This window comes from Micromonospora sp. DT68, assembly GCF_049847245.1.
GTDB classification, from domain to species: Bacteria; Actinomycetota; Actinomycetes; order Mycobacteriales; family Micromonosporaceae; genus Micromonospora; species Micromonospora profundi.
Genome location: NZ_JBNCNZ010000014.1, coordinates 1 through 57,521, shown reverse-complemented (window position 1 = coordinate 57,521; position 57,521 = coordinate 1). Strand labels below are relative to the sequence as shown.

49 protein-coding genes, 1 tRNA gene and 1 pseudogene (1 of these 51 running past the window's edge) are annotated in these 57,521 nt (G+C 71.4%); 31 read left to right on the top strand and 20 right to left on the bottom strand.

Features of this window, described 5'->3' with window-relative positions; genetic code table 11:
- Both ACPXB1_RS22985 and ACPXB1_RS22980 read left to right on the top strand, forming a co-directional pair.
- On the top strand, positions 1–339 hold the 3' portion of the coding sequence (locus ACPXB1_RS22985) for a sigma-70 family RNA polymerase sigma factor (RefSeq protein ID WP_053652241.1). 156 nt of this gene lie to the left of the window's left edge; only the last 339 of its 495 coding nucleotides appear in the window; its start codon lies beyond the left edge, outside the window; it ends in the stop codon at positions 337–339.
- Positions 336–1,055, top strand: a complete 720-nt coding sequence (locus ACPXB1_RS22980; protein WP_355627542.1) for an anti-sigma factor family protein — start codon at positions 336–338, stop codon at positions 1,053–1,055. The genes ACPXB1_RS22985 and ACPXB1_RS22980 overlap by 4 nt, the downstream gene beginning before the upstream one ends.
- A 9-nt stretch (positions 1,056–1,064) precedes the next feature.
- Here the strand turns inward: ACPXB1_RS22980 and rarD are convergent, their stop codons facing one another.
- The 4 genes from rarD to eccE form a co-directional block, all read right to left on the bottom strand.
- The gene (rarD, locus tag ACPXB1_RS22975) at positions 1,065–1,991 is read right to left on the bottom strand and encodes an EamA family transporter RarD (RefSeq protein ID WP_355627545.1); all 927 of its coding nucleotides are present in this window, start codon (positions 1,989–1,991) and stop codon (positions 1,065–1,067) included.
- On the bottom strand, positions 1,988–2,485 hold the full coding sequence (locus ACPXB1_RS22970) for a GNAT family N-acetyltransferase (protein ID WP_355627547.1): 498 nt from the start codon (positions 2,483–2,485) through the stop codon (positions 1,988–1,990). Before ACPXB1_RS22970 ends, rarD begins: the two co-directional genes overlap by 4 nt.
- Positions 2,486–2,605: 120 nt before the next feature.
- The gene (locus ACPXB1_RS22965) at positions 2,606–2,992 is read right to left on the bottom strand and encodes a phage holin family protein (RefSeq protein WP_355588083.1); all 387 of its coding nucleotides are present in this window, start codon (positions 2,990–2,992) and stop codon (positions 2,606–2,608) included.
- A gap of 64 nt (positions 2,993–3,056) precedes the next feature.
- Complete coding sequence (eccE, locus tag ACPXB1_RS22960) at positions 3,057–4,781, bottom strand: type VII secretion protein EccE (RefSeq protein ID WP_425735789.1); 1,725 nt, start codon at positions 4,779–4,781, stop codon at positions 3,057–3,059.
- A gap of 610 nt (positions 4,782–5,391) precedes the next feature.
- On the opposite strand from eccE, the gene ACPXB1_RS22955 reads away from it, so the two are divergent.
- Positions 5,392–5,712 (top strand): WXG100 family type VII secretion target, encoded by a 321-nt coding sequence (locus ACPXB1_RS22955; RefSeq protein ID WP_355588085.1) that lies wholly within the window; start codon positions 5,392–5,394, stop codon positions 5,710–5,712.
- A 21-nt stretch (positions 5,713–5,733) separates the two neighbouring features.
- Positions 5,734–6,027 (top strand): WXG100 family type VII secretion target, encoded by a 294-nt coding sequence (locus ACPXB1_RS22950; RefSeq protein WP_355588087.1) that lies wholly within the window; start codon positions 5,734–5,736, stop codon positions 6,025–6,027.
- Positions 6,028–6,135: 108 nt separating this feature from the next.
- On the opposite strand, the gene mycP is transcribed toward ACPXB1_RS22950, so the two are convergent.
- Positions 6,136–7,356 (bottom strand): type VII secretion-associated serine protease mycosin, encoded by a 1,221-nt coding sequence (gene mycP / locus ACPXB1_RS22945; RefSeq protein WP_355588089.1) that lies wholly within the window; start codon positions 7,354–7,356, stop codon positions 6,136–6,138.
- 152 nt (positions 7,357–7,508) lie between these two features.
- On the opposite strand from mycP, the gene ACPXB1_RS22940 reads away from it, so the two are divergent.
- Entirely contained in the window at positions 7,509–10,718 is a 3,210-nt protein-coding gene (locus ACPXB1_RS22940) for an SseB family protein (protein WP_425735768.1), read from the top strand.
- On the top strand, positions 10,715–11,080 hold the full coding sequence (locus ACPXB1_RS22935; protein ID WP_053652250.1) for a hypothetical protein: 366 nt from the start codon (positions 10,715–10,717) through the stop codon (positions 11,078–11,080). The genes ACPXB1_RS22940 and ACPXB1_RS22935 overlap by 4 nt, the downstream gene beginning before the upstream one ends.
- A 4-nt stretch (positions 11,081–11,084) precedes the next feature.
- On the opposite strand, the gene ACPXB1_RS22930 is transcribed toward ACPXB1_RS22935, so the two are convergent.
- The 5 genes from ACPXB1_RS22930 to acs form a co-directional block, all read right to left on the bottom strand.
- Complete coding sequence (locus ACPXB1_RS22930; protein ID WP_355588093.1) at positions 11,085–12,017, bottom strand: alpha/beta fold hydrolase; 933 nt, start codon at positions 12,015–12,017, stop codon at positions 11,085–11,087.
- An 85-nt stretch (positions 12,018–12,102) separates the two neighbouring features.
- Positions 12,103–12,588, bottom strand: coding sequence for a hypothetical protein (locus tag ACPXB1_RS22925; RefSeq protein ID WP_355627553.1), 486 nt, complete (start codon positions 12,586–12,588; stop codon positions 12,103–12,105).
- Between the two features lie 132 nt (positions 12,589–12,720).
- Positions 12,721–15,129 carry an immune inhibitor A domain-containing protein gene (locus tag ACPXB1_RS22920; RefSeq protein ID WP_355627587.1) on the bottom strand — a complete coding sequence of 803 codons (2,409 nt, stop codon included), beginning with the start codon at positions 15,127–15,129 and terminating at the stop codon, positions 12,721–12,723.
- A gap of 335 nt (positions 15,130–15,464) precedes the next feature.
- On the bottom strand, positions 15,465–18,260 hold the full coding sequence (locus ACPXB1_RS22915; protein WP_425735767.1) for an immune inhibitor A domain-containing protein: 2,796 nt from the start codon (positions 18,258–18,260) through the stop codon (positions 15,465–15,467).
- A gap of 268 nt (positions 18,261–18,528) precedes the next feature.
- Positions 18,529–20,493, bottom strand: coding sequence for an acetate--CoA ligase (acs, locus tag ACPXB1_RS22910; RefSeq protein ID WP_425735766.1), 1,965 nt, complete (start codon positions 20,491–20,493; stop codon positions 18,529–18,531).
- Between the two features lie 325 nt (positions 20,494–20,818).
- Here acs and ACPXB1_RS22905 point away from each other — a divergent pair, with 325 nt between their 5' ends.
- Positions 20,819–21,565, top strand: a complete 747-nt coding sequence (locus ACPXB1_RS22905) for an oxidoreductase (protein ID WP_355627559.1) — start codon at positions 20,819–20,821, stop codon at positions 21,563–21,565.
- A 36-nt stretch (positions 21,566–21,601) separates the two neighbouring features.
- On the opposite strand, the gene ACPXB1_RS22900 is transcribed toward ACPXB1_RS22905, so the two are convergent.
- Both ACPXB1_RS22900 and ACPXB1_RS22895 read right to left on the bottom strand, forming a co-directional pair.
- The gene (locus ACPXB1_RS22900) at positions 21,602–22,405 is read right to left on the bottom strand and encodes an HAD family hydrolase (protein ID WP_355627562.1); all 804 of its coding nucleotides are present in this window, start codon (positions 22,403–22,405) and stop codon (positions 21,602–21,604) included.
- A gap of 543 nt (positions 22,406–22,948) precedes the next feature.
- Entirely contained in the window at positions 22,949–23,299 is a 351-nt protein-coding gene (locus ACPXB1_RS22895) for a winged helix-turn-helix transcriptional regulator (RefSeq protein ID WP_355588103.1), read from the bottom strand.
- Between the two features lie 46 nt (positions 23,300–23,345).
- Between ACPXB1_RS22895 and ACPXB1_RS22890 the strand changes: the two genes are divergently transcribed.
- A complete protein-coding gene (locus ACPXB1_RS22890; protein WP_355588105.1) occupies positions 23,346–24,230 on the top strand; it encodes an NAD(P)-dependent oxidoreductase in 885 nt (294 codons plus the stop codon).
- A gap of 130 nt (positions 24,231–24,360) precedes the next feature.
- Here ACPXB1_RS22890 and ACPXB1_RS22885 read toward each other — a convergent pair whose 3' ends face one another.
- Positions 24,361–25,002 (bottom strand): class I SAM-dependent methyltransferase, encoded by a 642-nt coding sequence (locus ACPXB1_RS22885; RefSeq protein ID WP_355627565.1) that lies wholly within the window; start codon positions 25,000–25,002, stop codon positions 24,361–24,363.
- Between the two features lie 362 nt (positions 25,003–25,364).
- Here ACPXB1_RS22885 and ssd point away from each other — a divergent pair, with 362 nt between their 5' ends.
- The 7 genes and pseudogenes from ssd (at position 25,365) to ACPXB1_RS22850 (ending at position 30,829) form a co-directional block, all read left to right on the top strand.
- A complete protein-coding gene (gene ssd / locus ACPXB1_RS22880; RefSeq protein WP_355627589.1) occupies positions 25,365–26,420 on the top strand; it encodes a septum site-determining protein Ssd in 1,056 nt (351 codons plus the stop codon).
- Positions 26,417–27,628, top strand: a complete 1,212-nt coding sequence (locus tag ACPXB1_RS22875; RefSeq protein ID WP_355627567.1) for a TadA family conjugal transfer-associated ATPase — start codon at positions 26,417–26,419, stop codon at positions 27,626–27,628. Before ssd ends, ACPXB1_RS22875 begins: the two co-directional genes overlap by 4 nt.
- 623 nt (positions 27,629–28,251) lie before the next feature.
- Positions 28,252–28,851 (top strand): annotated as a pseudogene (locus ACPXB1_RS22870) (hypothetical protein); the annotation flags it as partial.
- The gene (locus ACPXB1_RS22865; protein WP_425735765.1) at positions 28,851–29,645 is read left to right on the top strand and encodes a type II secretion system F family protein; all 795 of its coding nucleotides are present in this window, start codon (positions 28,851–28,853) and stop codon (positions 29,643–29,645) included. The pseudogene ACPXB1_RS22870 and the gene ACPXB1_RS22865, both read left to right, overlap by 1 nt.
- 22 nt (positions 29,646–29,667) lie before the next feature.
- Entirely contained in the window at positions 29,668–29,835 is a 168-nt protein-coding gene (locus ACPXB1_RS22860) for a DUF4244 domain-containing protein (protein WP_081883916.1), read from the top strand.
- A complete protein-coding gene (locus ACPXB1_RS22855; protein ID WP_355588113.1) occupies positions 29,832–30,266 on the top strand; it encodes a TadE family type IV pilus minor pilin in 435 nt (144 codons plus the stop codon). Before ACPXB1_RS22860 ends, ACPXB1_RS22855 begins: the two co-directional genes overlap by 4 nt.
- A gap of 26 nt (positions 30,267–30,292) precedes the next feature.
- Positions 30,293–30,829, top strand: a complete 537-nt coding sequence (locus ACPXB1_RS22850; protein ID WP_425735788.1) for an Rv3654c family TadE-like protein — start codon at positions 30,293–30,295, stop codon at positions 30,827–30,829.
- A gap of 321 nt (positions 30,830–31,150) precedes the next feature.
- Here the strand turns inward: ACPXB1_RS22850 and ACPXB1_RS22845 are convergent, their stop codons facing one another.
- The 3 genes from ACPXB1_RS22845 to ACPXB1_RS22835 all read right to left on the bottom strand — a co-directional run bounded on the left by ACPXB1_RS22845 (position 31,151) and on the right by ACPXB1_RS22835 (position 34,929).
- Entirely contained in the window at positions 31,151–31,729 is a 579-nt protein-coding gene (locus ACPXB1_RS22845) for a hypothetical protein (protein WP_306272977.1), read from the bottom strand.
- Between the two features lie 389 nt (positions 31,730–32,118).
- Positions 32,119–32,322: a hypothetical protein gene (locus ACPXB1_RS22840; RefSeq protein WP_355588119.1), complete on the bottom strand. Its 204-nt coding sequence runs from the start codon at positions 32,320–32,322 to the stop codon at positions 32,119–32,121.
- Positions 32,323–32,550: 228 nt separating this feature from the next.
- Positions 32,551–34,929 carry a DEAD/DEAH box helicase gene (locus tag ACPXB1_RS22835; RefSeq protein WP_355632059.1) on the bottom strand — a complete coding sequence of 793 codons (2,379 nt, stop codon included), beginning with the start codon at positions 34,927–34,929 and terminating at the stop codon, positions 32,551–32,553.
- A 141-nt stretch (positions 34,930–35,070) separates the two neighbouring features.
- Here ACPXB1_RS22835 and ACPXB1_RS22830 point away from each other — a divergent pair, with 141 nt between their 5' ends.
- From ACPXB1_RS22830 to ACPXB1_RS22800, 7 genes are all read left to right on the top strand, one after another.
- A complete protein-coding gene (locus ACPXB1_RS22830; RefSeq protein WP_053652285.1) occupies positions 35,071–35,427 on the top strand; it encodes an STAS domain-containing protein in 357 nt (118 codons plus the stop codon).
- On the top strand, positions 35,424–35,861 hold the full coding sequence (locus tag ACPXB1_RS22825) for an ATP-binding protein (protein ID WP_355632062.1): 438 nt from the start codon (positions 35,424–35,426) through the stop codon (positions 35,859–35,861). The genes ACPXB1_RS22830 and ACPXB1_RS22825 overlap by 4 nt, the downstream gene beginning before the upstream one ends.
- A 314-nt stretch (positions 35,862–36,175) precedes the next feature.
- Positions 36,176–38,536 carry a sodium-translocating pyrophosphatase gene (locus ACPXB1_RS22820; RefSeq protein WP_355588125.1) on the top strand — a complete coding sequence of 787 codons (2,361 nt, stop codon included), beginning with the start codon at positions 36,176–36,178 and terminating at the stop codon, positions 38,534–38,536.
- 116 nt (positions 38,537–38,652) lie between these two features.
- Positions 38,653–39,192 carry a hypothetical protein gene (locus ACPXB1_RS22815; protein WP_355588127.1) on the top strand — a complete coding sequence of 180 codons (540 nt, stop codon included), beginning with the start codon at positions 38,653–38,655 and terminating at the stop codon, positions 39,190–39,192.
- Entirely contained in the window at positions 39,183–39,998 is an 816-nt protein-coding gene (locus ACPXB1_RS22810) for a hypothetical protein (protein WP_355632065.1), read from the top strand. Before ACPXB1_RS22815 ends, ACPXB1_RS22810 begins: the two co-directional genes overlap by 10 nt.
- 472 nt (positions 39,999–40,470) lie before the next feature.
- Entirely contained in the window at positions 40,471–43,329 is a 2,859-nt protein-coding gene (gene topA, locus ACPXB1_RS22805) for a type I DNA topoisomerase (RefSeq protein WP_355632067.1), read from the top strand.
- A gap of 118 nt (positions 43,330–43,447) precedes the next feature.
- On the top strand, positions 43,448–44,413 hold the full coding sequence (locus ACPXB1_RS22800; protein ID WP_425735764.1) for a DUF559 domain-containing protein: 966 nt from the start codon (positions 43,448–43,450) through the stop codon (positions 44,411–44,413).
- A gap of 56 nt (positions 44,414–44,469) precedes the next feature.
- On the opposite strand, the gene ACPXB1_RS22795 is transcribed toward ACPXB1_RS22800, so the two are convergent.
- Positions 44,470–45,786, bottom strand: coding sequence for a D-arabinono-1,4-lactone oxidase (locus ACPXB1_RS22795; RefSeq protein WP_425735763.1), 1,317 nt, complete (start codon positions 45,784–45,786; stop codon positions 44,470–44,472).
- Positions 45,787–46,012: 226 nt separating this feature from the next.
- On the opposite strand from ACPXB1_RS22795, the gene ACPXB1_RS22790 reads away from it, so the two are divergent.
- Positions 46,013–46,615 carry a TetR/AcrR family transcriptional regulator gene (locus ACPXB1_RS22790; protein WP_355588504.1) on the top strand — a complete coding sequence of 201 codons (603 nt, stop codon included), beginning with the start codon at positions 46,013–46,015 and terminating at the stop codon, positions 46,613–46,615.
- Positions 46,616–46,661: 46 nt separating this feature from the next.
- Here the strand turns inward: ACPXB1_RS22790 and ACPXB1_RS22785 are convergent, their stop codons facing one another.
- A complete protein-coding gene (locus ACPXB1_RS22785; protein WP_355588137.1) occupies positions 46,662–47,870 on the bottom strand; it encodes an amino acid deaminase/aldolase in 1,209 nt (402 codons plus the stop codon).
- 308 nt (positions 47,871–48,178) lie between these two features.
- Here ACPXB1_RS22785 and tmk point away from each other — a divergent pair, with 308 nt between their 5' ends.
- The 7 genes from tmk to ACPXB1_RS22750 all read left to right on the top strand — a co-directional run bounded on the left by tmk (position 48,179) and on the right by ACPXB1_RS22750 (position 54,667).
- The gene (gene tmk, locus ACPXB1_RS22780) at positions 48,179–50,278 is read left to right on the top strand and encodes a dTMP kinase (RefSeq protein WP_355588506.1); all 2,100 of its coding nucleotides are present in this window, start codon (positions 48,179–48,181) and stop codon (positions 50,276–50,278) included.
- Positions 50,278–51,549, top strand: a complete 1,272-nt coding sequence (locus tag ACPXB1_RS22775) for a DNA polymerase III subunit delta' (protein ID WP_355588139.1) — start codon at positions 50,278–50,280, stop codon at positions 51,547–51,549. The genes tmk and ACPXB1_RS22775 overlap by 1 nt, the downstream gene beginning before the upstream one ends.
- Before the next feature lie 143 nt (positions 51,550–51,692).
- Positions 51,693–52,022 carry a YbaB/EbfC family nucleoid-associated protein gene (locus tag ACPXB1_RS22770; protein ID WP_053659404.1) on the top strand — a complete coding sequence of 110 codons (330 nt, stop codon included), beginning with the start codon at positions 51,693–51,695 and terminating at the stop codon, positions 52,020–52,022.
- A 1-nt stretch (position 52,023) separates the two neighbouring features.
- Positions 52,024–52,329 carry a hypothetical protein gene (locus tag ACPXB1_RS22765; protein WP_355588141.1) on the top strand — a complete coding sequence of 102 codons (306 nt, stop codon included), beginning with the start codon at positions 52,024–52,026 and terminating at the stop codon, positions 52,327–52,329.
- Positions 52,329–53,009, top strand: coding sequence for a hypothetical protein (locus tag ACPXB1_RS22760; protein ID WP_053659407.1), 681 nt, complete (start codon positions 52,329–52,331; stop codon positions 53,007–53,009). Before ACPXB1_RS22765 ends, ACPXB1_RS22760 begins: the two co-directional genes overlap by 1 nt.
- 109 nt (positions 53,010–53,118) lie before the next feature.
- A complete protein-coding gene (locus ACPXB1_RS22755; RefSeq protein ID WP_355588143.1) occupies positions 53,119–53,958 on the top strand; it encodes a PSP1 domain-containing protein in 840 nt (279 codons plus the stop codon).
- 298 nt (positions 53,959–54,256) lie between these two features.
- A complete protein-coding gene (locus ACPXB1_RS22750; RefSeq protein ID WP_355588145.1) occupies positions 54,257–54,667 on the top strand; it encodes a hypothetical protein in 411 nt (136 codons plus the stop codon).
- A gap of 38 nt (positions 54,668–54,705) precedes the next feature.
- On the opposite strand, the gene ACPXB1_RS22745 is transcribed toward ACPXB1_RS22750, so the two are convergent.
- Positions 54,706–56,487 carry a metallophosphoesterase family protein gene (locus ACPXB1_RS22745; protein ID WP_425735787.1) on the bottom strand — a complete coding sequence of 594 codons (1,782 nt, stop codon included), beginning with the start codon at positions 56,485–56,487 and terminating at the stop codon, positions 54,706–54,708.
- Positions 56,488–56,601: 114 nt separating this feature from the next.
- Here ACPXB1_RS22745 and ACPXB1_RS22740 point away from each other — a divergent pair.
- Positions 56,602–56,678: transfer RNA gene (locus tag ACPXB1_RS22740), tRNA-Thr, on the top strand.
- A 92-nt stretch (positions 56,679–56,770) separates the two neighbouring features.
- On the opposite strand, the gene ACPXB1_RS22735 is transcribed toward ACPXB1_RS22740, so the two are convergent.
- Positions 56,771–56,977, bottom strand: coding sequence for a tyrosine-type recombinase/integrase (locus ACPXB1_RS22735; protein WP_425735786.1), 207 nt, complete (start codon positions 56,975–56,977; stop codon positions 56,771–56,773).
- Between the last annotated feature and the right edge of the window lie 544 nt (positions 56,978–57,521).

Genomic DNA, 57,521 nt, shown 5'->3' with positions numbered 1-57,521 from the left:
GTACGCGCCTGGCTGTTCACTACCGCCCGCAACCTGGCCATCGACGCCTGGCGGCGACGGTCCACACGGGTCGGTGAGGTGTTCACCGACGAGCTGCCCGAGCCGCCGGACGCCGTCGACGAGGCCGAGCGCGCGGTGGAGGCGTGGACGGTCGCCGAGGCGTTGAACCGGCTCACACCGACCCACCGTGAGGTGCTCGTCGAGTGCTTCTACCAGGGGCGGTCGGTGGCCGAGGCGGCGTCCCGCTTGGGGGTGCCGCCGGGCACCGTGAAATCGCGCACCCACTACGCGCTGCGCTCACTACGGTTGGTCCTGGCCGAGATGGGGGTGACGGGATGACACGGTGCGAGTTCGCGCACGACGACGGCGCGTACGTGCTGGGCGCCCTGGCTCCCGCCGAGCGGGCGGCGTACGAGCGGCACCTCGGAGGGTGCGCCTCCTGCCGGGACGCTGTCGCCGAGATCGCTGTGTTGCCCGGGCTGCTCGGCCGGCTCGACCCGGCGGGCCTGGAGCAGTTCCTGCCGCCGCCGGCACCGCCCCGGGTGCCCACGTTGCTGGAGGAGGCACGGAACCGTCGACGCCGCGAGCGGTCCGCGACGCGCCGCCGGTACGCGCTGACCGGGCTGGCCGCCGCCGCGCTGGCGGTCGTGGTCGGTGCCGGCACGGCAGCCGTGCTGCCCCGCCAGACCGCCCCGCCCCGCACCCCCGACGCGCAGGCCACCCGCCCCGGCCCGCAGGCGTCGATGGTCGCCATGCGGCCTGTGGCGTCCACCGGGCCGGTGCACGCCGAGATCGGGCTCAGCGGCACCAAGTGGGGAACCGTCGTGACAATGCACTGCGGCTACGACGCGCGGACCAGTTACGGCAAGGCGTACCCGTTCCGGTTGGTGGCGCGCGGCCCGAACGGCGCCAGCGAGCAGATCGGCTCGTGGCTCGCCGCTCCGGGCGACGACCTGCGGTTCACCGGCATGACCCGGTTCACCGACGCCGAGCTGGTGAGCGTCGAGCTACAGCGGGCCGACGGGACACCTCTGCTTACCTACCTGGTCCCCTGAGCAGGTAGGTCAGGCGGCGACGACGGGCACCTCGGCAGCGGCGGCACGCGTGCGTGCCCGATTATGGCGGGCGTGCCGGACGGCGTCGGCGGTGAAGACGACGAGGGCGACCCAGACCAGCGCGAACCCGGCGAGGCGGGCCGGTGGCATCGGTTCGTTGAAGATCAGCACGCCGCAGACGAGCTGGAGGATCGGCGCCACGTACTGGATCATGCCGAGGCCGGTCAGCGGCAGCCGGTTGGCGGCGCCAGCGAAGAGCAGCAGCGGGATCGCTGTGGCCGCGCCCGCCAGCACCAGCAGGGCGGTGTGCCCGGCCGACACGTGCCCGAAGGTCAGCTCTGCGTTGCGGGTCAGCCAGGCCAGGTAGCCCAGCGCGGGCAGCGCCAGCACCGCCGACTCGACGAAGAGCCCTTCGGCAGCCGGCAGCCCGAGCCGCTTCTTGACCAGGCCGTAGCCGGCGAAGCTGAAGGCCAGCGTCAGGGACAGCCAGGGCAGGTGGCCGTAGTCCACTGTGAGCACGGCGACCGCCGACCCACTGATGCCCAACGCCACCCACTGCATCGGGCGCAGCCGCTCCCGCAGCACAGTGACCCCGAGCAGCACCACCACGAGCGGGTTGATGAAGTAGCCGAGCGCGGTCTCCACCACCCGACCGGAATCGACCCCGTAGATGTAGGTGCCCCAGTTGACAGCGATCAACGCGGCAGCGGCCACGATCCCGGCCATCGCCCGCGGCCGGCCCAGCAGCGCCCGCAGGAAGCCGACGTTGCGCAGCGCACCCAGCAGCAGGGCCACGAAGACCACCGACCAGACGATCCGGTGGGCGAGGATCTCCATCGGGCCGGCGGGTTGCAGCAGCTTGAGGTAGAGCGGAAAGAACCCCCACATCAGGTACGCGCCGAAGCCGTAGAGGTATCCCAGGCGGAGAGGCGTCACGTCTCCACCGTAAGGGGTGAGCTGCTGCTTTGTTCCTTTCCGGTGAGCGGGGTCACGGGTGGCCTCCGGTCGAGGTTCATCCACCGCTCCGGGGCGTCCAGCGGCGTGAAGCCCACCCGCGCGTACACCTCGTGCGCGTCGTTGGTGCACAACAGGATCCGGCGTACGCCCAGGTCGGCCAGGTGGTCGCGGACCGTTTCGGCCAGCCAACCGCCGAGCCCGAGACCCCGGGCGGCGCGGTCGACGTACACGTCGCAGAGCCAGGCGAAGGTGGCGCCGTCGGTCACCACCCTGGCCACAGCTACCTGACGGCCGTCCCCGGGCCGGTAGACACCGAACGGCAACGACCCCGCGAACGCCCGGACGACAGTGTCCCGATCCCGCCCCAGCGCCCAGTACGCGTCGGTGGACAGCCAGTGATGGACCAGATCCAGGTCGAGCCGGGCGGGATCGGTGCTGATCAGGTGGCCGTCGCTGCGGGTCGAAGAGAACACGTCGGCGACGCTAACCGACCTGGCCAGCCCGCGCGCCGACCAATTCCCGGAGTCTGGTCAGCAAACCGCCCGGCTCCGTCGGAGCCGGGCGGCGCAGGTCGGGTGATGGTCGGTCGTCGGTCAGTCCCGGTCGAGGACGGCGCCCAGGATCCAGGTCACGATGCTCACGAACAGGGCACCGAGCACGGCGGCCGGCCAGAAGCCGTCCACCGAGAACGGCAGCCCGGCCTGGTCGGCGATCCAGCTGGTGAGCAGGAACAGCAACCCGTTCACCACAAGCGCGATGAGGCCAAGGGTGAGCAGGTAGAAGCCGCAGCCGACGGTCTTGATGATCGGTTGGAGCACCGCGTTGACCACACCGAAGATCGCCGCCACCAGAAGCAGCGTGGTGACCGTCTCGACAGTGGAACTCGATTCCAGGTCGATGCCCGGAATGACGAGTGTGGCCAACCAGAAGGCCAGCGCCGTCGTGGCCAGCCGAATCAACAACCCCTTCAGAAAACCCATGGCCGGGATCGTGCCACGGACCAGCCAGCGACGTAACCGGCCGGTTGACCATGCGAGGCCGGGCTCACCTCCGCGCCGGCCGCCCGATCAGCTGGGCTTCGATAGGGGTGGGGGAGAGCAGCGCCCAGCGCAGGGCACGGCGGTTCACCACCGCCACCATGTCGTCCCGGATCCGGGTGAGCCAGTCAGCCGAGCCGCCCAGCCCCAACGCCGCACCGGCAAGCACGGCCTCCGCCGCGTGCAGCGGCTGAAGCACCGCCAGGTCGACGCGGCTCAGCGCGTCCACATCCGCCGGGGTCAGCTCGTCGCGCACCACGAGGGTGGCCCGCCACCGAGGGCCCGGCTCGCTCTCGACGGCCACCGGCCCGGCGTCGACAACAAGCAGCAACGGCCGCAGCGCCGTGCCCACCCCGTCGGCGACCGGCCGACCCGGCGGGATCAGCGGGATCGTCCCGCCCGGTGCACCCACCCCCCGGACGAACGGCTCCCAGGCGCGCGGTCGCGCCGTCTGCACCACTACCAACGCGCCAAGAGCCATCGCCCGCAGCGCCACCAACTGGGCGGCCCGCACCCCACCCACCAACAGCACCCGTGTGCTCTCCGGGCGGAACAGCCGCACGGTGACCGCGCCGCCGTGCCGGTTCGTGCCGACCATCATTCCGGCCCCGCCCAGGGTCAGCTCCCAGTCGTCGAGCGCGGGCCCCGGCTGCGCGCCGGGGGCGGCCAGCGCCAGCGGCAGCGTGCCGGCCAGCCCGGCCAGGTGCGCGCCGTCGAGCCGCCGCAGCCCACCACCGAGGCCGGTCACCAGGCGCTCCAGCGCCTCGACGGCCACCGTCAGCTCGGCAGGGGTTCCCGCCGCGAGGCGTACCGTCAGCTCGGTCGGCGTTTCGCCCGTGCCGCCGGCCGGCGGCGGGCCGGCGCACAGTGACACAGTGGTCGCGGTCGCCGGCAACGCGAGGAGCCGGGGCACCAGCGGCCGCGCGGCGGCACCGCCGGCCTCCGGCCAACGGACCAGCCGGAACGTGGCCTGGACCAGGGTGCCGCACCGCAGCACCGGCCAGGACTCCCGCACCGGGCCGCCATCGAGATGGGCCAACTCGCTGAGAACGCGAAGCGCAGCGGGTACGCCGAGCGGCCGGGCGTTCAGCGGCCCGAGTCGACGGACGATCCGGCGCGCCGTGCCGGCGAGCACCCGGCGCAGATCCTCCTCCGACCAGCCGTCCACCCGCAGCACACGGACCGCCAGCACCGCCCGCTCCCGCCCGGCGAGCCGACCGTCGGTGAGCTGCCGGTACGACGTGCCGACCGTTCCGCCCGCCGCCGGCACGGGTGCCGGTGTGCCGGAGAGCAGCAGCTGGATCCGCAGTGGCGGGACGTCCGGCCCCGGCGTGGGCAGCAGCGCGGCCGGTGCGGGGATCGCCCGGGACGCGTCCCCCAGCAGATCCCCCGGGTCGCCGAGCTCCAGCAGCACCACCAGGCCGCCGGTGTCCTCCAGAACCGCCGCCGGCCCACCGGACAGCTCCGTCGAGCGGATCACCGCACCCGGCGCCACCAGGTCGAGTAGCTCGGTGGGGCCGGCCTGCCCGGCCAGCGCCCGGCGACGGGTCAGGTGCCCACAGGCTGTGCCCAGCCACTCGAAGAGCCACCGGCCCCGGACCCTGACCGCGGCGACTGCCACGAGCAGCACCGCCGCCAGCAGGGCCGCGACCGTGAGCGGCGTCCCCCGGTCCAGGGCGGCCACGACGAGTGCGACGGCGACCTGCCCGGTGACCAGTTGGCCGGCGCGCAACCCGCTGCCCGGTCGCCCTCCGACCGGAGCCCTTCGGGCGACAGACCGCCTGCGTAGTGCGTCGCGCTCGTCGGCGCCGCCAGACGTGCCCGGCCTGGTGCCGACGCGTGTGCCGTGCCCGGTGGGCGCGGGCCTGCCGGTGCCAGTGCCTGTTTCTGGGGCGCTGGACGGGTCGCTCCAGGTGGGTGCGGTCGGCCGGCCAGCGGGCCAGGTGCCGGCCGCGCCCGGGTCGGAGCCGACCGGGACCGCTGGCTGCTGCCCTCCGGTGGTGATCGCCGGCACGGCACCTCCTCGACCAGTGTGGACCGTGTCGAGGCGGCAGGCCCCGGCCGGCCGAATGGGCCCGCCGGTCCGCTGCGGGACCGCTCCGGCGGCCCGTCACACGCCGCGACATGGCTGCTGCACATCGTAAGTGACCGATGGCCTTCGTAGTTGTCCACAGGGGAGTGGAGCGGGGTAGCAGAACCGCTACCGTGCCGCTACCGTCAGCCACGAAGTTCATCGCTGACCCGCGTCCACCGTGCTCATCGACCGGGCCACGCGAGCGATGCGCCCCCACGGCGAGCGCGTCGACGGCCAGACACGACCGAGGAGACGAGGTGACGTCCGGGTGTCCCAAACCCAGGCAGAAGCGGCGGTGATGCAGCAGACCGCTGCGAAGTTCGAGCAGGTGGACCAGTCGTTGCAGTCCATGCTTACCGGCCTGCTGGCCGAGCTGGAGGTGTTGCAACAGGCATGGCGTGGCGCCGGAGGGCGCTCGTTCGAGCAGGTCAAGCAGCAGTGGTCGCAGGACCAGGCGGCGCTGCACCGGGCGCTGCGGGAAACCGCCGGTGCCATCCGCACCGCCGGCCGGCAGTACGACGTCTCGGACGACGAGGCGGCCAGCCGGGTGTCCGGCACCAACCGTGGCGGCATCCAGCTGCCGCTCTGACCCGCTGGAAAGGGAGCTTCGATGGACAACGGTGTGCTGGTCGTCAACTTCGCCGCGCTGCAACAGGCCGGCGCTGACATCCAAAAGGCGCTGAACACGCTCGACTCGCAGCTCGGCCAACTCGAACGCGACGCCGCCCCTCTGGTGGCCGGCTGGGCGGGCGAGGCACGACAGGCGTACGAGCAACGCCAGAAGCGGTGGCAGTCCGCCTCGCAGGACCTCCAGGCGATGCTGCGCGCCATCAAGTTGGCGGTGGACGACTCCGCCGCCGACTATCTGGACACCGAGAAGAAGAACACCGGGCTGTTCCAGTGAAACCGGCGGGCCGGGAGCGCTGACCGACGTCGCGTCGGCGCTCCCGGCCGCCTTCCCTGATGATGAGCCGCCCGGGTTGCGGCACGCCGGCTGCGCGCGGTGCCGGGGTCAGGTCGGCTCGGCCGGACGCCAGCGTCGACGTGCCCCTCGGGGCAGCACCAGGGCGAGCAGCACCACGGCGACCGCCACAGTGCCGATCACCGCGCCGACCGCCAGAGCCCGGTCCCGTGCCGTGGCACGGCGTTCCTGGCGGGCGAGCAGCACCGGGTCGGCCCGGTCGTCGGCAAGCGCGGCAACCGGCCGAGGGGCCGTGGCGCCGCCGCCGGTCTCGGTGACCGCTCGATAGGGGTTCAGCACACCGGCGCCGTACCCGCCGCCGTGGCCCGCGCCGGGCGCCGGGTCGGCCGTCGCGACGATCCGCTGCGCCACCTGAGCGGCGGTCAACTCGGGCCGGTACGACCGCAGCAGCGCAGCGGTGGCGGCCACGAACGGCACCGCGTAACTGGTGCCCTCGACCCGCTGGTGACCCTGACCGGGTGCGGCCACAAGCACGTCGCTGCCCGGTGCCACCAGGTCGACGTACGCGCCGATCTGGGAGAAGGCCGCCCGTGCGCCGTCCACGGCGATCGCACCCACCCCGAGCACACCGTCGTACGCGGCGGGGAACGGGCGAGGGTTCCCGCTGTCGTGCAGGTTGCCGGCGGCGGCCACAAGCACCACGTCCCGGTCAAGGGCGTACTGCACCGCGGCGCGGACCTGCGGGTCGTCGGTGTACAGCACGACGGAGAGGTTCACCACGTCGGCGTCGTGGTCGACGGCCCAGCGGATCGCTCGGGCGAACTCGTCGGCGCTTACCGTACGTCCCGATTCCCGCCCCTGCACCACCTGCTGCTCACTCACCCGTACCGGCAGGATCCGGGCACCCGGGGCGAGGCCGTGGAAGGCGATGCCGGATCGGGGGGTCGCCGCGATGATGCTCGCGACGCCGGTGCCGTGGCCGGCGCAGTCCCGCCCGCCGTCCCCGCCCGGGTCGAGCAGGTCGGTGCCCGCCCGCACCCGTCCGGCCAGTTGAGGATGCACCCGGTCGACCCCGGAGTCGACGACCGCGACGGTCACTCCGGCTCCGGTCGTCAGCGGGGTGAGCCGTGCGGGGTCGTACCGTTGCTGTGGCCAGGGTGTGGCATCCACCGGCCGGACGGGCGCGAATGGGGTCGCGCAGGCCGGTGCCTCCCGGAGTGCGGCGTGAGCGGCCGCGGGCGGAAGGACCGCGCCGGTCAGCAGGGCTGCCGACAGACCGGCCAGGACCGGGCGCGCGATCGACAGCGACATCGACGGCCTCCGTATCGTGTCGGCTCCGGAACGGGATGTTATCGCCTCGCCGACACCTCGGCGGGCCGCCGCCGGCCAGCCATTGTGATCTTGATACCACCTTGTAGGTTGTACGCGATACCTGTGGCCTGTTCTCGGAAGGGGAGGTGGCCGTGACCGAATGGGAGCCGGCCACGGAGGCCGAGGTGGCGATGCGGGAAGCCCTGCGCGCCAATGACCAGGAGCTCTACTTCCGCCTCCTGTCCCGTACCGATCTGTTGTTGCCGGTCTCCGCGCCGACGCCGCCCGGCCAGCCGCCCTCCGGTTGGGGCACCTGGACCACCGGCGGCCGGACCCACGTACTGGCCTTCACCTCCTCCGCCGCGCTGCGCGCCTGCCTCGGCGAGCACACCGCCGGCACCCGCCGCGTCCCGTTCGCCGACCTCGCCCTGGGCTGGCCCAACCATGAGTGGTGGCTCGCGGTCAACCCGGGGTTGCCCGTCGAGGGCTACCTGCCGGCCTGGTTCGTCTCCCAGCTCTCGCGTGGCGATGTCCGGCTGCCCGGCCGGGCCATGGGTGCCCGCGCACGGCTGGAACGCGCCGAGACCCTGGCCCGGTCCAGAGCCGGTACGACCAGCCGGGATGCCGCACCCGGCACCGGGCCGGCACCGGCGGCCACCCCGTCCGCGCGTCCCTCGCCGACGACCGCCGTCCCTCCGGTAGGTGGGTCGACGGTGCCGACCCCCACACCTGGGACGGGCGGGTTGTCGCGAGGGTCCGGTGTGGACGACATGCCCGCCGCCGGCCAGCGGCACCCGACCGGCCCGCCCCGGCCGGCGCGATCCGATGCCGGCGCATCCCGGTACGCGGCGTTGGCTCCCCCCGACCGACCCGCTCCCGTACCGACCGACTCGGCCGGCGCGGGCTGGCCGCCCGCGAGCCGGCCGGCCGCCGACACCGACGACCCGGCTGCGGCCAACGGCAGTGTCCCGGACGGTCGGCGCTCCTTCTTCGAACCGACATCGGGTCGGAGCCGTCCGTCCGGCACCACCCCCGGTGACGTCCGCCCCGGCGACCGCGCGGTGCCGCCATCCCGGTTCGCCCGGGGCAGCCAGCCCTTCCCGCGCCGCCGCCCCGCCGACGACGGCCCCACCCGGGCCTTCCCGATGCCGCCACCGGCCACCGCCGGGCCACCGGCCGGCGACCTGGGCGCACCCAGAGGGGTACGCGCGCCCTCGGCGAGCGAGGAGGCCACCCAGCCTCTGCCACCCCGCCGCCCCGATCCGCTGGCTCACGAGCCCACCCGTGCCTTCCGGGTGCCCGGTACGGCCGCCGGCGCGCCTGCGCCGCACCCGGCCGGGCGACCCTCGGAGGACGAGACCCAGGCGATCCCGCGCGGCCGGCCGATCGACCCGCGCCAGTTCGAGCCCGCGGAGGAGGTACCGCCATCGGTGGCGGAGCCGGTCTCCGGGCCGCCCGGTTCACGGCGGGGCTTCACGCCCATCGTCATCGAGGGCACCATCATCGAGGCCCGCGACCTCACCGACACGCCCGAACCGGACGCCCGGGTCGAGGCAGCCCCCCGCCCCGGCCCGACCACCGCCCCGCCACCGTTCGACAAGCCCGACGCGCCTGCCCCCGACGCGCCTGCCCCCGACGCTCCTGCTCCCGACCCGGCGCCGTTCGGGTCGCCTGCTCCCGACCCGGCGCCGTTCGGCACGTCCGCTTCCGACGCGCCGCCGTTCGGTTCGACTGCTCCCAACGCGGCGCCGTTCGGGGCTTCCGCTTCCGACCCGGCTCCGCCGGTCCGACCTGTGCCGTCCGAGCCGAGCCTTTTCGAGCCTGCGGCCGCGCGCCGGATGTCCGCGCCGGCAGACGCCGGCCCCGACGTGGTCGGCGAGCGTCCGGTGGATGCCGACGCGGGTGGCCCGCGCGCCGACGACCGTGCCGGCACCCCGGTCGTTGATGAACGCGCGGGCTTCGGCGCGTCGCCCGTCGACGTGAGCGGTGCGGGCCGGATCGACTCGGACTGGATCGGCGCGGACCGGCTCGGCGGGGACGACCGTGCGGCGCCGGTAGGCGAGCACGTAGGGAGCCTGCTTCCCCCGATCGCTCCGAACGTCAACGGATCACCCTCCCCAGCGGCTGCGGACGGTGAATCGCCCTCCCCGGTGGCTGCGGGTGCCGATGGGTCGCCTTCCCCGGTGGATGCGGGCGCGGCCGGGTCGTCCCTCCCGATGGCTGCGGGAGTCGATGGCTTTCCCTCCCCGGTGGGTGCGGACGCTGGTGCGTCGCCCTACCCGGTGGACAGCGGCGTGGAGACGGCACGCGTCGACGCGACCGCCCGCGACAGCGCAGCGCCCCCGGTCGCGGACGGGCAGCGCCCACCGGCCGACGCGCCAGCGCCGGTGGACTTCGAGCCGGCAAACACCGTCGAGGAGGACCTGCTCAGCGCGGCCGGTGCCGGCAGCACTGACACGTTCCTGTCCACCCTTCTGCTGGCCCGGGTGCTGCTTCCGGCAGCACCGGATTCGGCGCGCGGCAGCCGGCCCGGCGACCCCGGTTTCGTCTGGCGCACCGCGCAACTCGACGGCGAGACGTACGTAGTGGTCTACACGTCGCCGGAGCGCCTCGCCGACCACACCGAGGGCGATGTCGACACGGTCCGGGTGAAGTTCGCCCAGCTGATCCGGCGCTGGCCGGACGAGGACTGGTCGTTCGCCGTCAACCCGGGCACGCCTGTCGGTGCCAAGCTGCCCGGCGAGCAGATCGTCGCGCTGGCCAACTGGGCCGCCGAGGTGGGACTCGGCGACGACCTCGAAGTGGATCCGCAGGAGCCGGCGGCCGTGGAGGAACCCGCTGCCCGCCCTCGGTACGCCCCGGCTGCTGTCGACCCGACCCGTCCGACGGTGATGCAGAAGGCGATCGCGCCGAGCCAGCTCGCGTACTACCTGGAGCGCGGGTACGACAGGGTCTCCGGTTTCGTGCACCGTGCGGGGGAGTTGGCGCACCTGACCACGCCTGCCGAGCTGCACGACGCGCTCGGTCTCAGCTACCCGGGATCGCCGTTCGTGCGGGACGCCGAGGAGATCTACGTGTTGCGCTGGCCGGCGCACCGGCCCAGCCTCTACCGGATCCCGTACGGCGGGCAGAACGAGGCGGCGATGCGGGCCATGGAGGGCTGGGTAATCGAACGCCCGCCGTTCCGCGGCAACGGGTTCGCCCCCGGCGAGAGCAGTGACGTGGTGGCGGAGTTCAAGGTGGACAGCGTGCGGCTTCCGCACGGCGCGCAGCTCTGGCGGATCGGTGGGGACGGCACCGAGCGGGTGGTCGCGGTGCTCGACACGGACGCCGTGGTGTGGCGACGGGTCGGGGAGGCGTGATGCGGGACGGCTACGTGGCCCGCTGGCGGGGCCGGGAGTATCAGGCAAGCCCGGACGGCGACGACATCCGCCTGTACCAGCCGGAGCCGGCTGAGGGCTTCGAGGAGGTCCGGCCCGGCCGGTACGTGCGGGTGCTGCCGGCGAGTGAGATCGAGGACCTGGCGTACGTGCGGACCACCTGCACGTGGCAGGGGCAGCCGTTCATCGTGCTCGGTGAGCACGACGCGTGGCTTCGCGTGGAGTACACGGGTGGGCGTTGGCCGGTGGCCGAGGCGATGCGGTTGGAGGTCTTCGACTTCGGCGTCTACCAGGGTTGGGCGCCGGCCGCCGAGGTCACCGACCTGCGGGAGCAGCGGGTCTGACAGTTCAGGACTTGGCCCAGCGCAGGATCTCGCCGAGCACCAGATCCGGGGCCTCCAGGTGCGGAAAGTGGCCCACCTCGTCCAGTAGCCGCCACTCGTAGGGTGCGACGACGTACCGGCCCGAACCGAGGGCGGTACGCGGCAGGGCGGCGACGTCGCGCGCGCCGTGCAGTTGCAGGGTGGGTGTGACCAGGGGCTTCTGCATCAGGCGAACGAACCGGTAGCCGTGCAGCCGCAGCGCCGATCGGAACGCCCAGCGGTATCCCTCCATGGCGCAGAAGGCGGCCTGCGGAATGCGCATGGCCTCCCGGCACCGCTCGGCGTACGCCTCGAAGTCCTGGCTGACGGTCCAGCGCGGCCCGCCCCAGCGGCGCAGGATCTCCCCGACTGCCGCCGCGCCGTCGCGGGTCAGCACGTGCTCGTAGCGGGGGAGTTGGAACTTGAGCGCGGAGGTGGAGGCGGCGAACTGGCCGCGCGGGTCGGCGAAGATGGCGGCGCGCAGCCGAAGCGGGTGCGGTGCCCCCAACACCACGAGTCTGCGGACGAGGGACGGGTGGAACGAGGCCACCGTCCAGGCGACCATGCCGCCGACGCCACTGCCGACCACCGTCGCGGACCGTTCGCCGAGCGCGCGGATCAGTCCGGCGACGTCGGCGGCGAGTGTGTAGCCGTCGTACCCTCGGGGTGGTTTGTCGCTGGCGCCGTAGCCGCGCAGGTCGACGGCGACCGCCCGGAAGCCGGCGTCGGCGACCGCCGGGAGCATCTGGTGCCAGGCCCACCAGTGCTCGGGGAAGCCGTGCAGGAACAGCACCATCGGCCCGGTGCCGGCCTCGACCACGTGGAAGCGGCTGCCGTTGGCGCCGACGAAGCGGTGCGTCCACGGCCCCTCGGTGAGGACGCAGGATTCGTCGACGGCGTCGCCGCGCTGGTCGGTCATGCGCTCAGCCTAGGTCCCGTGGCACAGGGCACGGTCCGGGCCCGTCCGGGGTGGTCCGCTGTTCGACCGGCGACGGTACGGTGGCTCACTCGGAGATGATGCTTCTGGCCAGCCCTGGGCCGCAGCTGATCCGTGCCCGCGCGGGTCCGATCCGCAGCGTGACGAAGCTCCCGGTCCGTAGCTCGCCGGCGTCCGGGCCGTGCAGGGCGTATTCGGTGCCGTCCTCGCTGACGAGCCGGTAGCAGGGGCCGGTGCCGCCCTGGGTGATGGTGCCGCTGATCAGGTCGGTCTGCCGCAGGTCGCTGGGCGGGCTCGGCTTGGCAGCGGGCGGGCGCATCGTCGGCGGCACGGTGGAGGACAGCGGAGGGTCGGTGACGGACGGCGACGGCGGTGCTGGAGGGGCGGTCGCGCCCGACGCGGACGGGTCGGTCGGGGGCGGCGTCGGTGTGATTGTCGGCGTGAGCGGGGTGGTGCCGCCCTCGGCGGGTGTGGTGGCGTCTCGGGGGCTGGCGCACGCGATAATCGTCAGCAGCGGGAGAAGCAGGAGCAGGGCGCGGGGGGTTGTCAGCACGTCTCTTCGACGCAGGTCAGGGCGCTGCGGTTCCGGCGGGAGGCCAGCTCGGGCGGCGTGGGCCCGCTGGTGTCGGAAACGGCAGCGGCGCCCGGGGAGAACCCCGGGCGCCGCCGTCGTGCTGCTGCGGTACTAGGAGATACGGATCTTCATCGAAGTGCCGTCCTGCTCCTGAACCTTGATCTTGACACCGGCTGCGGGAAGCTTGACGCCGTGGTTCGGCAGCTCCTCGTAGAAGTACTGCTTGGTGTCGTCGAACAGCGGCTCCGCGTCCTGGCCACGGATGTACTGCGGCTGGCTGTTGAGGCGCAGCGTGAACGAGTCGGCCTTCTTGAGGCTGAACGGCGCGTCGTACATCTGGATACGAGCACGCCAGGGAGCCCCGGTCAGGTTGTAGATCGGGCGCGGGTGCGCGTCGATGTACAGGTTCCGACCCTCACCCGGGTGGGCGACGGTGTTGTTGTCGGGCCAGCGGGTGTTCCAGTACGAGATGAGCAGGCCCTCCTGGTACGCGTAGTGGTCCACCCAGTCCGGGCGGGTGTTCGCGTAGCCGAAGAAGTACGGGCCGGTCTTCAGGTACTTGTCGTACGAGACGTACGACCGGTTGCCAGCGATGTAGTAGTTGTCGAACAGCCGGGTGTAGGTGGCCCCGACCGCCTCCCAACCCTTCAGGTCCCAGCCCGCGGCAGCGGTCTCGGCACCGTCGCTGAACACCGTCGCGCCGTCCGCGGTAACGGTGATCGCGTCACCGAAGAAGCCACCCTCGGCGACACCGCCGTCGGTGACGTAGTGCAGGCGGATCTGCGCCACCTTGCCGGCGAGCGACGTCAGCGGGATGTTGATGTCCGCCCACGCGCCGTTGCTGCTGCCGTCGAGGGCCGGGCGACCCGCGCCGTCCACGCCGATCGGCTCACCGTTGACCGTGCCGTCCAGGTCGACCCAGGTCTGGCCGCCGTCGGTCGACGCTTCGAAGTAGAGGTAGTCGTAGTTCTCCTCGATGGCGTACTTGCCCTTGAGCGACATCGCCGCCGAGGACTTGCCGGTGAGGTCGAACGTCCTCGTCATGGTCTGGTTGAGGTTGTCGTCGTTACCGGAGAAGTACTGCTTGGAGCCCTCGAACGGTGCGCCGTAGTTGAACGTGTATTCCCGCTTGGGCAACACCACCACCACTGCCTGCGCCTTGGCGGAGTTGTATTCCTGCGGGCCGAGGTCCAACGTGCGCTTCTGCCCCGCCACGACCACCTCGTAGTCGAGCCAGCCGAGCTGGAGCTTGTTCCACGCACCGAGGTCGCCGCCGCGCTCGCCGATGCCGCCGTCGTTCTTGGCGCCGAGCCGGCTCTGGGCCATCAGGGTCCAGTGCTCGTTGCTGTTGTCGGCCGGTCCGTAGTCGTCCGGCAGGCCCAGGTCGTGGCCGTACTCGTGGTAGAAGACGCTGCGGCCACCGTTTTCCGGCTGGATCGTGTAGTCGCGGATCCAGACGCCGGTGTTGCCGATCTGGGTACCACCGATCGGGAAGTTCGGCGGGCCGACCGGCGAGCTGTTGAACGCCGACCAGCGGTGGCTCCAGATGGCGTCCTCACCCTGCTGCGGGTCACCGTCGGCCTGGTCGCCGCCGGAGTGGACGATCTGGAAGTGGTCGATGTAGCCGTCCGACTCGTTGAAGTCGCCGTCACCGTCGTAGTCGAACCGGTCCCACTGGTCGTAGGACCGCATCTCCTCGGCGATCTGGGCGTCCGTCCGGCCCTTGGCCTTCTGGTCGGCGACCCACTGGTTGGCGGCGTCGCGGATCAGCGCCCACGTGTTCGAGCAGACGTTGTCGCCGCAGACAGCGGGGTCGCCGGTCGGGTCGTTGTCGGCCTTCGGGTCGTCGGAACGACCGTAGCGGGCCTCGTTGTACGGAACCTTGACCCAGTCGGTGACCTGGCCCTCGACCGTGTAGCGGCCGGAGGACTGGGCCTCGTAGTACTGCTTCAGCGACTCGTCGCCGGGGTTGGTGCCGAAGTACAGCTGGCGGAAGTGATCCGGGCTGTAGTCCGGCTGCCAGACGGTGGAGTTGTCCACGGCCCGGTTGGGCTGCGGGATCTGGTTGTGCAGAGGACCCTCGAAGGTCGCCGGGCCGGCGATGTTCGGGTTGAGGTCCTTGTCCGGGTAGGACGGGTGCCGCTGGTTGCCGAACTCGGCCAGGATCACGAAGATCTTGTCGGTCCGCTCGCGCTGGAGCTCGACGTACTGGTCCTCGGTCGCCTGCGCGGTCGCGGACCGGGCGTTGGCGTTGGTGTCCGCCTTGCCGACCTGACCGACCTTGACGACCGTGCTGCCGTTGCGCTGAATCGGCTTGCTGCGCCCGCTCAGCACGTCACTGAGACCCTGCTGACGCAGCTCACGGCGCTTGGCCTCGAGCTTGTCAGGGAGTTCGTCCTTCAGGAGCTGCGGCTCGGCGGCGGTCGGAGCTGCTGCCGGCAGTTTGGGCTGAGGCGCCGCCGAGGCGGACGGGCCGAAAGCCAGGCCTGTCGCCGTCAGTGAGAGCCCGAGCAGACCCACTGCGACTTTGCGCACGTGGTACCTCCGGTGTGAGGGAACCGGCCCAACGGGGGTACGGGCCGGTGATAGATCGATCCCACTAGTGGGACCAATGGTGAACATAGACACTGCTGCGTCGGGTGGGAAGACGAACGCGTCGATTTGTTTCAAGATTTTGTTGAGAACGCTTTTCACCGTCACACCTGCGCGCCCCATCTGGGCGTGGACCAGGATCGATGTGCCGCGAGCGGCTACAGCGACGCATTTCGATAAGCGTGATCAGGTATGCGACAGTGGGGCCGGCGGCGTTCCCGCCACCGGCCCCACCGATACTGCTTGTCAGTTGCGGGAAACCGTCACCGCCTCGCCGAGGTGACGTGGATCGTGGCGGACGTGTTGTCCCGCGCGGCCTTCTTGATGGTGAGCGAGACGCCGTAGTTCACGCCCTGGTCCCCGGGGTTACCGGTACCCAGCACGATCGCACCGCCGCCAAGCGTCACGCCGTAGAACTCCGGCGCCGGGCGACCGTCCGGGTAGGTGACCCGGGTGGTGTACGGCGCGTTGTCCCGCGACGGGAGCACCACCGAGGCGTCGTTGTCCCGCGCGTACGCGGCCCCGTCGCGCATCTCGATGCCCGGGTACCAGCCCTTGGCGTCGGTGAAGCCCTTGACCGGCGGCAGCGCCTTGAACTTCGTGCAGTACGCGCTGTACGGCTCGTCCGCCGCCTCGAGGCACTCGGTGAAGGGGTACGTCGGCTTCAGCGAGAACGCCGCGTTCGACGACTGTGGACGGCTCGGCAGGTTGTCCGTCACCGACGGGTCCTTCACCGCCGCCTCGCCGGTGCGCCGGTACGGGTCGAAGTGCGAGTCAACGATGAGCAGCCCGCCCTTCGCCCCGTAGCTGGGCAGCGCTGTCATCTGCCCGGTGACGTGGTTGACGTCGCCGAGCGCGGTGTCCCGGTACCAGACCAGCATGCCCGGCGCGTTGTACGAGATCCGGTCGACCTTCCACGCCTCGTGCGAGTAGATCGTGTCGTAGGTGTACTTCAGGCCCTCGTCGAAGCCGTCGAAGTTACGCCACTCGGCCAGGTAGTAGTGCGCGTGCACCTCGGTGCCACTGCTGACCTTCCAGCCCGCGCCGGTGGTGTCGACCCAGGTGCCGCCGGTGGCGGTCCAGCCGTTGTCGCCGCCCTCGACGTCGTCACTCCAGGTGGTGGCGCCGCCGCCGGTGACCGCGAAGTCGTCGACGAACCAGTTGCGCTCCTCGAACGCCTCGTCGGTGGCCAGCCGCAGCCGCAGTTGGACCGTGGTGCCGGCGTACGCCGACAGGTCCACGTAGTCGTGCCGCCAGCCGTCGGTGCTGCCGGTCAGGCCGTACTTCTTGCCGCCGAAGTCGTTCATCCGGCCGTTCGGGTCGGGGTAGCCGTCGGGCGTGGTGACCGCGGTGCCGGCCTCGTTGTAGACCTTCTGCTCGCTCCAGGTCGTGCCGCCGTCCGTGGACAGCTCGACGAAGCCGTAGTCCCAGTCCTGCTCGATGATGTAGTTGTTCCACATCCAGAACTTCGCGTCGGCGGCCGCCGGTACGTCGACCGACCGGCTGAGCTTGACGTCGGCCCAACCCTGGTCGTTGTTGCTGTGCCACATCTTGCTGCCGCTGTGCGGGGTGGCAAGCGTGGTCACCTTGTCCGGCAGGTCGACCTTGATGCCGTCCTCGGTGCGCACCGGCGTACGCGAGGTCTGCCCGACCTCCACTGTGCGCGGGCGCGAGCCCGGCGTCACGGTCAGCGGGTCGGCCCAGCCGAGCACCCACTTGTCCCAGATGCCCATGTGCGTGGGCAGCGCCTGGAAGATCTCACCCGAGTGCGAGCCGGAGGCCATCAGGTCCCAGAAGTCCACGTCGGAGTCGGCGTTGCCGGACGTGTCGTAGAGGTCCGGCAGGCCGAGGTCGTGGCCGAACTCGTGCGCGAAGACGCCGACGCCGGCATCCTCGGGCTGCACGATGTAGTTCGACACCTTCAGGTTGGTGCCCGGGATGCTGTAGCCACCGGCCACCGAGGAGGAGTGCGCCCACACGGCGTACGTGCCCTCGGCGCCACCGCCGCGGGACTTGCCCTGCCCGGCGTGCACCAGCACGAGGTGGTCGATCACGCCGTCCGGCTCGAAGAGGTTGCCGTCGCCGTCCCGGTCCGCCTGGTCCTCGATGTCGTAGTCGGCCCACGGGAAGCTGGGGTCCTGCGCGGCGAGCGCGTCGATAGCGTCCGTCGCCAGCCGGCCCGCGCCGGCCGGGTTGTCCGGGTGCCCGTTCATCGACTGCTGGCGGCCGGCGACCCAGTTGCCGTTCTCGTCCTGGAAGCAGCGCGACGCCGCGTACCAGCCCTCGGAGTGCGGCACGGTGATCCAGGGGCTGGCCTGCCCGTCGACCGTGTACGCGTTCTTGGACATCTCCAGGTACATGTTGTGCATGGTGCGGCCGGAGAGGTCGATGCCCGGCTTGCCGTCCGGGCCCCTCAGGTCCTTGCGGACCCGCTCGGTGATGCCCTTCTTGCTGTACAGCATCTTGTCGTAGTGCGACGGCGAGAAGTCCGGCACCCACATCGAGTTGTTGTCCTCGTGCGGCAGGGTCGCCGGGTTCGCGATGTTGTTGTGCTTCGGGCCGTTCTGGACGGTGCCGGGGACGCAGGTGCGGTCCTCGAACACCGTCTTGGGAACCATCACGCCAGTGAAGTCGTCGTTGGCCTGGTCGTTGAATTCCACGAGCAGCGTCAGCAGCTTCGCCGTCTGGGTGGAGGGCGCCTTCTTGATCTTCCGGGGGTTCTTGCCCGTCTTGATCGACTTGGCCTCGATCTTGGCCAGTTGACGGGCGGTCACCGGGTTGCCCCGGGCGTGCTTCTGGTCGAACGCGCGCGCGGCGTCGACGCCGGGCGTGTAGACGCCACCCTTGCCCTTGACCTCGCGGCCGTTGGTGTCGGTCTGCACCTCGGGCTCGGCGTAGTTGATGTAGAACTCGTCCGCACCGATCACCGCCTGCGGGGTGGTGGCCGACGACTGGGCCGCCGCACTGCCGGTCACGGTCAGTGACGTGGCCGCGAGGGCGATGGCGGGTAGCGCGACGAGTAGTCGTCGCCGCGCCCCGGACTGCGGTTTGTGGTTCATGCCGCTCCATTTCTCGGGCATGGGGAGAGGGAAGCTGGAGTCGCCGTACATCGATGTGATGAACGTCGAACTGTCCCAACCTGCGTGAACCTAAGGCACAACCGGCCGAAAGGACAGAGGTGGCCCACCGCCTGTGCCCGTTCAGCCGCTCCCGGCTCATCCGACTGACCGATGTGACGCTGGTGGGGCCGTGCGCGCCGTACCCGTAAGAAATGACGGAGGGTGGCGGTCCGTCCGGACCGCCACCCTCCGATGTGTACGCCTGCTGTCAGTCCTCGTCGGACTTCGTGCCACTCATCCCCGACGAGATCAGGTCCATCACCGACGAGTCCTGCAACGTCGTCACGTCGCCGAGCGACCGGTTCTCCGCCACGTCCCGCAGCAACCGGCGCATGATCTTGCCGGAGCGGGTCTTCGGCAGCTCCGGCACCAGCATGATCTGCCGCGGCTTGGCGATCGGGCCGAGCGTCTTCGACACGTGGTTGCGCAGGTCCGCGATGAGCTGCTCACCGGCCTCGCCGGCGATGTCGGTGCTGCCGCGCGGAATGGCGAACGCGACGATCGCCTGACCGGTCGTCGGATCGGTGGCACCCACCACCGCCGCCTCGGCCACCGACGGGTGCGACACCAACGCCGACTCCACCTCGGTGGTGGAGATGTTGTGCCCGGACACCAGCATCACGTCGTCCACCCGGCCGAGCAGCCAGATGTGCCCGTCGTCGTCCTTCTTCGCCCCGTCACCGGCGAAGTACATGCCCTCGAACCGCGACCAGTACGTCTCGATGAACCGGTCGTCGTCGCCCCAGATCGTGCGCAGCATCGACGGCCACGGCTCCCGCAGCACCAGGTAGCCGCCACCGCCGTTCGGCACCGACTGGCCCTGGTCGTCCACCACGTCGGCCACGATGCCCGGCAGAGGGGTCATTGCCGAGCCCGGCTTGGCCGCGGTCACCCCCGGCAGCGGGGAGATCATGATGGCGCCCGTCTCGGTCTGCCACCAGGTGTCCACAACGGGCAGCTCACCCCGGCCGACGTGCTGCCTGTACCACATCCACGCCTCGGGGTTGATCGGCTCGCCGACGCTGCCCAGCAGCCGCAGCGACGACAGGTCGAAGCCCGCCGGGATGTCCTCGCCCCACTTCATCATCGTGCGGATCAGCGTCGGCGCCGTGTAGAGGATGCTGACCTTGTACCGGTCGACGATCTCCCAGAACCGGCCCTTGTGCGGAGTGTCCGGGGTACCCTCGTACATCACCTGCGTGACGCCGTTGGAGAGCGGCCCGTACACGATGTAGGAGTGGCCGGTCACCCAGCCGATGTCGGCAGTGCACCAGTAGACGTCCGTCTCCGGCTTCAGGTCGAAGACCGCATGCGCGGTGTACGACGCCTGCGTGAGGTAGCCGCCGGTGGTGTGCAGGATGCCCTTCGGCCGGGCCGTCGTGCCACTGGTGTAGAGGATGAACAGCGGGTGCTCGGCGTCGAACGGCTGCGCGGTGTGCTCGGCCGACGCCGGCTCCACAGTCTCGTGCCACCAGCGGTCCTTCGCCGTCCAGGCCACGTCCTCGCCGGTACGGCGGACCACGAGCACGTGCTCCACCGACGGGCAGTTTGCCACCGCCTCGTCCACTGTCGGCTTCAATGCCGACGGCTTGCCTCGCCGGTAACCACCATCGGCGGTGATCACCACCTTGGCGCTGGCGTCCTGGATGCGGTTGCTCAGCGAGTCGGCGGAGAAACCACCGAAGACCACACTGTGCGCGGCACCGATCCGGGCACACGCCAGCATGGCGACCGCCGCCTCCGGAATCATCGGCAGGTAGATCGCCACCCGGTCACCGGCGGTCACCCCCAGGTCGGTGAGCGCGTTCGCCGCCCGGCAGGTCAGCTCGTGCAGGTCGGCGTACGTGATCGTCCGGGTGTCGCCCGGCTCACCTTCCCAGTGGATGGCCACCTTGTCGCCCCGGCCCGCCTCCACATGCCGGTCCAGGCAGTTGTACGCCACGTTGAGCTGCCCACCGACGAACCACTTCGCGAACGGTGGGTTCGACCAGTCGAGCACCTCGTCCCACTTCTTCGACCAGGCCAGCCGGTCGGCCTGCTTCGCCCAGAAAGCGAGCCGATCACTCTGCGCCTCCGCGTACGCGTCGACTGTGACGTTGGCGTGCGCGGCGAGTTCGGCCGGCGGGGGGAACTGGCGCGTCTCGTTCAGCAGATTGGCCAATGCCTCGCTCATGCCGTGGCTCCTCATCCTCGGGGTGACCTGGGTCTCGATGGCCAGAAGGGTAGTCGCGCGGTACCTGAGCGGCGAGGGCCACCCGTCCCCTCGCGCCGAGCGGCCCTCGCCGCGCGCCCGGCGGTGCCCTGCGCTGGGCGGTGCCTTGATCGACACGGGTTCCTTGAAATCGGGGTATCCCACGCGGCTGGACACCCCGATTTCAAGGAGCCCGTGTTGACCATGGACCCGCGGACCGCGCCGACCGCAAGGCTGAGCGGTGGCGCGGGTCGCGTTCCGGGCGGGTGCGGCCCGGCCGGCCGGCACGGGTCGCTAGCGTGACGGGGTGACCACCGACCCGCTCGCCCCGCTGCTCGCGCTCGCCGACATCGCCGCCGCCGTCGACAGGGCACGTGGGCGGTTCGACGAGGCACTGGGGCACCGCGCGCTACGCCGCAACGGCGGCCAGGTCGCGGCCGAGGTGAGCCTCCGGTCGGCGGTGGCCAGCGCCGCTCTCGAAGGGGCCGTCCACGATCGCGAGGAGGTTCGGGCCGGCACTGTCACCGACCCGGTGCTCCAAGGAGCACTGCGGGTCGCGGGGGCGCTACCCGGCCTGAGCGAACTCTGGCCGAAAGCACCTCGGCAGGCTCTCGCGAAGCTGCACGTACTCGCCGCCCGCGACATCGTGCCCGAATCCGAGCTGGGTCGCCCGGTGGCCGACCCGGTGGTCGCCGCCCGCCTGGACGGGCTGGCCGGACTGGTCGCCGGAGGCACGAAGGTCTCCCCGCTGGTGCTCGCCGCCGTCGTACACGGGGAACTACTTAACCTGCGCCCGTTCGCCGGGCCGTCGGGCGTGGTGGCGCGGGGCGCGGCGCGGCTCGTGCTGCTCGCCAGCGGCCTGGATCCGCGCGGCCTGCTCGGCGTCGACGTCGGCCACCGCGAGCGCGAACCCGAGTACGTCGGCTCGGCCGGCGCGTTCGCCACAGGCACCCCCGACGGGCTGCGCTCCTGGTTGCGCCACTACATGTCGGCCGTCGAGGTCGGCGCCGACCAGCTCACCACCATCGGCGACGAGATCCTCGCCGCTGCCTGAGCAGCCCAGTCTGCACGCCGTTCGCTGCCCCGCAGGTCAGGCGTTGGTGGCGGCGCGGGTACGGCGGTGCCTGCCATACCAGGCGATGCCGATGGCCACGCCCACGCCGACCCCCAGGGCCGCTGCGGCGACCGGCACGGCCGGCCGCTCCCGCAGCCGGCGGCCCAGCGGGATCGGGTGCCGGAACTCCAGCACCGGCCAGGCGTTCTCCGACGCCAGTTTGCGTAGCTGCCGGTCCGGGTTGACCACGCTCGGGTGACCCACACACTCAAGCAGGGGCCGATCACTGTACGAGTCGGAGTAGGCGTACGAGTCGGCCAGGTTGTAGCCGCGAGCGGCGGCCAACTCGCCGACCGCCTCGACCTTGCTCGGACCGGCCGCGTAGAACTCGACCTCGCCGCTGTACCGACCGTCCTGCACCGTCATCCGGGTGGCGATCACATCGGTCACCCCGAGTAGTGCACCGATCGGCCGGACCATCTCCTCGCCGGAGGCGGACACCAGCACCACATCCCGGCCGGCCGCCTGGTGTTCCTCGATCAGGGCGGCGGCTTCGGCGTACACATAGGGGTTGATCAGCTCGTGGAGTGTCTCCGCGACGATCTGGCGGACCTGTTCCACCTGCCAGCCCTTGCAGAGCGCGGCCAGGTAGTCCCGTGTTCGGGCCATGGTCTGCTCGTCGGTGCCGCCCAGCCGGAACATCAGCTGCGCGTACGCCGACTTGACGACATCACGCCGAGTGATCAGCCCGTCCCGGTAGAACGGCCGACCGAACGCGAGAGCGCTCGACTTGGCGATGACGGTCTTGTCCAGATCGAAGAAAGCGGCACTTCGGCCCACGGCGCGAAAGTCTAGCCGGATGGTCTATCGTCGGCGGGTGCCCGGGGTCACGCCACCCCTCGGACCTGCGGGCCGGGACCACCGACTCCACTCGGCGTGATGGCGCTCACACTCCGCAAGGAGATTTTCGCACTGCGTGGAGTCAACGCCACTCGACGTGACGGGCCCGCTCAGGCAGACTTGTCCGCACGACGAGCTTTCACATCGTGGAAAAGACAGACCCTCGGCGATTGCACCCCCCGTGATCGCCGAGTGGTTCGGCTCGACCCCCCCGGAGCCGAACCTTCGACGGCCCCCGTCTCCCCCCGACGGGGGTCGTCCCTTTTCTGCGGGAGTGCGCCAGGGCTGCTCACAGGCCGTCCTCCGGTCCGTCCAGACCGTCCATGGAGGGCCTTCCGTCGCACCGCCGCCCCGTAGGGCGAGTCACCGCTGGCCGTAGCCACTTTTTTGTGGGTACTTGTCGCCAGGTAGGGCCGCGGCGAGTCTGGTTATGGGCGGTCGCGAGGCTGTCAGATCCGGGTGGATGAGGAGTTGGCTGATGTATCAGGAGGCCGGGTGGGCCTCGGCAAGTTTGTCCAGGCGGCGGTGGCCCCAGTCAGAAACGGGGGCCAATGCCTCGGAGAGTTCGCGGCCGAACGTCGTCAGGGAGTACTCGGTCTTCAACGGCAGCACCTCGTACGCCTCCCGGTGCACCAGTCCGTCGATCTCCATCTCTCGGAGCGCCTGAGTCAGCACCTTCTCCGTGAGGCCCGGAAGCTGCCGGCGCAGCTCTCCGGGACGGCGCGGACCGGACTCCAGCAGCCAGAGCAGAGCCGTCTTCCACTTGCCGTCGATCACGGCGATCGCGGCCGTCACTCCGCAGACGTTCAGGTCCTGGGCACGACTGCGCGTCATCCTCGTCCTATTCGTTCCATTTTCACATGTTCACGGGGGCTAAGTCATGACCTCATACGCCGAAAAGTCTGTCACAGTGCTCGGTCTGGGACCGATGGGCCGGACCCTGGCCGGCGCGTTCCTGAACGCCGGCCTGCGGACGACCGTATGGAACCGGACGTCGGGCAGGGATCGGGAGCTGGTCGAGCGGGGCGCGATCAGCGCCCGATCGGCCGAAGAGGCGGTCGCCGCAAGCAGGCTGACCGTGGTCTGCGTGGTGAACTACGACGCGTCGGACGCCATCCTGCGACGCGACGAGGTCATTGATGCCCTCAAGGGGCGCACACTGGTCAGTCTGACGGCCGACACTCCGGACCGGGCCCGAGACACCGAGCGGTGGGCGACCGGACACGGCATCCGGTACCTGGACGGTGCGATCATGACGCCGATCACCACCATCGGAACCGCGGACGCGGTGATCATCTACAGCGGCCCCGAGGACCTTTACTGGGAGCAGCAGCCGGTGCTGAACGCGCTGGGCGGCACCCACACCCACCTCGGCGAGGAGATCGGCCGCGCGGCGGCGTACGACATCGCGCTGCTCGACATCTTCTGGACCGCGATGGCGGGCTACGCGCACGCACTAGCGGTGGCGAAGGCGGAGGGTGTCACGGCTCGGGAGCTGGCACCCTTCGCCAAGGGCATCGGCGCGATCCTCCCACCCATCTTCGAGGAGGCCGCGGAGGAAGTGGACAGGGACAGCTTCTCCGGCGAGGGCAACCCGATCACCTCCGCAGTGTCGTCCATGGCCCATATCGTCCACACGTCCGAGGCTCACGGGATTGACGCCGGCGTGATGCGTGCGGCCGAAGGCATGGCCCGCCGGGTCATCGGACTGGGCCACGGCACAGACGGGTTCATGCGGGTCGTCGAGGTCCTCGGGCGGCACTGAAGCCCGACAGAGATGACGCTGTCCCGCAGGTAGCGATCTACTGAGGCGATAGCAGGTGGCGGTGCTTTCCCGACTCGGCCGGGTCGGGCGCCGGGCGGAAAGTCAGCGAACGTCAGCGCTCCGTAGCAGTTCACACGCGGGAAGGTGCCGTCGGCGGTCGTCGCGCCCAGAACAGTGCGTGACCGCCGGCGCCCTCCGGGATGAATTCCTCCGAGTCGATCTCCAGGCCGACTTGTCGCAGCCAGGAGCGGTACGTGGGGGCGTCGGCCTGGCTCCACCACATGGCGGCCGGGCCGTCGAGCCAGTTGTCCTCGGTGCCGGTCCACGCGTTGCTGCCGACGGTGGTCAGCAGCCAGCCGCCGGGCCGGAGCCAGGTCGCGATTCGCGCGATGAGCTGCGGCTGGTCGGCTAGGGGAAGGTGGATCAGGGCATAGAGGCACACCACCGCGTCGAACGAGGCGGGCGGCAGGTCGAGTTGGGTGGCGTCGGCACGTCGGAAGGTGCCGGTGGGAACCAGGCGCCGGGCCCGCTCGATCTGTACCTCGCTGATGTCGACGCCTGTGACGTGGTGCCCGGCGTCGGCGAGGCTGCGGGCGACAGGCACGCCACAGCCGCAGCCGAGGTCCAGGACCGTCGCGGTCGCAGGTAGGCGTCCCTTCAGGTCGTCGAGCCAGGGACCGTACTGGCCGTCCTCGGCATCGTCCGCCCGGTAGTAGTAGGAGAGTTCGTCGTACCCGCGTCGGACCACGTCTCGCTCGTCGTCGCCATCCACTTCCAGGAGACTAGGGGCACTGCTCCCGCCTGCCGACCCGTTATTCCGCGCGGAGATTCCGCCGGTCGCGGGCGATTCCCCGGTACGGCGACGGCGGCAATTCGTCGACGGCGATGTGTTGGGCAGCCTGGTCGCCCTGTTCTCCTCCAGCCGTGCTACCTGCGGCGCAGCCCTCGCGCATAGCAGATCAACCGTCCCGACGGACGTTGTCCACAGGGCGTCACGTTGTCCACAGGTGAGGCGGTCGGGGGCGCCGACCAGGGCAGTTGGCGAGCAGGGTCGGCGGCACAGAGTCCTGACCGCTGGAGGCCGCGATGGCACCCCGTACCTCCGTTCCGCCGATCCGCCGGCTTCCGCTGGTCATCACGGGGGACGACGACCTGCTCGACGACCTGCTCCGGCTCGCCGCCGCCGGTGGGACGGAGGTGGAGCTCGCCGAAGATCCGGCTGCGGCCCGTACCCGTTGGCTACCCGCACCGCTGGTGTTGCTCGGTGCTGACCAGGCGCAGCCGTGCCTGCGGGCCCGACTACCGAAGCGGCCCCGCCTGGTGTTGGTGGGTCGGTCCGGCCAGCTCGATCCCGGTTGGCAGATCGCCGAGCTGATCGGCGCAGAACACGTCGCCGTCCTGCCGGCCGCCGAGCCTTGGCTGCTCGACCGGTTCGTCGAGCAGAGCCCCGACCGTCCGGAGGGATCCGGCGCCCGGGTCGTCGCGTTGCTCGGCGGGCGGGGCGGTGCCGGGGCGAGCGTCCTCGCCGGCGGGCTCGCCGTGACCGCCGCGCGGGCGCGACTGCGCACGCTGCTTGTCGACGCCGACCCGCTCGGCGGCGGCCTCGACCTCGTGCTCGGCTGGGAGCAGTTGGAAGGGCTGCGCTGGCCGTCGCTCACCGGTGCGGACGGGCGGGTGGACGCGCCCGCGCTGGTCCAGGCCCTACCCAGCCGAGGTGACCTCGTGGTGCTCTCCTGGGATCGCGGCGAGATGCTGTCCCTGCCCACCGCCGCGATGGCGGCGACAGTCGACGCCGCGCAGCGCGGCCGGGACTTCGTCGTGATCGACCTGCCCCGCCAACTTGACGACGCCGCCGTGATCGCACTGCAGGCGGCCGACCACGCGTTCGTCGTCGTCCCGGCGGAGCTACGGGCCACCGCGGCCGCCGCCCGGGTGGTGGCCGCCGCCGCCCCACACTGCGCCGCGCTGTCGGTGGTGGTGCGCGGGCCCGCCCCGGGTCGGTTGCGCGCCACCGAGGTGGCACGTGCGCTCGGGCTTCCCCTCGCCGGCACGCTACGCCCCGAGCCCGGGCTCTGCCGTGGCCTCGAACGAGGCGAGGCGCCTGCGGCTGCCGGCAAGGGTCCGCTGGCCGCGCTCTGCCAGCGGATCGTCGCGGACCTCACAGGCGTGCCCGTGCCAGGTGCGGCATGACAGGCCGCCCGGAGGACCACGGCCTCGCCGCCCGGGTGCGGCAGCGGATCGCCGCCGGCACCACCCCGGTCACCCCCGCGGCGATCGTTTCCGCGGTACGCGCCGAGCCCGCCGCCGTGGTGTTGGGCGACACCGCAGTGCTACGGATCGCCGACCGGGTGCACGACGACCTCGTCGGTGCCGGGCCGCTGGCCCCGCTGCTGGCCGACCCGGATGTCACCGACGTTCTGGTAAACGGCGTGCGCGTCTGGGTCGACAGGGGATCGGGGTTACACCAGGTCGCGATCCCGATGGGCTCGGTGGAGGACGTCCGCAGGCTCGCGCAGCGGCTGGTCGCCAGTGCCGGGCGGCGGCTCGACGACGGCTCCCCGTACGCGGACGCCCGGCTGCCCGACGGCACCCGGTTGCACGCTGTACTGCCGCCGGTGGCCACCGACGGCCCCTACCTGTCCCTGCGGACGTTCCGGCACCGGCCGTTCACCCTCGACGAACTGGTACGCCAGGGAACGGTGCCGCGACCGGTGGCACCACTGCTCGCCGCCGTCGTCACGGCCCGGCTGGCCTACCTGGTCACCGGGGGTACGGGGTCAGGCAAGACGACACTGCTCAACACGCTGCTCGGGTTGGTGCCGGCCACCGAGCGGATCGTCCTGGTGGAGGACGCCGCCGAGCTGCAACCGGGACACCCGCACGTGGTGGGCCTCCAGGCCCGTACGGCAAATGTGGAGGGAACGGGCGTGGTCAGCCTCGCCGACCTGGTTCGGCAGGCGCTGCGGATGCGCCCCGATCGGCTGGTGGTCGGGGAGTGCCGGGGCGGCGAGGTGGTCGATCTACTGGCCGCTCTGAACACCGGCCACGACGGCGGTGCCGGGACGCTGCACGCCAACGCCCCGTCCGACGTACCGGCGCGGTTGGAGGCGCTCGGCATGCTGGGCGGGCTGCCGCGCGCCGCGCTGCACGCCCAGGTCGTCGCGGCCCTTCAGGTGCTGTTCCAGGTACGCCGTGGCGACCGGGGACGGGTCCTGGAATCGATCTGCCTGTTGCTCCCGGAAGGGCCGGAACGGTTGGTCACCGTGGTGCCCGCCTGGGTACGCGGTCGGGGTCGGGGGATGGCCGCCCGTGCGCTCGGCGCCCTGCTGCAGGACCGCGGCGTATTGGTACCGCCGATCCTCTGCGAGCCGTGGCCCGGATCGGCGGGGCCGGCATGAGCGGGGCGACGATTGTGGTGGCCCTGCTGCTATTGGCTGCCGCGGTTCTGGTGGCCTGGCCCGTACGGAGCATCCGTGCCCGCCGCCGTCGGATTCTGGCGTCCAGCCGTGGCAGCACTGGTGGCGATCCGGATGACGCCCTGGTGGAGTGGATCAGGAGCCTCGGTCGCGTACTCGAAGGCTCCGGAGACGGGTCCGGCTTGGCTCACCCGGCCACCGTCCCGTACCCCCGTGCCGCGCAGGAGCCGAGTGGCGGGCGGACGGCGGTCGACTGGTCCACTCGGGACCGCGACGACGGCGCGAGCCGGCCGAGGGCGACAGGCTGGCCGGCGGGGCCGACCCGCCCGACGGGCCCTGGACGTCCGCCGACGCGACGGGATCCCCGACGCCCGGCCGCCGCACTCCGCCCCGAGGGCGAAGCCCTCGACGTTGTACGGCGTGCCGGCCAGGCCGTGGCCGTCCCGACGCTCGACGGCGCGGACCTGGACGCCTGCCGGTCCGGCGATAGTTGCGACGCTCTGCCGGCCGCCGACGAGCGGCACGGTGGTCCGGACGTTCGCACTGATCGTGCGGATGCGACGGAGGGCAGGCCCAAGGCTGGGCTCGCGAATCGCGTCGAACGGTCGCCAACGCGTCTGCTACTGCTGGTTGCCCTGGTGGGTGCCGGTGGCGGTGCCGTGCTCGCCGGGCCGGTGGCCGCGGTAGCGGTGGCCAGCTACGGCACGCTGGCCGTACGCGCCCTGCTGCGGTGGCGGGCCAACCGGCTCGCCGAGCGGGCCCGACGGCGCGGGTTGGACCTGCTCTGCGGTCTGGCGGCGGACCTTCGGGCCGGCCTGCCCGTCCCGCCGGCACTCGCCACAGTCAGCGGGCCCGGCGGATCCGACAGGCTTCGCCAACTGACCTCGGCAGCGGTGCGGCTGGCCGACCGGACGGGCGCGCCACTGGCGGAACTGGTCGAACGGATCGAGGCTGACGCTCGGGCGACCGACCGAGGGTTGGCCTCGGCGGCGGCGCAGGCGGCGGGAGCCCGCGCCACGGCCCTGCTTCTGGCAGCCCTGCCGGTGGGCGGGATCGGGCTCGGCTACGGCATCGGGGTGGATCCCCTGGCGGTCCTCCTGCACAGCACTGTCGGTGGGGTCTGCGCGGTCCTCGCGGTCGCACTCCAGGCCATCGGCCTGTTCTGGGCCGAGCGGTTGGGCACGACGCCAGGGCGGGCGGCCTGATGTCCCGGACGGCTCTCGTGGCCGCCGCTCTGGTGGTGGCGGCGCTGCTCGTCACGCCGTTACGGCCGCGCCGTCCCGCCCGCCGAGCCGATCCGCCGACGTCCGGCGAACCCGGGCGGCCAGCAGGCCTCGGGGGATCGGCCCGCCCAGGGGGACCAGTCGACCCCGGCGGACCAGCCGAACCCGCCGGTCGGCGGCGGCGACCCGACCTGATCCGGATCGCCGCCGCGATGGCCGGGCTCGCCGTGGCCGTGGTCGTCGGAGGCTGGCTCGGGCTGCTCGGCGCTGTCCCGACCGCAGTTCTCTCCGACGTGCTACTGCGACGGATCGAATCCCCGGCGGCACGAACCCGGAGGCTCCGCGAGGCTGTCGACCTGCCGCTCGCCGCCGATTTGCTGGCGGCGGCGATGCGGGCGGGCGCTCCGGTCGACCGCTCGGTGCTCGCCGTGGCCGAGGCGTTGGACGGCCCGCTAGCCGACCGACTGGCCCGGGTCGGCCGCACCCTTCTGCTCGGCGGAGGTCCGGCGGAGGCGTGGTCAGCCCTGGACGGGGTGCCCGGCGCGGAGCGGATGGCCGCGGCGGCGTTCCGGTCGGCCAACAGCGGCGCAGCCCTGGCCGGCGCGCTGACGCGGCTCGCCGACGACCTACGTGCCGACCGGGCAACCGCCGCCGAGGCGTCCGCCCGCCGAGCGGGCGTGCTCATCGTGCTGCCGCTGGGGCTCTGCTTCCTGCCGGCGTTCATTCTCGCCGGCCTGGTGCCGGTGATCGTCGCCGTCCTCGGCGACGTGCTCTGACCCATCGAGAAGGGAACACACAATGCGTAAGCTCATCGCCCGCCTGCGCGGCGACGCGGGTATGAACACCGCCGAGTACGCCGTCGGCACGCTCGCCGCAGTCGCCTTCGCCGGCATCCTGCTGAAGGTGCTCACTTCCGGCAACGTGCAGTCGGCGTTGACCGCCGTCATCGACCGGGCACTCAAGTGACGGGGCGCCGGCAGGCCGGCCGCGATCGGAGGGCCTGCACCCCGGGTCGGGCGGCTGGTGGCGGCCGACGAGTCCGCGCTGTCGTACGGGCTGCCGGTGGAGACCGTGGATCCTTCACCGCCGAACTGGCGGCTGGCCTGCCGGCGCTGCTCCTGCTCCTGCTCGCCGGGCTGACGGCAGTCAACGCCGTCAGCACCAGGGCCAGTTGCCTGCACGCCGCTCGGGAGGCGGCGCTGGCCGCCTCCCGAGGTGAGGCTGACATGCCCGGAGCGCCGCCGGGCGCGGAGGTGTCGGTGTCGATCGATGAGGGCCGGGCGCAGGCGACGGTCCGGGCACCTGTGCGCGCGCTGGGCGGTCGGCTGCCGCGCGTCACCGTGGTCGCCACCGCCGTCGCGGCACTCGAACCCGGGGCCGGAGAGGGAGACCGGTGAACCAGCCCGTGGGTGGGCGGCCCGCCCTGGCGTGGCCGGACCCTGGGCGCACTCTCGGTGAGTGGCCGGTCGGTGGTCAGTCTGGCCTCGGTCGATCTGGCCTCGGTCGATCTGGCCTCGGTCGATCTGGCCTCGGTCGGTCTGGCCTCGGACGGTCTGGCCTCGGTCGGTCTGGTCTCCGACGTTCTGGTGGCGGGCCGTTCGGCGGTGTGCCGCCGGACAGTGAGCGTGGCGGGGCGACAGTCCTGTTGCTGGCAGTGGGGCTGGTATTTGTGCTGGTCGGGCTGTTCGGCGCTGCCGTCGCCGGGGCCGGAATGGCGGCTCAACGGGCGGCGGTGGCGGCCGACCTCGGTGCGCTCGCCGGAGCCGCCAAGGCGCTCGACGGCGACGCGGTGGCCTGTGCGGCGGCCCGAGACATCGCAGGCCGCAACGGTGGTCACCTGGTCGGCTGTCGGCTTGAGGGATTGGACGTGCTGGTGACGGTCGAGGTGGTGTTCACGCCAACTCCCGGCCTGACGCGGGCTGCCGCGTCTACCGCGCGCGCTGGCCCGGTCCGTGGCTGACCGAGGCCGCGCCGGCCCGCCGGCCAGGAGCGGGCGCGAGGCCCTGGCCCGGCCGGCGGGCTGGCGGGTGATCAAGCGGCCGTCGAGTGGTTGAGCGATCGACGGGGTCGAGCGGCCGTCGTGTGGTTGACCTGTCGACGGGTCGGGCGTCGTCAAGTGGTGCGCACGCCCAGCACCGCCACCCCGAGCAGCGTGTCGACGGTTGTTGAGAGGCCGCGGGATGGGTAGCGCGGCCGGCAGGTGGCGGGGACCACCGCTGCCGGCCGGCGGTTGAGGCGGCTTGGAGCGGCCGGTAGGGAAGCTGAGCGGAGGCCGGCTAGGTCAGCGGGACTGGAGGGCGTCGAGGGCGACGGCCATCGCGATGACGAGGCGGCGGTCGATCTGCGGGTGCTGCACCTCGACGACGTACTTGTCGCGCAGGCCCCACTTCTTGATCACCGAGAAGACCGGCTGGCCGCCAGCGGTGAAGTCGAAGTGGTACGGCAGCCAGGACAGCGAGTCGACGAACCGGCGGAGCAGAGCCACCGGCATGCTGCGCTCCTGCCCCGTCACCTGCGGCAGGCCGGCCTGCTCGACGTGCCAGGTGGAACGGAGCAGCGACTGGGCGAAGTCCTTGCGGAACAGGCCGATCGGGTTGCCGGCCGCGTCCGTGACGTCGTACGTGGCGCCGAGGTCGAGGCGCTGGCGGGCCTTGAAGCCCAGCAGGGGCTGCTGCTTGGAGTCATCGGTGTAGATCGTCACCTGCTCCTTGAAGGCGAGCCGCTTCTGCTGCGCGAAGGCCAGCATCTCGCCCTCGGTGCCGTCCGGCTTGACCGCCCGGACCTCGTACTGGTTGACCATCATCCGCAGCCGCTGGCGGATGTGGAACTGATTCAGGGTCTGCAAGTTGTCGAGCTGCATCTGTTCTCCTCAGAGGGGCTGGTGCGCCGGAGTCTCGCACAGGCAGGCAACAGCCACAGGCCCGCGCCCGTCCAGCGCCGCCGCTGCGCACTGCAGTCCGGCGCTGCCGCCCGGCCATGTCCGGTCAGGCTGCCTGCCTCGCGCGGCCTCACCGCCCGGCCATGTCCGGTCAGGCGGCCTGCCCCGCCCGGCCTGCCCTGCCCGGCCTGCCCTGCCCGGCCTGCCCTGCCCGGCCTGCCCTGCCCGGCCTGCCCTGCCCGGCCTGCCCCGCCCGGCCTGCCCCGCCCGGCCTGCCCCGCCCGGCCTCACCGCCCGGCCTGCCACAATCTCTCAGGCTGTTTGCCACGTGCGGCCCGACCGCCCCGTTCGGTCGGACCGTCGCTTGGAGGTCAGCGGCCGTCGACGGTGACGCGCAGCGCCCAGGTGTTGAGGACCTGGTGGATGCCGCGCAGCCGTTCGTTGATCTGCTCCAGTCGTTCCGCCTGGGCCAGGGCGGCCAGCGCGGACCCGAGCGCGATCTGCTGGTCGAGGGTGAGTTGTTCCTGGTCGATGGTGTAGAGCAGGTCGACGGTCTCGGCGATGGTGTCGGCCACAACTCCTCCTCAGGCATGGGGCGACAACGAAACAGACATCGATGGAAGCGCTCCCAAGCTATTGTGCCCAGCGGCCGGTGGGTTCATGCAAGACTGCGGCGCAGACCGGCCCGTTCAGGGCGATGATCGACTCGACATCATTGATACCGGGGTGTCCACGGCACAGGGATACCCCGGAATCAATGAACTCGAGTCGATCATGGACGGGTCGTCCGGCTGAGCAGGCACTCAGGCGGGCAGGTTCGCCAGCACCACGTCGAGCACCCGGATCGCGTCCGGCTTGGAGAGCGGGTTGTTGCCGTTGCCGCACTTCGGCGACTGCACGCAGGACGGGCATCCGGTCTCGCAGCCGCACTCCGCGATGGCGTCCCGGGTGGCCCGCAGCCACGCCGAGGCCGTCCCGTACGCCCGCTCGGCGAAGCCCGCCCCGCCGGGGTGCCCGTCGTAGACGAAGACGGTTGGCGCCTCGGTGTCCGGGTGCAGCGCTGTGGAGAGCCCACCGATGTCCCACCTGTCGCAGGTGGCCATCAGGGGAAGGAGACCGATCGCGGCGTGTTCGGCGGCGTGCAGCGCACCTGGCACGTCGGGGGTCTGTACCCCGGCGGAGGTCAGCGACTGCGGGGAGAGCGTGAACCAGACCGCCACGGTACGCAGCTCCCGGGTGGGCAGGTCCAGGGGTCGGGTGTCGATCACCTCGCCGGTGGCGATCCGGCGTCGTTGGTAGGACACCACCTGGCTGGTCACGTCCACCTCGCCGAGGAACATCCCGACCGGTCCTGCGTCCACGTAGGAGCGCACGGACACCACTGACAGGTCGGTGACGTCACGGGCGTGGGTCGACCAGTCCGGCTCCTCGGCGTGCACGAGCGCGCAACCGTCGACCAGGTCGAGTTCGTCGACGACGTACGAGATGCCCTGGTGCAGGTAGACGGCGCCGGGGTGGAGCAGGAAGTGTGCGGAGCCGCCGTCGACAGTGCCGAGCAGCCGGCCGGTGGTCGACTCCACCACGCAGACCGGGGCGCCGCCCTGACCGCGCAGGTCCACCTCGGGGCGTTCGCGGTGCCGCCAGTACCAGCCGGTCGGTCGTTGCCGCAGCGCCCCGGCCGCCACCAGCTCGTCGACCGCCTCCTTCGCGCCGTCGCCGAAGAGCGCCAGGTCGGCCGGGGTGAGCGGCGCCTCGACCGCGGCGCAGGCCAACTGCGGGGCCAGCACGTACGGGTTGGCCGGGTCGAGCACCGTGGCCTCCACGGGCGCCCCGAAGATCGCCTCCGGGTGGTGCACGAGGTAGGTGTCCAGCGGGTCGTCCCGGGCCACCAGCACGGCGAGGGCCTCCTCCCCGGAGCGCCCGGCGCGGCCCGCCTGCTGCCACAGTGAGGCCCGCGTGCCCGGGTAGCCGCAGATCAGCACGGCGTCCAGGCCGACAAGGTCCACGCCCAGTTCCAGGGCGTTTGTGGAGGCGAGGCCCAGCAGGTCACCGTGCAGCAGCGCCCGCTCCAACTCGCGTCGTTCCTCGCGCAGGTAGCCGCCCCGGTAGGCGGCCACCCGGTCGCCGAGCCCGGGTACCGCGTCGTCCAACGCCCGACGCGCGTTCGCCGCCACCACCTCCGCGCCCTTGCGGGACCGGACGAAGGCGAGCGTGCGTACCCCCTCGGAGACCGTGTCGGCGAGCAGGTCCGCGGTCTCGCGCAGCGCCGACCGGCGGACCTGGTGGAGGTCGTCGTGGTCGCCCGTCGCCTGCGGGGGCACCGGGGTGGAGGAGCCCGACTCGGGTGGGAGCAGCGGCGGTTCCCAGAGGGCGAAGGTCATCCCGCCGCGCGGTGACGCGTCCTCGGTGACCGCCGTCACCGGTAGGCCGGTAAGTCGCCCGGCGGCGGTCGCCGGGTCACCTGAGGTCGCCGAGGCGAGGACGAACACCGGTGTCGCCCCGAAACGCGCGCACTGCCTGCGCAACCTCCGCAGCACGTGCGCCACGTGCGAGCCGAACACCCCTCGGTAGGTGTGGCACTCGTCGATCACCACGTACGCCAGGCGGCGCAGGAAGCCGGACCACTGGGCGTGCCCGGGCAGGATGCCGTGGTGCAGCATGTCGGGGTTGGTCAGCACGAAACGGGAGTGCCTGCGGATCCACTCCCGCTCGGCGCGCGGAGTGTCCCCGTCGTAGCAGGCGGGGCGTACCCCCTCCAGTTCCAACTCGGCGACGGCCCGCAACTGGTCGGCGGCCAGGGCCTTGGTCGGCGCCAGGTAGAGCACCGTGGCCCGGGGGTCGGTGAGCAGTGCGGCAAGCGCCGGGAGCTGGTACGCAAGCGACTTGCCGGACGCGGTGCCGGTGGCGACGACCACATGCCCGCCCTCGTACGCCAGGGTGGCCGCCTCGGCCTGGTGCTGCCACGGCGCGACCACGCCCCGGCGGGCGAACGCCGCGCATAGTTCCGTCGGTGCCCACGGCGGCCACGGTGCGGGCACCCCGGCGCGGGCCGGCACCCGCTCGACGTGGGTGACCGGATCGCCGGCACCCCGGGAGCGCAGCCGACGCAGGAGGTCGACGGGCGACGGCTTCAGGTCGTCGCGCGGCGACAGGCGCGCGGAGCCGAAGTCGTCGGAAGTCACGTCCTGCACTCTCGCACTGGTGTTCGGAGATGAAAAGTCGAGCCCGGGGGTAAGGGAAAGCCTCCGCCGGTGGCCGCAAGGATGCCCCGGCGGTAGTGGTTAGATGCCCAGGAGAGTTTACGGCTCTGGCGAGGAGGACCGATGGAGCTGTCGTTGGCGACGCGCACCGTGGGCGAGCACACGGTGCTTGAGGTCGGCGGTGAGGTCGACGTCTACACCGCGCCCCGGCTCCGTGAGCGGCTCCTCGAACTGATCGACGGCGGCGCCCGGCACGTGGTGGTGGACCTCGGTCGGGTGGACTTCCTCGACTCCACCGGGCTGGGCGTGCTGGTGGGCGCGCACAAGCGGCTGCGTACGGCCGGTGGCTCGTTCGCACTGGTCTGCGACAAGGAGCCGCTGCTCAAGATCTTCCGGATCACGGCACTGGACCAGGTGTTCCCGCTGCACCCCACTGTCGAGGCGGCGGTCGACGCGGGTCCGACCGGCATCAACGCGTGATGGCGACGGTCCGGCTCTCCTTCTCTCCGGCACCGGTGCACGTGCGTACCGCCCGACTGGTCGGCGTCGCCGTCGCCCGGCGCGCGGGCGTCCGTGAGGACCTGCTGGACGAGGTGCGCCTGGCCATCGGCGAGGCGTGTACGCGGGCGGTGGCCCTGCACCGGCAGTACGGCCTCGCCGACCCGGTGCTTGTGGAGATGTCCGACGGCGGCACGTACGCGGTGCGCGTCGTGGACCGGGCGCCCATCGAGGCAGGCATCGGGTTGGCGGCTCTTCCTCCGGACGAGCTTGCCAACGAGTCGCTTACCGATGAGGCGTTGACCACTGGCGTCGGCTTCGCGCTGCTCGCCGGCTTCGTCGAGGACCTCCAGGTGCGCCCTGTCGACGAGGGCATCGGCACCGAGGTCCGGATGGTGTGGCCGGTCAACCGCTGACACAAGCCGATCCGAAGGCCGCATCCCCTGGTGGGATGCGGCCTTCTGGCATGGAACATGCCCTATATCAGATTTCGTTTCATAACACAGCGACGAAGATCATCGAGACACGGTGGCACCTGCGTGTGACCTCCAACACTGCGGAGGGCTACAGTACCCGGGTTGTCAGCAAGTGACCCGTCCCGCACCCAGCGGTTATGGGTGGTCATCGCTGGTCCGCTGGGGTGGGTTGGCGCGCTTGCAAGTCCGCATTCAGGCGCCGGTCGGTGCGTCTCCACCCACCGGCGCGAGTGTTCGGTAACAGGAGGACACAGATGTCCGAGACCTTGGCCGCCGAGGGCGGCGGGCTTTCCCTTACCGGAAGCAATGTCACATACGTCGTCATCGCCGCGGTCATTGCGCTTGTAGCGCTCGCCTTCGCCGCCGCCCTGACGAAGGCGGTGCTGGCAGCCGGCAAGGGCACCACCAACATGCAGGAGATCTCGGAGGCGGTCCAGGAGGGCGCCTCGGCCTACCTGCTCCGTCAGTTCCGCACCCTGGCGATCTTCGTCGTCATCGCCGTGGTGCTCCTCTTCCTGCTGCCGGTGCACGACACCGACGGCAGCGAGACGGCCGTGAAGATCGGCCGCTCGCTCTTCTTCGTGGTGGGCGCCCTGTTCAGCGCATCCATCGGCGGCGCAGGCATGTGGCTTGCCACCCGCGCGAACCTCCGCGTGGCCGCCGCCGCCCGGGAGCGCGAAGGTGGCCGCGAGGCCGCCATGAAGATCGCCTTCCGGACCGGCGGCGTGGTCGGCTTCCTCACCGTCGGCCTGGGCCTCTTCGGTGCCGCGCTCGTCGTCCTGGTCTACCGCGGCGACGCGCCCACCGTTCTGGAGGGCTTCGGCTTCGGCGCCGCACTGCTTGCCATGTTCATGCGGGTCGGCGGCGGCATCTTCACAAAGGCCGCCGACGTCGGCGCCGACCTCGTCGGCAAGGTCGAGCAGGGCATCCCCGAGGACGACCCCCGCAACGCCGCCACCATCGCCGACAACGTGGGCGACAACGTCGGCGACTGCGCCGGCATGGCCGCCGACCTCTTCGAGTCGTACGCCGTGACGCTCGTCGCCGCGCTGATCCTCGGTCGTGCCGCGTTCGGCGAGGAGGGCCTGGTCTTCCCGCTGATCATCTCCACAATCGGTGTGCTGGTCGCGATCTTCGGGGTCTTCATCACCCGGCTGCGCGCGTCCGACCGCAACGCCCTGACGGCGATCAACCGGGCCTTCTACATCTCCGCAGTGCTCTCCGCCGTACTCGTGGCGATCGCCGCCTACGCGTACCTGCCGGCGACCTTCGGCGAGTTCAGCAGCGGGCTTACCGACGCGACGGGCAACCCGCGGCTCGTGGCCATCGGCGCGGTCGTGATCGGCATCGTGCTGGCCGGCGCGATCCAGGCGCTGACCGGCTACTTCACCGAGACCAACCGCCGTCCGGTGCAGGACATCGGCAAGAGCTCGCAGACCGGCGCGGCCACCGTCATCCTGGCAGGCATCAGCATCGGCCTGGAGTCGGCGGTCTACTCGGCGCTGCTCATCGGCGCCGGTGTCTTCGGCGCGTTCCTGCTCGGCGGCAGCTCCATCACGCTGTCGCTGTTCGCTGTCGCGCTGGCCGGCACCGGCCTGCTCACCACCGTCGGCGTGATCGTGGCGATGGACACCTTCGGGCCGATCTCCGACAACGCCCAGGGCATCGCCGAGATGTCCGGTGACATCGACGAGCACGGCGCACGGACGCTCACCGAGCTGGACGCGGTCGGCAACACCACCAAGGCGATCACCAAGGGCATCGCGATCGCAACAGCGGTGCTCGCGGCGACCGCGCTGTTCGGCTCGTACACCGACTCGCTGCGCACCGCGTACGCGGACGCCGGCGTTGGCGACGTCGGCGGCGAGATCCTCAACTCGCTGAACGTGGCGAACCCGCGCAACCTGGTCGGCCTGATCATCGGTGCGGCTGTCGTGTTCCTCTTCTCCGGCCTGGCCATCAACGCGGTGTCCCGCTCGGCCGGCGCCGTGGTGATGGAGGTCCGCCGGCAGTTCCGTGAGCTGCCCGGCATCATGGACCGCACCCAGCGCCCGGAGTACGGCAAGGTCGTCGACATCTGCACCCGGGACGCGCAGCGCGAGCTGGTGACCCCCGGCCTGCTCGCCATCCTGGCGCCGATCGCTGTCGGTTTCGGTCTCGGGCCCGGCGCGCTCGCCGCGTACCTGGCCGGGGCGATCGGCGCCGGCACCCTGATGGCTGTCTTCCTTGCCAACTCCGGTGGCGCCTGGGACAACGCAAAGAAGCTGGTCGAGGACGGCGCGTACGGCGGCAAGGGCTCCGAGTCGCACGAGGCGACGGTCATCGGTGACACCGTCGGTGACCCGTTCAAGGACACCGCCGGCCCGGCGATCAACCCGCTGATCAAGGTGATGAACCTGGTCTCGCTGCTGATCGCACCCGCCGTGGTGGCCTGGAGCGTCGGCGACGACCGCAACGTCGGCCTTCGGGTGACCATCGCGCTGGTCGCGACGGCGATCATCGTGGCGTCCGTGGTGTTCAGCAAGCGCAAGGGCATCGCGATGGACGAGTCCGGCGACGGTGGCAACACCGGTGCGGGCAGCACCGACCACCGGCCGGAGACGGTGAACGCCTGACCGAAAAGCGGTACCCGGTCCCCGGTCGGCACACCAGCCGACCGGGGACCGCTGCCGTCGGCGTCCGAACCATCCGACCGGTGCCACACCTGGCCAAAGGCCGTACGCTGCAACGCATGCGTACGTGCCGGACGTCCACCGCGGGAAAGCTCACGGTGGTCCTGGCCACGCTCGCCGTCCTGGCCGGCTGCGGCGGCGGCCCCAGCCCTCGGGCGTGGGCGGCTTCGGTCTGCGGCGCGCTCACCCCGTGGCGCTCCGAGATCAGCAAGCTGACGAGCAGCACCGACGAGCAGATGACCGCGCAGACCACCCCCGCGCAGGCCAAGGAGAACCTGGTGCGGCTCTTCGGCGGCGCGGAGCAGGCAAGCGAGACCGCGCGACGCAAGGTGGAGCAGGCCGGGGTGCCCGAGACGGAGAACGGCGAGGCCATCGCCGCCGGTTTCCGCGACTCTCTGGGCAAGATGCGCGACGCCTACGGTCGCGCGCGGGACACCATCGACGGCCTGGGCACCGGCGAGCCCACTGTCTTCTACGGCGGTGTCCGGGCCGCGGTGGAGACGCTCAACAAGGAGTACGACGCCAGCGCGCTGGACACCAGCCAGCTCAACTCCGAGGAGCTGAAAACAGCCTTCGACGAGGTGCCGGAGTGTCGCTGAGCGGGCTCGGCGACACCGGGGCGGCGCAGCCGCCGCTCCCGGCCCTGTTCCCCGCACCCGACCCGCCAGCACCTGCTCCGGCGGAGTCCAGCACCGCCGAGATCGGCGCTGTCGCTCCCGACGCCCTCGTGTCCGCCGTCGGCGCGGCCGGCAGGGGTCGGCGGCGCAGCGGGTCGGCCCGTCCCGGGTCGGCCCACTCCGGCGCTTCCGATGGCGAGGACGCCGGGCGGCAACTCGTCTTCTTCGGCGCGGAGGCAGCCGAACCGACTGTCGCCGACCTGGCCGGGCTGCTCGCCGGGCCGGGCGAGGTCGTCCGGATGGGCGGCACCGCGCGCCTCTCGGTGCGTGTGGACGCCGCCTGGCGGGTGCACGTACTCGTCGCCGAACTGGCGCTGCGGGGTCTCGCCGCGAGCTGGGAGCCGACCGAGGACGACAAACACACAGTCCGTACGTCGTACACCCGGGTGTTGAAGCCGCTCGCGGCCGCCTGGCTGCACGGTGCGGTCAAGCGCCCACCGGCGGTCCTGCACCTCACCGGCCGGCGGTTGCGGCTCTGGGTCGCCGCCGCCGGTACGCCGGAGCCGCCCGGCAGCTTCCTGCTCCAGCTCGGCGAGGGCGACCCGGATTCCTGGGACAGGCTCGGCGCGGCGCTCGCAGCCGCCGGCCTGTCCGGCACGTTGCTCGCCCCCGCCGAAGGCGGCCCGGCCTACCGGATAACCGGCCGCCGCCGCCTGACCCGGCTAGCCGAACTGGTAGGCGACCCCCCAACCTCAGCACCCCCCACAACCTGGCCAACCCGCCCCTAACCCCCGCCCGCCCCCGCCGCGCCCCGCTCCCCCCTCGCCCCGCTCCCCCCTCGCCCCGCTCCCCCCTCGCCCCGGTCGATCATGGAGTTGTGGTGGTGGACGTACTTCCCTTCCGGGGTGAAAACGCCCACCACAAGTCCATGATCGACGGGGTTGGGGCGTGGATTCGCGTCTGTCTGGTGTTGGACAGCGGGGGGTTGGATTCGAGCGAGGGCGGGTTGTTGAGGGCCCGCCATCGTCACAGTGACCCGCTTCGAGCCCTACTCACGGTGTACGGTGGCGCCGTCCGGCAGTGCTGAGCGCGGTGGGGCGGGACTTCACCGCCGCGCCCGAGCGGTTTGCCGCCCGCGAAACCTGAAACGTGGGCGGCGCGTTACGTTGGACATCCGGACCGCCGGTGCCGCGGCGGGGTCGAGAACGGTCGCTTCTCGGGCACCGGCAGGCCACGAGCAGGAGTGAGGTCGACAGAGACGTGCCGAGCAACGCTGGAACCACCCGTCTGGTCATCGTCGAGTCACCGGCGAAGGCCAAGACGATCTCGGGCTACCTCGGCCCGGGGTACGTCGTGGAGGCCAGCTTCGGTCACGTCCGCGACCTGCCGCGCAACGCCGCCGACGTGCCGGCCAAGTACAAGGGTGAGCCGTGGGCCCGCCTCGGTGTGGACGTCGACAACGGCTTCCACGCCCTCTACGTCGTCTCCGCCGACCGCAAGCAGCAGATCAGCAAGCTGGTGAAGCTGGCCAAGGAGGTCGACGAGATCCTCCTTGCCACGGATGAGGACCGCGAGGGCGAGGCAATCGCCTGGCACCTTGTCGAGACGCTCAAGCCCAAGGTGCCGGTCAAGCGGATGGTCTTCCACGAGATCACCAAGCCGGCGATCCAGGCGGCGGTGGCCAACCCGCGGGAGATCGACCGCGATCTGGTCGACGCCCAGGAGGCGCGGCGGATCCTCGACCGGCTCTACGGCTACGAGGTCTCGCCGGTGCTGTGGAAGAAGGTCATGCCGAAGCTCTCGGCGGGCCGCGTGCAGTCCGTGGCGACCCGCATCGTGGTCGAGCGGGAGCGGCAGCGGATGGCGTTCCGCACCGCCGAGTACTGGGACATCCTGGCCACCCTCGCCGTGGCGAACGCCGGTGAGGGTCCGCGCGCGTTCAACGCCACGCTCGTCGCGCTCAACGGCGACCGGATCGCCACCGGTAAGGACTTCGAGCCGACCACCGGCAAGGTGAAGCCCGGTGCCGGCGTCGTGCACCTCGACGAGGGCGGTGCCCGGGGCCTCGCGGCCCGGCTGGAGGGGCGGCCGTTCACCGTCACCCGCGTCGAGGAGAAGCCCTACCGTCGCCGCCCGTACGCGCCGTTCATCACCTCCACGCTTCAGCAGGAGGCGGCCCGCAAGCTGCGCCTGTCCTCGCAGCAGACGATGCGCACCGCGCAGCGGCTCTACGAGAACGGCTACATCACCTATATGCGTACCGACTCGGTGAACCTGTCGGAGACCGCCATCTCGGCGGCCCGCCGGCAGATCGTCGAGCTGTACGGCGAGCGCAGCGTGCCGCCGGAGCCGCGTCGTTACACAGGCAAGGTGAAGAACGCGCAGGAGGCGCACGAGGCGATCCGCCCGGCGGGGGACAACTTCCGCACCCCGGGCGAGGTGGCCAAGGAGCTGTCCGCCGAGGAGTTCAAGCTCTACGAGCTGATCTGGCGGCGGACCATCGCGTCGCAGATGACCGACGCGGTCGGCTCCAGCGTCTCGGTGCGCATCCGCGCGGTCTCCACCTCCCAGGAGGAGGCCGACTTCGGGGCCACCGGCAAGACCATCACCGACCCGGGCTTCCTGCGCGCGTACGTCGAGTCCAGTGACGACGAGAACGCCGAGGCCGAGGACGCCGAGCGCCGGCTGCCGACCCTCGTCAAGAACCAGCCGCTTACCGCCGACGAGCTGGCGGCGCAGGGCCACCACACCCAGCCGCCGTCGCGCTACACCGAAGCGTCGCTGGTCAAGGCCCTGGAAGAGCTGGGCATCGGCCGCCCGTCCACCTACGCGTCGATCATGCAGACGATCCAGGACCGGGGGTACGTCACCAAGCGCGGCCAGGCGATGATCCCCACCTTCCTGGCGTTCGCTGTGATCGGGCTGATGGAGCGGCACTACCCCCGCCTCATCGACTACGACTTCACGGCCACAATGGAGAACGAGCTGGACGAGATCGCCGGCGGCGACCACGCTGCTGTCGACTTCCTCACCGCGTTCTACTTCGGCAGCTCAAACGGTGCCGGCGACCAGGACATCGCCCGTTCCGGTGGGCTCAAGAAGCTTGTCACCGAGAACCTCAGCGAGATCGACGCCCGCAGCGTCAACTCCATCCCGCTCTTCACCGACGATGACGGCCGCGCGGTAGTGGTCCGGGTCGGCCGCTACGGGCCGTACCTCCAGCGGGAGTTGCCCGACGGCGAGCAGCCGGCCCCGGCCGCAACGGGTGACGGCGAGGAGGGCGGCGCACAGGGCGACCGGGCGCCGATCCCCGAGGGCCTGGCCCCCGACGAGCTGACCCCGGAGAAGGTGCACGAGCTGTTCCTCGGCGGCAGCGGCGAGCGCAAGCTCGGCGACGACCCGGCCACCGGCGAGCCGATCGTGCTCAAGTCCGGCCGCTTCGGCCCGTACGTGTCCAGCGGTGAGCGGAAGTCGTCGCTGCTGCGTTCGCAGACCCCGGACTCGCTCACCCTGGAGCAGGCGCTCAAGCTGCTCAGCCTGCCCCGGTTGGTGGGCGTCGCGCCGGACGGCGTCGAGGTGTTCGCCAACAACGGCCGCTACGGTCCGTACGTGAAGCAGGGCGAGGAGTTCCGCTCCCTGGAGTCCGAAGAGCAGATGTTCACGGTCAGCCTGGACGAGGCGCTGGCGTTGTTGGCGGCTCCGAAGACCCGTGGCCGCCGGGCCGCCGCGCCGCCGCTGCGTGAGATGGGCGTCGACCCGCTTACCGAGAAGCCACTGGTGATCAAGGACGGCCGGTTCGGCCCGTACGTCACCGACGGGGAGTTCAACGCGTCGCTGCGCCGTGGGCAGACCCCGGAGGCGTTGAGCATCGAGGAAGCCTCGGAGATGCTTGCCGAGAAGCGGGCGAAGGGTCCGGCGCCGAAGAAGAAGGCGGCGGCCAAGAAGGCTCCGGCCAAGAAGGCAGCGGCGAAGAAGGCAACGGCCACCAAGAAGACGGCCGCCGCCAGCAAGTCCACGGCCGCGAAGAAGACCACGACAGCCAAGGCGACCACCACCGCGGCGAAGAAGACCCCGGCCAAAAAGGCCGCCCCGCGCAAAGCCACCACAAGCACCGAGTAAGCAGACTCTCCCGGAGATCTTGGAAGGAAAACGCCCCTGGAGGGGCACTTTCCTTCCAAGATCTGTCTGTTGTCCACAGGGGCAGCCGCGAGGGCGGGCTTGTCGGGAGACTGCTCTCGTGAGTCTTCGGAGCGGGTCACCGATGGCGGCGTGGGGTCGTCCCCTGCCGCGCGACGACGCCGACGAGTTGAGATGGCTGCTCTTCCACCAGGAGGAGGTGCTGAGTCTCGACCAGGCGAGGCAGCACCTGACGCCCAAGGCCATCCGGCACCGGGTGGCCAGCGGGAGGTGGAGGCAGGTCCACCGCGCGGTGTTCGTCGCTCACAGTGGCCCGGTCAGCGCCGGTCAACGTCGGTGGGCGGCCGTCCTCGCAGCCGGGCCGGAGGCGGCACTCGCCGGTCTGACCGCCGCGCAGGCCGGAGGTCTCCGCGGCTTCCCGGACCGGCCGATCCATCTTCTGCTTCCCGCCTCCAGTCGACGCGGATCGCTGCCGCCAGGTGTGCGGGTGCACCGGACCGTCACGCTTACCGACCGGGATGTGGTGGCCACCGGGCAACCCCGACGGACCACGCCGGCCCGGTCGATCGTCGACGCCGCGCAGTGGGCGCCCGGTGACGGGGAAGCTCGGGCGATCATCGCCGCCGGGTTCCAGCAACGGGTCGTACGCGCCGACGATCTGCACCAGGTCGTCGACCGTCTGCCCCGGGTCCGTCGTCGGCGACTGATCCTGGCCACAGCCACGGACGCGGCGGGTGGGTCCCATTCCCTTCCCGAGCTGGATTTCCTCGGCCTGGTCCGTCGCGGGCGACTACCCGAACCGGCGCGGCAGAAGGTCCGCACCGACTCGACCGGGCGGCGTCGCTACCTGGATGTCTACTTCGAGAAGTGGAGGGTGCACGTCGAGATCGACGGCGGGCAGCACCTCGACCCGCGCGCCTGGTGGGCGGACATGCGCCGCCAGAACGCGCTCTGGGTCGATGGTGACCGCCTCCTGCGCTTCCCGTCCTGGGTGGTGCGCGCACACCCGGACGAGGTCCTCACCCAACTCCGCGACGCGCTCCGAGCAGCCGGTTGGCGTGGGTAGATCTTGGAAGGAAAACGCCCCTCCAGGGGCCGCTTCCTTCCAAGATCTCGGGCACCCTAGGCGCCGAGGACGTGGGTCAGGTGGGGGTTCGTGAAGACGCGGTGGGGGTCCAGGCGGTTGCGGAGCGCCTGGAAGTCGGTGAAGCGCGGGTACGCGGCGGCCAGCGACTCCGCGTCGCGGTAGTGCAGCTTGCCCCAGTGCGGGCGACCGCCAAGCTCGGCGGCCACCTTCTCGAAGGCCCGGAAGTACGGCTCGTACGGCATGCCGACGTACTGGTGCACGGCGATGTACGCGGAGTCCCGGCCGTACCCGTGCGACAGCCAGATGTCGTCGGCGGCGGTGAACCGCACCTCGACGGGGAAGAGCACCTTGAACGGCAGGCCGTCGATGATGCGCCGGAGCGCGGTCAGCGCCTCGGTAAGCGCCTCGCGGGGCAGGCCGTACTCCATTTCGACGAAGCGGACTCGGCGCGGTGTGCAGAAGACCCGGTCGGAGCGGTCGGTGTAGTGCCGTTCGGTGAGCGCGCGGGCGGAGACGGCGCTGATGCCGGGTGCCAGCGCGGGCACGGCACGGCCGAGGCGGCAGGCACCGGCGAAGACGGTGTTGGACAGGAAGTCGTCGTCCAGCCATCCGCGCCACCGGGGCAGCGGGCGGTCGTTGGCGGGTACCCGGTCGTTGGCTTTGACCTGGACGCGGGTCGTGTAGGGGAACCAGTAGAACTCGACGTGGTCGTGCCTGTCGATGAGAGCCGGTAGTTCGCCGAGCACGTCGGCGAGTTCGGCGGGGCGTTCGTGGGCGTGCAGGACGAAGGCGTCCACGCAGCGCAGCGTCACGTCGATGAGGACGCCGAGCGCGCCGAGGGACACCCGGGCTGCGGCGAAGATGTCGGGGTTTTCGTCGGCGGAGCAGTGCAGCAGTTCGCCGGTGCCGGTGACGAGGGTGAGCGCCTCGACGAACGTGGAGAGGCAGCCGTATGCGGCGCCGGTGCCGTGGGTGCCGGTGGAGATCGCCCCGGCCACCGTCTGCGCGTCGATGTCGCCGAGGTTGGGCAGTGCGAGGCGGTGCCGGGCGAGTAGCCCGTTGAGCGCTTGCAGGGTCGTTCCCGCCGGTACGGTGACCAGTCGCCGCTCGACGTCGACGCTGACTGTGGTCTCCAACTCGGACAGTTCCATCCGCCGGTCGTCGGCCAGGGCGATGGGGGTGAACGAGTGGCCGCTGCCGGCGACGCGGATCCGGCCTCCGGTGGCTGCGGTGGCACGGACGGCTTCGACGACATCGCTCGGCGAGCCGGGGCGCAGGATCGCGGTGGCGGTGCCACGCTGGTTGCCGGCCCAGTTTGACCAACGGGCGGGAGGCGATGCGGTGCCGGCCATGCAGGCTCCTCAATCATGAATATGAACTGACTTCATATCAGGAACGTTGTACCTGGTAAATACCGCAATTGCGGTCCGCTCGTTGTACCGGTAGTCACGGACTCGTGACATGAAGATATGTTCATCCGTCGAAGGGGGGTGGCGCCGAGTGTCCACACCAGCCGCCACGACCGGGCCGCTGCGCCGCGTACCGGTGCAGGGTCGAAGTGTCGCGCGGGTCCAGCGCATGTTGGATGCCTGCGCCGAACTCGTCGACGAGGTGGGGTACGAGGGACTGACCACTACCCTGCTCGCTGAGCGGGCCGAAGTGGCGATCGGTTCGGTCTACCAGTTCTTTCCGGACAAGCGGGCGATCGTGCAGGCGCTGACCCTGCGCACCATGGAGTCGTACCTTCAGCGACTCGACGAGCGCTTCGCCTCCGACGAGATGACCCACTGGTGGGACGGTGTCGACGCGGGGATCGACGAGTACATCACTATGCACCGCACCGTCCCCGGTTTCCGTACTCTGCACTTCGGCGACGTGGTCGACCTGCACCTGCTCGACGAGCAGCGGGACAACAACGGCGTGATCGCCGACCAGTTGGCCCGGGTGCTCACCGAACGTTTCGGGCTCACCGATGTGCCGAAGCTGCGCTTCGTCCTGGAGATCGCGGTAGAGGCGGCCGACGCGCTGATCAAGCTCGCGTTCCGCCGGAAGTCCGACGGCGACGAGCGGGTGCTGCTCGAGGCGAAGGCGCTGATCCGGGAATATCTGCACCGCCAGGTCGACGGCCCGGAGAGCGACCGTCCAGTCGCCGTTCCGGTCGAGGCGGCCCAGCCCGCCTGAGGCGGCCCGGTCCGCAGTGACCGTGACCGTGCGCTGCCCTGGCGCGTCACAGGAAGGCACGGCCTTCGCCCCGGTAGGTGGGAACGGTCGCCACGACCGCATCCCCCTCGACCAGGTGCAGCTCGTTCACCCGTTCGCACAGCTCACCGGCTTTGGCGTGCCGGAACCACACCCGGTCGCCGATGCACAGGGTGCTCGCCGCCGTACCGGACAGCGGGGTCTGCACCTCGCCGGCGCCCTCGGTGCCGACCAGCTTCAGGCCGGCCGGCAACCACGGCCGGGGGAGCCGGCTGTCGGCGGCCGGTCCGGAGGCGATCCACCCGCCGCCGAGCACTGTCGCCAGCTCGGGCGTCGGGCGGCGGACCACAGCGCAGGCGAAGAACGCCGCCGGGATGGGGCGCCAGGCACGGTAGGCGTCGAACAGCGTCGGCCCGTACAGGCCCGATCCCGCGGTGACCTCGGTTACCGCGGGATCGGCGCTTGTCGCCGCCACGCTGCCGGTGCCGCCGCCGTTCACGAACTCCAGGTCGGCGTGTTCGCGTACCGCTGCCACCGCCGCGCCCCGGCGGGCCAGCAACTCGCGGTACGACCCGCGCTGGGCCAGCCTGATCGCGCCGGCCAGCAGCGTCTGCCCCGGCGGCGCGTCGCCCAGGCCGGCGATCTGCGCCTCGTACGACATCAGGCCGACCAGCCGGAAGCCGGCCCGACCGGTGACGGTGGCGGCGAGCGCGCCGGCTGCTCGGGCGCTGTGCACCGGTGAGCGGCGTACGCCGACGTGGACCCGACCCCGCAGTGGTCGCCAGGAGGCGTCCAGGTCCAGGCAGAGCCGCAGTTCGGCGCGCTGCCCGGGGGCACGGACGGCGTCGATGAGGTCGAGCTGCCCGGTGCTGTCGATCATGAGGGTGATCGCGGCGGCGAGGGTCGGGTCGGCGGCCAACTCGGCGAGCGCTGCCCGGTCTGCGCTCGGGTAGGCGAGCAGCACGTCGTCGCTGACTCCGGCGCGTACCAGCCAGATCGCCTCGGGCAGGGTGAACGCCATCACGCCCCGCCAGCCGGGCCGGGCGAGCGCCCTGCTGATCAACTCCCGGCTGCGGACCGACTTGCTCGCCAGCCGGAGCGGTTTGCCTGCGGCGCGGTCGGTCAATGCGACCGTGTTCGCGTCGAAGGCGGTGAGATCCACCACGGCGTACGGCGGGTCGAGGTGGTCGGTCGCCCGGTCCAGGCGCTCGCGGAGTTTGTCGCTCTCGATGGCCACGTGTGCACGCTAACTGTCCGACGGTGAATGCGAAATACCCTCGCGTACGTCCGGGCTGCGGTCGGTACCTTCGGCGGCCTAGGCTCAGCGAGCAGGAGAATGTCGCCGGTGGGGCGGCCCCCCACCGGGTCTAGAGTGTTCCACCGGGGGTGCCCAGCGATGGGCCGGCACGTGGAGGTACGGCCATCGAAAGCCAGAACAGCGGCGAGTCGCCCGGCGTGTCGCGCCCGGGTGACCAGTCGAGCAGCGCCGCCAATCAGACCAGTGCCGCCCAGGGGGATCCGTCCGGCTACGCCGCGATCCGCTCGATCCTGCGGATCCAGCCGTTCCGGCGGCTCTGGATCGTGCTCGGCGCCGCCTCCTTCGGCGACTGGTTCGGCCTGCTGGCCACCTCGGTCTTCGCCGCCTCGCAGGTGCAGGGCAGCACCGCCCAGGGCGCGGCCTTCGGTGGCGTCATCGCCATCCGGCTGCTGCCCGCGCTGGTGCTCGGCCCGGTGGCCGGCGTGCTCGCCGACCGGTTCGACAGGCGCTGGACGATGGTCATCTGCGACGTGCTGCGGTTCGTGCTCTTCGCCTCGATCCCGATGGTCGCGCTTGCCGGCGCGAGCGGCGCGATGGTGGTCCTGTGGGCGACCATCGCCACCTTCCTGATCGAGTCGATCACCCTGATCTGGATCCCGGCCAAGGAGGCCGCGGTCCCCAACCTGATCCCGCGCGCCCGGCTTGAGGCGGCCAACCAGCTCACGCTGATCACCACGTACGGCCTCACCCCGGTGCTCGCCGCGGCCGTCAGCGCCGGCCTGGACCGCAGCGTCCGGGGCATCACCGGAGGCGAGTTCCCGAACTGGGCCGAACCGGCCCAGCTGGCGCTCTGGTTCAACTCCTTCTCCCGACTGGCGACCGCTCTTGTCGTCGCCTTCGGCATCAAGGAGATCAGTCAGGGGCAGACCGCCGAGGGCGACCGCACCGAGCAGAGCATGCTGCGCCAGTTCAAGGAGGGCTGGCAGTTCATCGGGCAGACCCCGCTGGTGCGTGGGCTGGTCCTCGGCATCCTGGGCGCGTTCGCCGGTGGCGGCATCGTGATCGGCACCGCGAAGTTCTTCGCCAGCTCGCTCGGTGCCGGCGATGCCGCGTTCTCGCTGCTCTTCGGTGCGATCTTCGTCGGTCTGGCGGTCGGCATCGGCCTCGGTCCCATGATCGTCAAGGACATGTCCAGGCGTCGCTGGTTCGGCATGAGCATCGTGCTGGCAAGCGCCGCCGTGATGACCCTCTCCTTCGCCATCCACCTGTCCATGGCGATCGTGGGCGCGGTGCTTGTCGGTGCGGGCGCCGGGATGGCGTTCCTGGCCGGCACCACCCTGCTCGGGGGTGAGATCGCCGACGAGGTCCGTGGCCGGGTCTTCGCGGTCGTGCAGATCGGCACCCGGCTCGTGCTGATCCTGGCCATCGCGCTGAGCAGCCTGCTCGCCGGTGTCGGTGGCTCGCGCAAGCTGGAGATCGCCGACCTGGGCATCTCCATCTCGTCGACCCGACTGTTGCTGCTCGCCGCCGGTGCCGCCGGCATCTTCGCCGGGATCAGCGCCTTCGGCCAGATGGACGACAAGAAGGGCGTCCCGGTCCTCGCCGACCTGTGGGGCTCGATCCGGGGCCGTCCGCTGATGCCCGCCGAGCCGTTCGTCTCGGCCGGCCTGTTCGTGGTGTTCGAGGGCGGCGAGGGCGCCGGCAAGTCCACCCAACTCGCCGCGCTCGCCGAGCGGCTGCGGGCCGACGGGCGCGACGTCCTGGTCACCCGCGAACCGGGGGCCACTGCCGTCGGTCGGCGGATCCGGTCGCTGGTGCTCGACACCTCGGGCGACGAGGCGCCGTCGCCACGCGCCGAGGCGCTGCTCTATGCCGCCGACCGGGCGCACCACGTGGCCGCCGTCGTCCGGCCCGCGCTTGTCCGCGGCGACGTGGTGATCAGCGACAGGTACGTCGACTCGTCGCTCGCTTACCAGGGCGCGGGACGTACGCTCCCGGTCGACGAGGTCTCCTGGCTCTCCTCCTGGGCCACCGGTGGGCTCAAGCCCGACCTGGTGGTGCTGCTCGACGTCGAGCCGCAGACCGGCCTGTCCCGGGTCGCCTCCCGCAGCGGGGAGGCCGACCGGCTCGAGGCCGAGTCGATCGCCTTCCACGAACGCGTCCGGTACGCCTTCCTCGACCTTGCCGCCGCCGACCCGAAGCGCTACCTGGTGCTCGACGCGTCCCGCCCGGCCGACGAGATCAACGGCCTGGTGGTGCGGCGTGTCGAGGAGATGCTCGGCAGGCCGGGCGGCATCGTGCACCCCCGCCCGGCACAGGGCCCGGACACCTCGGTGCAGCCCGAGTTATCCGACGCGGAGCTGGTGACGATGGAGCACAAGACCTGATGCCTGACGTCTTCGCCGACCTGGTCGGTCAGGACGAGGCGGTGACCGAGCTGCGCCGGGCCGCCGCGGCGGCAGCCGCCGTGCTGCGCGCCGCTGCGGCCGACCGTGCACCCGCGCTGCTCGCCGCCGGCCCCACCAGCGGCGACGAGCCCGAGACAGCCGCCGTGCCCGGAGGGCCCGATGCGTCCACCGGGATGACCCACGCGTGGATCTTCACCGGGCCACCCGGCTCGGGCCGCTCGGTCGCCGCGCGGGCCTTCGCCGCCGCCCTTCAGTGCGTGCACGGCACCGGCTGCGGCGAGTGCCCCGGCTGCCACACCACGATGGGCGGCACCCACGCCGACGTCCGGCTTGTGGAGCCGGAAGGACTCTCCATCGGCGTCAACGACATGCGCGCTCTGGTGCTCCGCGCCGCCAGCACCCCGTCCGGTGGGCGCTGGCAGGTGGTGGTCATCTCCGACGCCGACCGGCTCACCGAGGCCGCCGGCAACGCGCTGCTCAAGGCGATCGAGGAGCCTCCACCGCGTACCGTCTTCCTGCTCTGCGCGCCGTCCACCCACCCGGACGACATCTCGGTGACCATCCGGTCGCGCTGCCGGGTCGTACCCCTGCGGCAGCCGCCGGCCGCGGCGGTGGCCGAGGTGCTGGTCCGTCGCGACGGCGTCGCGCCCGACGTGGCGCGATGGGCGGCGGCTGCCGCGCAGGGTCACGTGGGTCGGGCGCGCCGGCTGGCCCGCGATCCGGAGGCCCGCAAGCGACGTGAGGCGGTGCTCGCGGTGCCGCGTCGGCTGACCGGTGTCGGTGCGGCGTTCGACGCGGCGTCCGCCCTGATCGAGGCCGCCGAGGCGGAGGCCAAGGCGTCGGTGTCCGAGGCGGACACGACCGAGCGGACCGCGCTGGAGCGGGCGCTCGGCGCGGGCGGCACCGGCCGGGGCGCGGCCGGCGCGATGCGCGGCGCGGCCGGGCAGCTCAAGGAGTTGGAGAAGCGGCAGAAGTCGCGGGCCACCCGGGCCCAGCGCGACGCGTTGGACCGGGCGCTTGTCGACCTGGCGGGCTTCTACCGGGACGCGCTCACCATGGCGCTGCGCGCGCCGGTCGACCCCGTGCACACCGATACCGCCGCGCTGGCCGGTGCCGGCGCCCAGAAGTGGGACGCCGAGGGGTCGCTGCGCCGTCTGGAGGCCGTGCTCGCCTGCCGGGCGGCCATCGAGGCGAACGTCAAGCCGCGGATCGCGGTCGAGGCGATGATGCTCGCCCTCTGGAAGGGCTGACCCGCAGCACTCGGCCGTGGTCCCGTCCGCCGGACCGTTCATCCACAGGCCATCGACACGTGCGATTGCTGTGCGGTACGGTCCGGTGTGCCGTGGTGACGGTTGCAGCACGCTCAGTGAGGGCCATCCGGGAGGAGTCGCCGATGCCGCGGGGGGAGATCGACGAAGCCTGGATCGAGGAGGCGGTGCGGCGCTACCGCCGCATCGAATCGCTCCAGGCCGAGTTCGACCAGGCGGTGTCGACCGTCGAGGTCACCGTCCGGTCGCCGGACGGGCTCGTCGAGGTTGTGGTCACCGCAGGCGGCCGGATCACCGACGTCCGGTTCCTCGGGCCACTGCACTCCCGCAGTCCACGCGACGTTGCCGGCTCAGTGCAGGCAGCGGTCACCGCGGCAGCCGACGCCGCCGAGTGGGCCCGCGAGAAGCTGCACAACGAGACGTTCGCCGCCTACCGACCACTCGCGGGGGCCTGAGATGGAGGCACTGCGCGCGCTCTCCGCCCGACTGGACGAGGCGAGCGCCACGCTCACCACCCTGTCGCACCGGGTCACCGCCAGCGACCCGCCGCAGGTCGCGTTCGGAGCGGACGCCCCGGGCCGACCCGGCGAGATCGGCCGTGCGCTGCACCGGCAGTGGGTCGCCGCCACCGACGACCGTGCTCGCGAGGCGCGGGCAGCTGCCCACCGGCTGGCCTCCGCCGCAGCGGCGATCCGCGAGGCCGCCGACCGTTACAGCGACGTCGACAGGGCCGCCCGACGCCGGATCGGCGGGGAGCGGTGATGGACCCGCTGGACCGGCTCGCCGAACCCGGCCTCGACCTGCTGCGCCGCGTCGACGCGTTGCTCGCCGCAGGTGTTCCCGAGGGGCACCGGGTCTGGCCGCTGCTGCGCCGGATGCAGGTGCTGCCGGGCGACGCCGTGCGGGGCTTCCTCGATCTGCATCCCACGCCGCTCGCCAGCGCCGGGCACGCGGTGCGCCGGCTCGTCCGGGGGTACGACGACGTCAGCGCCACGCTCACCGACCCGGTGCTCTGGGCCGGTCCGGCAGCCACGGCGTACGGGCAGGAACGCGCGGCGCTACTGCACCACCTCGACGACGGCCCGGAGAGCCTGGTCGGGCGACTGGAATCCACAGCCGGATATGCGGATGCGCTCGCCGACTGGGTGGAGGGCAGCCGGCTCGCACTGGCCCGCACCCTGGCCGACGTGCTGCGCTCGGCCGAGGCGGTCGCCGTGGTCGCCGCCACCGCCGCTGGCCCACCGCGCCGCATCGAGCCCGTCGGGCCAGGTGTGGCCGACGCTGCCGAGATCGCCGCGCGGGTGCTGGCGGTGCTCTCCGTCGCGTACGACGGTGTCGAGACGTTGCTGCGCCAGTGGGCGCCGAGCCTGGCCGAGTCCACCTGGCGGCCGACGGTGAGCGGCCGACCCCGCTACGACCAGCCCACAAGGGTCGGCTGGTAACCAGCAACCGCTGACGCTCCCTGGGCGACGGTCATCGATGCGAGCACGGTGTAATCGTTCGGCGACAGCCGGCGCGCGGTGGGGCCATGGTCCGTCGTAGGGTGGAGCAATGGGCATGCTCTGCGCGGTCAGCTTCAACCGGTACGGGCGCCTCTACTACCTCGACCCGGGCGAGCTGCGCCCACAGGTGGGCGACAAGGTGCTGGTGCCCACCGACGACGGGCCCGAGGTGGCCGAGTGCGTCTGGGCCGCCCAGTGGGTGACCGAGGAGACCGACGGCTTCCCCCGACTGGTCGGGCTGGCCGGCGACGACGACCTGAGCCGGGACGAGGCGCTGCGTCGGCGTAAGGCCGAGGCCAAGGTGGCCGCGAAGCGGCTGATCCGGGCACACGGCCTGCCCATGAAGGTGGTGGCCGTCGACCACGTGCTCGCCTCCGCCGACGGCGGTGGCGAGCGCAGCACCGTCTACTTCACCGCCCCGCACCGGGTGGACTTCCGCTCCCTGGTCCGCGACCTGGGCGCGACCCTGCACTGCCGGGTCGAGCTGCGCCAACTCTCCGCCCGGGACTCCGCCCGCGTCCAGGGCGGCATCGGCTCGTGCGGTCGGGACCTGTGCTGCGCCACATTCCTCAACGACTTCGAGCCGGTGACCATCCGGATGGCGAAGGACCAGGATCTCCCGCTCAACCCGCTGCGCATCTCCGGCGCGTGCGGCCGGCTGATGTGCTGCCTCAAATACGAGCACCCGCTGTACCAGCGCTTCCAGGAGAGCGCCCCGGCGGTGGGCAGCCGGGTCAGCACGCCGGAGGGCGACGGGCGGGTGGTCGGCCACAGCGTCCCCCGTGACGCGGTGACGGTCCGACTGGACGCCGACGGCTCCCGCTGCTCCTGCTCCCGGGCGTCCGTCTGCGCACCCCGCCAGGCCCACGACCAGCACTACACCCCCTGATACCGACCTTATCGCCTCTCAATGAGTGGCGGGTCGTGCCAGCCGCCGTCGTGTCGGTGACAGTATTTCCGATAGGGCAGTGGCAACGACTCTCTTCACTGCGGCGTGGGCCAGCCGCATTCGGGGTCGTCATTAGGCCTGGCATGTGGATGGAAAACCTTTGGTAAGGCTGCGTCGCCATGCTGTTCGGCAGGAGGCGGCTACGGCAGGTAGCTGCCGAGCCCTACGGGAGGGAAACGCGATGCGGGTCAGTCAGGGTGCGTCCGCAAGGTTGCCCGGGAGAAGGCGACAAGCGTTCATGAGGCGGCTTGTGGTGATCGCCGCAGGTGCGCTCGGCCTGCTGGTCGCACTGATCACGCCTGCGCAGGCCGGCACCAGTTGGGTCAGCCACGACGGCGGGGCCAACGTGAAAGTAGTCTGGACTTTCCACGGCAAGCAGATGGTGTCGCTCACCTTCACCGTGGCCGATACCAAATGCAACGCCGCCTCCGCCTGGGGTGACGTGGGGTTGCGAAAAGTGGAAGGGATTTTCATCTCGTACCACGGCCTGTTGAACGACCTCGGGTGCGGCACGACGAAGACGCACAGCACCGGTCCCTTCTCGACCGGCTTCGACATCCTGAGCTTGCAGATCTGCGCCGATGGCGACGGGGTGGGTAAGAAGACGCCCTCGGCCTGCGGTTCGTGGCATGACAATCCCTATACGTGACAGGTGATCGATGACCCGGTCACCCTTTTCTGACCACGTCAGTGAAGGGTGACCGGGGGTTCGGCCAGGCGCGGCGTCAGCGGCGTCTTCGGGGTCAGCCAGCTCGCCGTCGGGGACTGGTCGCGGTTGACCTGCCAGTCGCGCGCAACCCGGTCCACCCCGATCGGGTAGATGGTCAGCGTGCCGTCCGGGTCGATGCGCAGCCGGAGGAACGACTTGGCGTCCTCGATGCCCTGCCCGGCGAACAGTTCGTTGACGTTCACCCCGAAAGACCCCGCCACCAGCAGGTACGCCGCCACGAGCTGGCTGGATACCAGCCCGATCACCGGCCCGTACAGCACCACGGCCGCGGCGGCCGGCAGCGGCCAGGGCCAGTCGTAGAACGGCAGCGCCAGCCAGGCCCAGGTGCCTGCCGCGGCCAGCGCCACGTGCGCCACTCCGTGGCTGACGCCGAGGATCCAGTGCCGCACGTGCCTCTTGCCGCTCGCGTTGGGCGGCTGGGCGAACAGAACTGCCGCCGCCACCGTGACCAGCGCCATCGCCACCAGCGGAACGCTGAACAGGCGCTGCCCGGTGGCGTCGGTCCAGTTGGCGGTCGCGCCGGCCATGGCCAGCATCAGCAACGTGTGCAGGGTGCCGAGCAGGGTGGTGAAACCCGGGTTGCGCAACGGCAGCCGGGCGAAGATGCCCCAGCTGTAGCGGCGGGAACGGGCCGCGTCCGGATAGCGGGCCGCCAGGTCGTACGGCCGAGCACGGCTGGCTTTCCGCGCCAACGTGTCGCGCGGCGGCACTTCGAGGCGCTCCGGCAGTTTGTGGGTGGGATACAGGTACGCACCACCGCCGCCACAGGTGATCAACTGGCGGTCGGTGCCCGTGTAGCGGGCGTAGTGGTGCAGGTCGCCGGAGAGCAGCAGCCGCACCTTCGCCCCGGTCGGGTCGATGATCGTGCGGATGAAGTAGTCGATGGAGTCGTACGCCGTCGGGTGGTCGGCGGCCTTGACCCAGGTCGGCGCCGGCGCCGCGATGATGATCTTCGACTCCGGGCCGAGTTGCCGGGCCACCTCGTCGAAGTACGCCAACTGTGGGTCGTCGAGGTACGAGCCGGACTGGTCGTCCACGCCGAGCAGCCACCAGCCGGCGGGCAACTCCACAGCGAAGTACGACCGCGACTGCCCGGTGCCCCAGCCGCCGAAGTTGCGGTCGCGGGAGCGGACGAACAACCGCAGGAACGCTGTCAAACCGTCATACCAGTCGTGGTTGCCGGGTACCGCGAACAGCGTCGGCTGTTCCGGCGGCGGCACCGGCAGCGCCGCCTGGTAGGGGCCCTTGCAACGGTTCTCGTACTCGGCGTAGGCCGCCGACGGGTACACCTGGTCGCCGCCCATCACCAGCGTCTGCGCCCGGGGCAGCCGGTGCCCGTCCACGGTCAGTTCCGGCTGCGCCAGCAGGTACGCCACCGAGTAGGTGGCGTTGAAGCCGTCGCCCAGGTCGGCCACGTAGTCGAGCCACAGCCCACCGTCCGGACCGGCCTGGCGGAAGACACCGTCGCCGAACGCGTTCTGCAACTCGCGCTTGTCCAGGTACGCCCCGAACAGCATCGCCAGCAACGTCCGGATGCCCGTGCTGATCAGCAGGAACGGGGCCAGCCACGGCACCGGTTTGCGCGGGGTGAAGCCCAGCTCCAGCGGGTCCGTGGAGCGCGGCCGGTGTGCGAACCGCTCATCGGCCGGTACGGGATCGGGGCGGGCGTCCGTCGGATCGGGGGTGCGAGGGGTGTGATCGTCGCTCACCCGCCGCAGCCTAGTGCCGCTCGCGATGATCCGCTGTCCGGTAAACGTCTAGATGGCATTCGTTGTCCGGTTAGTGGCAGTGAGCGGGGCGAGGGGTATCCCGTTCGGTCCACGGCCGGGGGTGCCGTACACTTGCTGATCGTTGCCGCCTTAGCTCAGTCGGCTAGAGCGACGCACTCGTAATGCGTAGGTCGACGGTTCGATTCCGTCAGGCGGCTCCACTGAAAGGCCCAGGTCACCGGCTTGATCGCCGATCATGACCTGGGCCTTTTGCTTGCCGTCGCGAGGTCGAGCAGCCAAGCGAGCAGCCAACCTACTCACCGGACCACAGCGCCCCCTCCAGCCGCGCCGCAGCTTCCCGAGCCACCTCAGGGGCCACGTGGGCGTAGATGTTGAGGGTGACGCTGATCTGAGAGTGACCGAGGATCTCCATGACCACGCGGGCGGGCACGCCCTGGGCGAGAAGGACGCTGGCTGCCGTGTGCCGCAGGTCGTGAAGACTGGCGCGCCGTCCTGGGATACAACCGCAATAGGGCTGCGACCAGGGTCAGCAGACGTCCGGATCTGCTGGGATCAGCGCGCTGAGGTGTCGCAGGCCGCTGCCGCTGTCGCTCTGCGGCCGTCACGCCTGATGCCCGGCGGCTGGCGCGGACAGCGGGAAGCCCGGAGGGCCGCCGCAGAACGACAGGGAGGTTGTTGACCGGTGGTGTGGCCGGCAGCCAGCCGCGCCGCTCGGCCAGCAGCCCGCGCGGCGTATAGAGCGCACGCCGGCCGCGTCGGCGTGCTGGCCGGCGGTCGCGCGGCTGCGGTCAGAGCGCCTCCGGCGGGGGCGCAACGACTCCAGGATGGCCGGGGCTTCGCCAGCGGGTCACGGTCCGTGGGTGGTTGCGGTAGGCCATCCCGCCTGCCACCGACCCGGGGCAAGCCGAGCAGACCACCGCTCCCTAGAAGGCAGGTCGGCGGCATACGGGATGGGTAGATGTGGCGGCTAGTGCCGTGACCACGAACGTTGACGGTGTTGGGGTCAGGCTGCTCGGGTGGTGGGTTGGCCCCAGTGTCGTTGT

Excerpts from the sequence above, each read along its gene's own strand:
- ACPXB1_RS22980 (WP_355627542.1), top strand. The coding sequence starts at position 336 with ATGACACGGTGCGAGTTCGCGCACGACGACGGCGCGTACGTGCTGGGC.
- ACPXB1_RS22965 (WP_355588083.1), bottom strand. The coding sequence starts at position 2,992 with ATGGGTTTTCTGAAGGGGTTGTTGATTCGGCTGGCCACGACGGCGCTG.
- ACPXB1_RS22950 (WP_355588087.1), top strand. The coding sequence starts at position 5,734 with ATGGACAACGGTGTGCTGGTCGTCAACTTCGCCGCGCTGCAACAGGCC.
- mycP (WP_355588089.1), bottom strand. The coding sequence starts at position 7,356 with ATGTCGCTGTCGATCGCGCGCCCGGTCCTGGCCGGTCTGTCGGCAGCC.
- ACPXB1_RS22930 (WP_355588093.1), bottom strand. The coding sequence starts at position 12,017 with ATGACCGACCAGCGCGGCGACGCCGTCGACGAATCCTGCGTCCTCACC.
- ACPXB1_RS22915 (WP_425735767.1), bottom strand. The coding sequence starts at position 18,260 with ATGAACCACAAACCGCAGTCCGGGGCGCGGCGACGACTACTCGTCGCG.
- acs (WP_425735766.1), bottom strand. The coding sequence starts at position 20,493 with ATGAGCGAGGCATTGGCCAATCTGCTGAACGAGACGCGCCAGTTCCCC.
- ACPXB1_RS22895 (WP_355588103.1), bottom strand. The coding sequence starts at position 23,299 with ATGACGCGCAGTCGTGCCCAGGACCTGAACGTCTGCGGAGTGACGGCC.
- ACPXB1_RS22890 (WP_355588105.1), top strand. The coding sequence starts at position 23,346 with ATGACCTCATACGCCGAAAAGTCTGTCACAGTGCTCGGTCTGGGACCG.
- ACPXB1_RS22875 (WP_355627567.1), top strand. The coding sequence starts at position 26,417 with ATGACAGGCCGCCCGGAGGACCACGGCCTCGCCGCCCGGGTGCGGCAG.
- ACPXB1_RS22865 (WP_425735765.1), top strand. The coding sequence starts at position 28,851 with ATGTCCCGGACGGCTCTCGTGGCCGCCGCTCTGGTGGTGGCGGCGCTG.
- ACPXB1_RS22860 (WP_081883916.1), top strand. The coding sequence starts at position 29,668 with ATGCGTAAGCTCATCGCCCGCCTGCGCGGCGACGCGGGTATGAACACC.
- ACPXB1_RS22845 (WP_306272977.1), bottom strand. The coding sequence starts at position 31,729 with ATGCAGCTCGACAACTTGCAGACCCTGAATCAGTTCCACATCCGCCAG.
- ACPXB1_RS22830 (WP_053652285.1), top strand. The coding sequence starts at position 35,071 with ATGGAGCTGTCGTTGGCGACGCGCACCGTGGGCGAGCACACGGTGCTT.
- ACPXB1_RS22820 (WP_355588125.1), top strand. The coding sequence starts at position 36,176 with ATGTCCGAGACCTTGGCCGCCGAGGGCGGCGGGCTTTCCCTTACCGGA.
- ACPXB1_RS22815 (WP_355588127.1), top strand. The coding sequence starts at position 38,653 with ATGCGTACGTGCCGGACGTCCACCGCGGGAAAGCTCACGGTGGTCCTG.
- ACPXB1_RS22795 (WP_425735763.1), bottom strand. The coding sequence starts at position 45,786 with ATGGCCGGCACCGCATCGCCTCCCGCCCGTTGGTCAAACTGGGCCGGC.
- ACPXB1_RS22790 (WP_355588504.1), top strand. The coding sequence starts at position 46,013 with ATGTTGGATGCCTGCGCCGAACTCGTCGACGAGGTGGGGTACGAGGGA.
- ACPXB1_RS22775 (WP_355588139.1), top strand. The coding sequence starts at position 50,278 with ATGCCTGACGTCTTCGCCGACCTGGTCGGTCAGGACGAGGCGGTGACC.
- ACPXB1_RS22770 (WP_053659404.1), top strand. The coding sequence starts at position 51,693 with ATGCCGCGGGGGGAGATCGACGAAGCCTGGATCGAGGAGGCGGTGCGG.
- ACPXB1_RS22765 (WP_355588141.1), top strand. The coding sequence starts at position 52,024 with ATGGAGGCACTGCGCGCGCTCTCCGCCCGACTGGACGAGGCGAGCGCC.
- ACPXB1_RS22760 (WP_053659407.1), top strand. The coding sequence starts at position 52,329 with ATGGACCCGCTGGACCGGCTCGCCGAACCCGGCCTCGACCTGCTGCGC.
- ACPXB1_RS22755 (WP_355588143.1), top strand. The coding sequence starts at position 53,119 with ATGGGCATGCTCTGCGCGGTCAGCTTCAACCGGTACGGGCGCCTCTAC.
- ACPXB1_RS22750 (WP_355588145.1), top strand. The coding sequence starts at position 54,257 with ATGAGGCGGCTTGTGGTGATCGCCGCAGGTGCGCTCGGCCTGCTGGTC.